Here is a 49,387-nt window from a genome sequence, read left to right as displayed (position 1 = left end):
TTCTTGCCCGACATGAACTGGTCAAGCACCTTCTTTTCAAATTCTGTCTGTTCCTCTTTTCTCATGGTTCTGTCTGAATAAAATTAATGTTTAAATCTATTTCAGACAGAGTTTAATTTACACCCTCATTTTTAGGCTTGTGCAGCAGTTATCGGTATTGTAGTACGTTTCTTATTCAAGATCCCTATCTGTTAATATCAGTTTATATTCCACTTCATGCGTTGCAAAGAGCCCACTTTTCAGTACTTTAAATTCCCAATTTTTTCGGTCGTCAATATTCTTTATCAAAGTACCATATTCACTTGTTATAACAATTGTGTCAAGCCCCTCCAAGAATGCATTCCCTTTATCACGAGCAGTTCCAATTTCGTAATATTCAATAATTTGGGATTGCGTGTTTGGATTTAAAATTACAGTATGAATAGAGTCTTTTTCATTATAATTTCTGTAACCAAAATTTAATATGGATTCAACTTTTAGTCTTGATTCCGTATTATTTTGTATTACGAATTTGTTTCCAACCGCTGGGTCGCAAGAATAAAATATTATTAAAATTAAAAGTTGATAAGTATATTTCATTTTGTTTTCTTGAATGTGCTATAACTATATAAAACAACGAGTTGTGACCTCTCTTTTTTATCCCTTCACAATCCTTTCGTAAACAAACGATAGAAGCCTGCTTTCCCGTAAATATACCTGTTCAGTTTATAAATTTTTTCCGGAATTCCAGATTTTCTATAAATACGGGAGCAGGTAATTAAAAAGCAGTCCGGCACCTATGGCCAGGCCAAAGCTGAGGAGGGTTCCTATCAATACATATTCGGTAAGCTGGCGGTTTTTTCCTTCGGTAAGATCCCCAAAACGAAAAACCGACTTGGCCGTGATCAAAAAGCCAATGGCAGACCAGGCGTTGAGGAGGATAAAAGCGAAAACAAACAGGCGCTCAAGCATCCCGATGATTTTTCCGGCACCGGCCAGAGAGGTGTTTTTGACTTTGAGTTTCTCTTTTTTAGAAGGTTCGATGGCTTCCTGCCAGGGTTGTAAAATAAGGCGCATTAAAATCCCGGCGACATAGGTTACAAAAAACAATAGGGTGAGCACCAGTAAAACTAGAGGCTGGTACAGCGCATCAAAGTCTATCGTATAAGGCGTGTAGTAATACAGCACCAGATTAAGCACCAGCAGATGCGCGATCTGATCTGCAATGAACAATGGGGTACTGTTCTTTTTGGTCGTGTATATGATCTTAAGCAGGTCTATAGCGTAGTGGGTTATACCTATAAAGGCGATGCCTAAAAAATAGCGGCTGTCAAACTGCAAAAGCACCAGCAAAGCCAGCAGATGTACGCCGATGTGCGCCAACAGATACGGCGAGCGAAATCCCTTTTTGCGCTTGTCTTTTACCCAACGGGTGGGCTGCAGTACAAAGTCTCCCAGAATGTGAGCGAGCAGCAATTTTAGAGCGAGTGCGAGCATTTAGTGATTGTTTAAGGTTTGGCTGTAGTACTGAAGCATTTTGGTGAGTTCGTCATACCCCGCGCGGTGCAGGGTAGCGCTAATGGTGCTTTGCGATTTGCCCAGCATCTCGCTCAGTTCGGTTTGATTGAGCTGCGGGTGCAGCAGCTTTTGGTGAAACACCTGCGCGCTCACCGGCGTCCAGTTGTCCATCGTCAGGCAGGCCAACTCGAGAATGAGGTTGAATTGCGTGTCAAAATCAGCATTGTCGCTTTGCAGGGCGAGGGTTTGTTTTTTAAGTCGGTCAAAACAGGTGCCGCTGTTTACAAAAGCGCTTCCGTTAGCTTCTGTGATTTTAGCCGCGTCGTGAGTCTTCTCTCCCAGACCTATGGCGATGCGCACATCTACACCATCCAGACTTTTAACAGCACTTTTGATTAGTAAGGCGGAATACAAGGCTTCTGTAGGTTTTACCTCAAGCTGAAAGCTGTCGCCCCGGTAAATCTCCCAGTCTTTAGGTTCGTCACCCAGGCGGTTAAGCACGGCTTTCAATACCGGAAGCCAGTTTTGCTGCGTTCGCGAATTGATGATATCTGCGGTTAATATAGCGGTCATAAATGTTCGGTATCGTATTTAGAGACGATAATGGTAAATATCGTATTATAATGCGATAATTGCAATTTTTTCTAGTTCTCAGTTTTCAGTCTCAGTGGGCAGTTTTCAGTTCTCAGTCTCAGTCTCAGTGGGCAGTTTTCAGTTTACAATCACAGTTCACAATTTTCGGTTTTCTGTTTTTTTAAATAACTGAATAACTCAATGATCAATTCAGAATTAGGAATGCAGAATTATTTAAAACAAGAAATAAGAAACTACTCAATAATCAATTCAGAATGCAGAATTTTTTAAAACAATCCATTAACGCTTAACCATTAACAAATAACACAATGACATTATCGCATCTAAAGGCAATAAATTAAATTATCGTGTTCAGAAGCGATAAAAATCAATAACCTACAGCAGTATCATCTCCGCGACGGTCTGCGCCGCCCTCCAAAGTGCCGTCAGGTAATACGAGTACACCGTCTACCTTTCCTAGAATAACGCTGTTTTCCTGACGAATTTGGTATCCTTTCGCCGCCAGGCTATCTAAAAGCGGTTTACCAAAGGCATCGGGTTCAAAGGTAACCACGTCGGGCAACCACTGATGATGGAATCGGGGTGCATCTACCGCTTCCTGCATACCCATTTCAAAATCGGCTACATTCAGAATCGTTTGCAACACCGAAGTTATTATAGTTGAACCGCCCGGGGTACCCACCGTCATCCAAAGTTTACCGTCTTTTTCTACAATGGTAGGCGTCATCGAGCTCAGCATGCGTTTTTGAGGTTCGATTTTATTTGCCGCCGCGCCAATAAGGCCAAACATATTAGGAACTCCGGGTTTTACGCTAAAATCATCCATCTCGTTGTTCAGGAAAAAGCCGAGTTCGTCTGCATACAGCTTAGAACCGTAGGCGCCGTTGAGGGTAGTGGTAAGGGCAACCGCATTACCATATTGATCAACAATCGAGAAATGGGTGGTTTCCATAGACTCATAGCCGGGGATTACGCCATGCTCAACCTCAGAAGAAGGCGTTGCCTGCTCAAAGCTGAAATTCTCCATACGTTCTGTTGCATATTCGGTGCTGATGAGCGTTTCGATAGGAATATCGTTAAAGTCAGGATCGCCCAGAAAAAAGCTGCGGTCGGCATAAGCGCGACGTTCGGCTTCGGTAATCACCTGAATGCTTTTGAGCGAATTGTGGCCATAGGTACTCAGTTGGTAGGGTTCAATCATTTTAAAAATCTGTGCCAGACAAACGCCGCCGCTTGAAGGTGGCGGCATCCCGATGATCTTCAGGTTTTTATAGCTGGAAACGATGGGTTCCCGCCAGACCGCTTCGTAATTTTTGAGATCTTCGAGCGTGATGAGTCCGCCATGCTTTTGCATAAAGTTGACCAACTTCTGAGCGGTCTCTCCTTCGTAGAATTCGCTTTTTCCGTTTTGCGCAATGCGTCTCAGCGTAGCGGCCAGTACGGGGTTTTTAATGGTGTCACCCGCTTTGATTTTAAGGCTGTCGCTTTCGCGAAAACCTACCGAATAGAGGGTTTCCATCCCGTTAATACTGTCAAAAACCGCAGCATAATTGCGATAGCGGTTCCATTGATTTTCGGTTATTACATAGCCTTTTTCGGCCAGAGCAATAACGGGTTCAAGGATCTCGGCCATCGGCATAGAACCCAGCTTTTCGTGAATGGCAAACATCCCGGCAATGGTTCCCGGAACGCCCACAGCCAGCGCTCCTTCACGGCTCAAAGAGGCGATGGCATCGCCGTTTTCATCCAGATACATATCGTGCGTGGCAGCCATAGGGGCTTTTTCGCGGTAGTCGATGCTGCCAATCTCGCCGTCGGCTTTGCGGTACACCATAAAACCACCGCCGCCTAGGCTTCCGGCAAAGGGATAGGCAACATTAAGCGCCATATCTACGCCTATGAGCGCATCAAAAGCATTACCGCCTTTTTTCAGGATTTCGGCGCCTATACGCGAAGCTTCTTCACGGGCCGAAACCACCATAATGCTGTCTGCAAGTTCTCCGCGTTGAATGCTGCGTGGCTGTTTTTGTTCCGTTTTGCAGGAATTTAAAACCAGAATAAAAGTCAGTATAAATCCTAAAGGTTTCAGTAGTTTAAAATTCATAGTTCGGTAGTATTGGTATCGGGAAATTCAGTATTTAGTTCTTCTAAGCGTTCCGCAGAAAAGGCGCGGAGTTCTTCAAAAAAGCAGGTGAATTCGTGTTCAAAATCGGTATAATGTTCCTGTAAATCTTCAACGGCACGATCCATGCCGCTTCGGTTGCGGGTACGGCGGTTCATATTGTGCAAAACCGTGGCGATACCGCTTATTTTGGCATAACTCAGCAACCAGTTGTCTGCGATCATATGCGGAATCATATGCTGTATCGGGTTGGTCAACACATCGTAATGCCGGTCAAGACTGTCGTAGAAATCGCTTACAAATTGCTCTAAAGGAACTTTTGAATATTGCTGCCAGTTTTTGGCTAAAAAATGATCGTAGAGAATATCTACAATCACCCCGCTGTAGTGGCTGTACTTAGCGTGCAGGCGGCGGGTGCTTTGGCGCACCGTGGGATGGGCGTCTGTGAAAGTATCTATACTGCGGTGCAGCAAAATGCCCTTTTTAAGCCGTGGACTAAACTTTTTATACTGCTTGCCTTTTATGCCGTCTGCCATAAAATTGCCCAGCGTGACCAGTTCGTCATCACCCGAAAGATAAATGTGTGCCAAAAAATTCATCGGTTTAAAATACAAATAATCGGTTTAGGAACGCCTGGTGTTTGGCTATATTTGCGAATAGCCGGTTTTTTTGAAAACCAATAAGTATAGCACTAAAAATAACAATAGATAAATGACCCTAATCAAATCGATATCCGGAATACGCGGAACCATAGGCGGTAATCCCGGTGATAACCTGACCCCAATTGATGCTGTAAAATTTGCTTCGGCTTACGGAAGTTTTATCAAACAGCAGCGAACTAAAGACGAATACCGCGTCGTGGTAGGTCGTGATGCCCGCCTTAGCGGCGAAATGCTACAGCAACTCGTAATGCAAACCCTGGTGGGAATGGGAATTCACGTGATTGATCTGGATTTATCGACCACGCCTACGGTAGAGCTTGCAGTAAAACTGGAGCACGCTGATGGCGGAATAATTCTTACCGCATCGCACAATCCCAAGCAATGGAATGCCCTGAAATTGCTGGATAAAAACGGGGAATTCCTCAATGCCGAAGCCGGAGCGAAAATCCTCGAACTCGCAGAATCAGCAGAACTGAATTTTGCAGCCGTGGATGATTTGGGCGAAATACATAAAAACGACGCCTATATCGATATTCACATCGACGAGGTTTTAGATCTTGAACTCGTGGATGAAGACGCGATCAAAGCGGCCGGATTTAAGATTGTGGTAGACGGTGTAAATTCAACCGGAGGGATCGCGATCCCGATGTTGCTCAACCGTCTGGGGGTGCATACCGTAAAATTGTATTGCGAGCCTAACGGAAGGTTTCCTCACAATCCCGAACCTTTGAAAGAGCATTTGGGCGATATCTGCGCTTTGGTAAAAGAAGAAAACGCCGATTTGGGAATCGTGGTTGACCCTGACGTAGACCGGCTGGCATTTATTGACGAGACCGGTGAAATGTTTGGAGAAGAATACACACTTGTAGCCTGTGCCGATTATGTTTTGGGTGAAAACCCCGGTGCAACCGTTTCTAATTTGAGTTCGTCGCGGGCTCTGCGTGATGTCACTTTAAAGCACGGCGGCACGTATCACGCGGCTGCTGTGGGTGAGGTGAATGTGGTTGCCAAAATGAAAGAAGTGGGTGCCGTAATCGGTGGTGAGGGCAACGGTGGTATCATTTACCCCGAGTCGCATTACGGTCGGGATGCTCTGGTTGGTGTAGCCCTGTTTTTGACGCATCTCGCAAAGCGAAAACTAAAAGTAAGCGAGTTACGCGCGAGCTATCCCGCATATTTTATGAGTAAAAAGAAAATTGAACTTACGCCCGGTTTGGATGTAGACGGAATTTTAAAAGCAGTTGCCGAAAATCACAAAACCGAAGAAATTAATACTATTGACGGCGTTAAAATCGATTTTGAAAAGCACTGGGTACACCTTAGAAAATCAAACACCGAACCCATCATTCGTATTTACACCGAAGCTATGTCACAAACCGAAGCAGATAAAATCGCCGATGATATGATCGCTGAAATTAAGCAGATAGCGGGGATTTAGTTGACAGCTTTCAGTTGCAGTAGGCAGTTTTTTGAAATATGAAATTAGAAATACGAAATACAAAATCGGGAATTTGCAATTGGTTTTTCATTTCGACCTTTGGGAGAAATCACATCAGTCATTAACGAGAGATTGTTTATTAAATAATAGAAAACTAAGTAGGATGTGACCTCTCCTATCGTCGAGGTGACATTTGCGGTCATTACGTTTTTTTAAAATTCAAAACTTTGAATTTTCAACCTTAAATATTGAATTCTTCTAGCGGCGGCTGAGTGGATTTTGCGAAGCCTGGCGGAGCAAAATTTGTATCGAAGCCAAAGCCTTTTTAAATACGAAATTAGAAATACGAAAAAACATCCCTCTAAATCTCCCTTCAAAGGGAGACTTTTGATTTTGGTATGATTTTGAATTGGTTTGTCATTTCGACCTTAAGGGAGAAATCACATCAGCCATTAACGAGAGATTGTTTATTAAATAATAGAAAACTAAGTAGGATGCGACCTCTCCTATCGTCGAGGTGACATTTGCGGTCATTACGTTTTTTTAAAATCCAAAACTTTGAATTTTCAACCTTAAATCTTGAATTCTTCTAGCGGCGGCTGAGTGGATTTTGCGAAGCCTTGCGGAGCAAAATTTGTATCGAAGCCAGAGCGTTTTTAAATACGAAAAAACATCCCTCTAAATCTCCCTTCGAAGGGAGACTTTTGATTTTGGTATTATTTACAATTGGTTTGTCATTTCGACCTTTAGGGAGAAATCGCATCAGCCATTAACGAGAGATTGTTTATTAAATAATAGAAAACTAAGTAGGATGAGACCTCTCCTGTCGTCGAGGTGACATTTGCGTTCAATTCGATCTTTTGAAAAATAAAATCCAAAATCTTGAATTTCAAACCTTGAATCTTGAATTTTTCAGCGGCGGCTGAGTGGATTTTGCGAAGCCTGGCGGAGCAAAATTTGTATCGAAGCCAGAGTGTTTTTTAAATTAGAAATTAGAAATACGAAATCGGGAATTTGCAATTGGTTTGTCCTTTCGACCTTAAGGGAGAAATCGCATCAGTATCTCCAAATCAAAAATTTTGAATCTCCAACCTTGAATTTTGAATTCTTAAAGCTTGTGCTTAAACCGCTTGTGCGTCCAAAGGTAGTATTGCGGTGCATGGCGGATTTGTGTTTCCAGGTTTTTGATAAAAATATCAGTAATATGATAATCGGGTAGGGACGTGGGGTCTTCGGTGATGACTTTAAAGCTGGCTTTGTAATAACCACGCTTTACTTTGTCTACAGCTAGATACAACACAGGCATATTTTCAGATTTGGCTAAACGTTCAACACCCGTAAAAAAGGGTACATTCTGCCCCAGAAAATCGGTGCAATATTGGTTTTTACGGGATTTTGGGGACTGGTCTGCAATAAACGCATAGGTAGCCATCTCGCCTTTACGTTGCTTTTTGCGAATGATAAAAGTAGCCTCCTTGTTATTGATGAGTTCGGAGTTCCATTTTTGACGGATCTCCCGTATGAGATTGTCAAATCGCTTGTTCTTGATGCGTTTATAAATACCGTAACCGGTGTAATCAAAGTAGAACTGCAGGGCCGTAAGCCATTCATAACTGGCATAATGTCCCATCATAATAAGCGAACTGCGCTTTTCGGCTTCCAGCTTGTAGATGATGTCGAGATCTTCAATAACAAAGCGTTTCTTTAATTCTTCCGCAGAAATGGAGATTGACTTGATCATCTCCAGAAACATATCACACATATGCTTGTAAAATTCTTTTTCAATCTGTTTTAATTCGGCTTCCGATTTTTCAGGAAAAGCTGTTTTGAGATTGAAACTTACTGTTTTTCGGCGATAGCCCACTATATAATACACCAACGCAAATACTCCGTCTGAGACCAGATAAAACAGCCTCCAGGGGAGCTTAGAGATGCACCATAAGAGCGGATAAACCAACCAAAACACAAGTCCTTGCATCAGCAGATCATTTTAAAGAGAAAGACAGCAGAAACGTATTTGGAAGTTCTATAAACCCACAGGAAATCGCTGCTGTTCTGCTCACTTTTAGTGCGCAAATATAGGTATATTTGAAGCTTAAACTCGAGCATTTATGGGGGATTTAAACCTGGTAACCTTAATCGTGATTGGTATTAATGTACTTATCTCAATGAAAGGCTTTAACGATTATTCATTTTTCGAAAAATACAAATTCAATACCGGCGCAGTGCGTCGCGGGGAGCAGATACGCATTCTTTCTTCCGGATTTTTGCACGTAAGTACGGCGCATTTGTTTTTCAATATGCTAACCCTGTATTTTTTTGCGCCTCTTGTGGTGAATTTACTGGGCAATTGGGAATTTGCGATAATCTACCTTGGCAGCCTGATCTTGGGTAATTTACTATCCTATTATTTCCATAAAGATGAATACCATTATTCGGCAGTAGGAGCGAGTGGGGCGGTCTCAGGGATCTTATATTCGGCGATTTTACTGCAGCCCGATATGAGTCTGTATATGTTCTTTATTCCCATCCCGATACCGGCCTATATATTTGGTATTGGCTATTTGCTGTATTCCATTTACGGAATGCGCGCCAATAATGACAATATTGGCCACGACGCCCATTTTGGCGGCGCAGTAGGCGGATATGTTATTACTTTGTTAATGGCGCCCATACTGCTACAGATTAACACGTTGATGGTGGGATTGTTAGCGATTCCCATCATTGTTTTATTTGTGTTAAACAAGACCGGAAAGATTTAGTGGCATAGCTCTTGCTTTTACCTTTGATGTCAAACAACCGGCAATTTTAAAATTCTAACAAGGAATTTGGAATTGCTTAAAACTAAAAACAAAAATTTAAAAGCATGAAAACGATTCTAATTTTAGCATTAACAGCTATGACCACCGCAGTAAGCGCTCAGCAAATTCAACCTACCGTTAGTGTTACGGGTGAGGGCAAAGTAATTGCCGTACCTGATGAAGTAACCATTCGCATGGGAGTTCAAAACGAAGGTAAAGACCCTAAAGCGGTTAAGACGGAAAACGATGCGGCCGTTGATAAAGTGCTCGATTACCTATTAAAAATGGGTATCCCTCAAAATCAGGTTCAGACAGAATATGTCAATCTGAATAAAAATTACGATTACAATACCAAAACCTATAGCTACAATGCAAGTCAGACTATTTCGGTAGAACTGAAAGACTTATCTAAATACGATAAATTAATGTCCGGCCTGGTAAGTTCAGGGATCAACTCCATTAATGGGGTGAGTTTTTCGTCCTCAAAAATGGAAGAATACGAAGCTGAAGCCCGTAAAAAAGCGGTTTTAGATGCTAAGGAAAAGGCTGAAGCTTATGCGGCAGTTTTAGGACAAAATATTGGTAAAGCCTTACTAATCGCAGAACAGGGAACCAGCAGTCCACAACCACAGCCTATGTTTAAAATGGCTGTTGCTGAATCTATGGATATGGATGGTGGTCGCAATACCATCGCTCCGGGTGAGATTACTGTAACCTCTTCAATCCAGGTAAGTTTTGAACTTTTAGACTAAATAAATTGCATTTGGCCTAAGCCAAAAAATATCCCGAGGGACCTATAAATCACGTTTATAGGTCCTTCTTCGTTTATGCAGTTTGTGGTCGTATTTTTTCCAAAGCTGTTGAATGGCTTTGTTTTCTTCCAGTTCGGGATTGGTTTCTACCTGCGTGATTCCGTTGGCTGAAAACAAATCCTGCATCGCCTGAAAAATTGCGGCAGTAACTCCTTTACCCTGATATTCGGGATCTATGCCAATAAGGTAAAAAGCCGCAGTATCGTTTTTTTTGCGGGCTTTTAAAAGATGAATAAATCCAAAAGGCCACAGGCTGCCGTTTGCCTTTTTAAGGGCTTTGCTAAAGGAAGGCATTGTAATAGCAAAAGCGATCAGTTTTCCTGCGGCATCTTCAATACATTTAATGTAATGCGGATTGATGTATTTAATGTACTTATCCTTGTAATGGTCAATCTGGTATTGCTGAATAGGAACAAAGGTGCTGAGCTCATTATAGGTTTTATTAAGCAGCCCAAACATATCATCTACATAAGGTAAAATCTCTTTGCTGTTGTTGAAATGTATGAGTTTCAGCTTGTAGCGCTCTACGATTATACGCGCAAATTTCTCTACTTTCTCAGGAGACTTTTCGGGAATCTGAATTTCATATTCTACCCATTCTGAAGCTTTCTCAAAGTTGAGTTTTTCAAAATGGTCCTTATAATACGGGTAATTGTACCAGGTAATCATCGTATTGAGGTAGTCAAAACCTTCAATGAGCATCCCGGCTTTTTCCATATTGCTAAAACCTACAGGACCTTCGATCCACTTGAGGTTATTTGCACGACCTATTTCTTCAATCTTAGCAATCAGCGCTTTGGTTACCTCAAGATCGTCAATGGCATCATACCAGCCAAAACGCATTTTGGGTTTTCCCTGCTCGTTAATTTCAATATGATTGATGATAGCCGCAATGCGCCCTACCGGTTTTCCATTCTTTAAAGCCAGAAAAAATCGGGCTTCCGCATTCTTAAATACGGGATTTTTATCGGGGTCCATACTTTCCAGCTCATCGTTGATTAACGGCGGAACCCAGTTGCTTTCCTTTTTATAAATAGAAAACGGGAATTTGACGAATTCTCGCAATTCCTTTTTCGTTTTCATTTCTTTAATTGTAATCATCTTGTATACTCTAGGGTGTAAAAGTATGGGTAATTTTAGTTTTTGGGAAGCAGTTCATCATTTCGATGAAAATCCAGGCGATACGACAGGCCCAGACCCAATTGCCTGCGTCGCGGGGTTTCCTTAAAGTTTATAAGGGCATTTACATCAACCTGTAAATCTTTAGTGATTAGATAAGCACCGCCAAAACGAAACAGGTCATCAGCATAAATGTCACTTATAATAACCTGTACTTCAGCAAAAGCTGCGATTTTAGGGTTAAATGAATGCGTCATAGTGGTGATCCAGGCTTTGGTGGGGTAGTCCGTTAAAAACTGATCGTAGATGAAGTTATTCACCCATACCCAACGGCCCCAGTTGTGCTGGGTAATTGCCATAACTTTAGGTGAAAAACCGGCCTGACTTTCGGGCAAAAAGGGGTTGTTGTTTCGATAAACGTAATTGGCTCCAGAGAAAATTGATACTGCCGGAATAAGCGTACGCCATTTAAAAGCGCGATTGGCGTGGTAGCTGTATACGTTTATTTTTTCGGTGTAGTTTTTATAGGGGTCGTAAAGCAGGTATTTAACGCCCGCATTGATAATGGGAAAACCGCTGTGGCTATACGGTTCTGCATTTCCGGCAGTGGGCGTGATGTTTTCATACAAAAAGCTGCCCGAAAAATTAAATTCAAGCTGCTCGCGTATGGCCCCGTAACGCAGTTGAAATTCGGTTCCCCAGTTTTCTGTTTCGGTAAAAAGCAGGTTGTGGGCTTCCCGGCCTAAAGTTGCACCCACTTCAGCCTGAAAGACTCCTGTTCCCACAGCAAATGCGCCTTGTGACTGGCCGGGACGGTTGGAGTTAAGGGTTTCGGTATACTGCGCCTGCGCCGTTAAGGCCGCAAAAAACAACAGCACACCCGTCACATAACTATATTTCACCTTCATTAGAGAGGTATATTTAAGAATTTGACAAAAATAGGTGCTAATCTCACAAACATACTGTAAAAATTACAGATAGCCTAAAGCCTGTAGTCTCTGTTTGCCATCCATTTTTAGTCTTTTTTTAAGCCTAAACAAAAGCCTAATAGTTACTTTTACACCTCATGTAATGAAACTTAAGGCCTGATTAGGCAATAACTTCCGCACAACTTTGGTTAGCTATTTTAAAATTCCTAAGGATGAAATTTTTACAAACCATTCTCATCATACTGCTTATCTTTTTTGCTCTTCGCATTATAATGCGCCTTGCAGCGCCCTATATAATGCGGTACATAGCTAAAAAAGCCGGAGAGCGTTTTCAAAAAATGGCAGGAGGTTTTCAGGGACGTCAAAATCCGCCTCAGCGTGAAGGAGAAACCGTGATCGATAAGGTGCCCAGACAAGACACCCACACAAATAAAAACGTGGGGGAATATATCGATTACGAAGAAATTGACTAATTTCCACCCTTTAGTTTTAGCACTTCAATATGACTTTTTCGTTTAAAAAAATACTACCACACCTCGCTGTGGTTTTGGTTTTTATAGTTACTGCACTTTTGTATTTCAGTCCGGTTCTTTCCGGGAAGAAAATGTATCAGAGCGATATACAGCAATACCGCGGTATGGCTAAAGAATTGATGGATCACCGGGAGCAAAACGGGGAGGAGTTGTACTGGACCGATGCTGCTTTCGGGGGAATGCCCACCTATCAACTGGGAGCTAAATATCCACACAACTGGATTAAAAGTCTCGATCTGGGAATACGCTTTCTACCCCGACCTGCAGATTATCTCTTTCTCTATTTTATAGGTTTCTATATTCTATTACTCGTTTTAAAACTCGACTGGCGTTATGCCGGCCTCGGTGCGTTAGCTTTTGGGTTTAGCAGTTATCTCATCATTATTTTGGGGGTGGGGCATAATGCCAAGGCGCACGCCATTGCCTATATGCCGCTGGTTTTAAGCGGAATTCTACTCACCTTCCGAAAAAAATACATCTGGGGGTTTTTGCTCACCGCAGTGGCTATGGCGCTCGAGATTGTGGCAAACCACGTGCAGATGACCTATTATCTGATGCTGCTCGTCATTGTATTAGGTATCGCATATTTTATAGATGCTATTCGTAAAAAAGAACTGCCCCACTTTTTTAAAAGTGTGGGCATTTTGGTTTTAGCCGTAGGCCTGGCAATAGGATCTAATGCTGCGAGTCTGATGGCTACTTCTGAGTATAGCAGTTTTAGTACCCGCGGAACCAGTGAACTCACAATTAATCCCGACGGGACTCCAAAAGAAGCCGTGGCGGGTCTCGATAAAGCCTACATCAACCAATACAGCTACGGCATATCTGAAACCCTAAACCTTTTTATTGCCGGTTTGTATGGGGGTTCAAATTCTGAGCCTTACGATAAAGACAGCGCCTTTACCGAATTTTTAATGCGCCAGGGAGTGCCTCCCGCTCAGGTAGAATCTATTTTTGGGCAGTTTGGTCTGTATTACTGGGGTAGTCAGCCCGGGGTTTCAGGACCAGCCTATCTGGGTGCTGTTGTGGTTTTCCTATTCGTTTTAGGTTTATTTCTGGTTCGTGGCCGTATCAAATGGTGGCTTACGGGGGGCACGGTATTGGCTTTATTGTTGAGCTATGGCGGAAATCTGGCCTGGTTCACCGATTTGTGGATTGATTATTTCCCGCTTTACAACAAATTCAGGGCGGTAACTTCGATTCAGGTGATTGCCGAATTGTGCGTGCCTGTTTTGGCTATTTTCGGACTTTATAAAGTTCTGCAAAAGACCGAACCTCTTGACCGGAAGCTGAATGCTTTAAAATGGACTACCGGGATTACTGGCGGACTCGCACTCATCATTCTGCTTTTTAATGACAAACTCTTCTCTTTCGCCGGTGGAAATGACGCCTATTACATTCAGAATTTTGGAATGGAATTCATTACCGCGGTTAAAGAAGACCGAAAGGCTTTACTGGTAAGTGATACCATTAAGACATTGGTTTTGGTCTTGATTGCCGCCGGTTTGATTTGGTTTTATCTGAAGGATAAACTGAAGGAAACTCAGGCGATTATTGCCATTGCGGTATTGATTGTTTTCGATCTGGTAAACGTAGATCGTCGTTATGTAAACACGGAAAACTTTATGAGTGCCCGTCTGGTGGAGCAGCCGTTTCAGGCTACACCGGCAGATCAGGAGATTTTAAAAGATACTACGCGCTATCGCGTGTATGAGCAAAGTGTAGGACTCAATGGGGCGCGTACCAGTTATTTTCACAATTCGATTGGCGGCTATCACGGGGCTAAACCTGCTCGTTTACAGGATTTGATCGAATTTTATTTGTACGAGGGTAATCTGGTTCCGCTTAATTTATTGAATACCAAATACATCATTACGCAAAACGAAGAAGGACAGGAGCAGGTGCAGATCAATCCACAGGCTGCCGGTAATGCCTGGTTTGTGCAAAATGTAAAGGTTGTACCTGATGCAGATGCCGAAATATTGGCTTTAGACAGCATTAATGTACGTCAGACTGCAGTGATACAGCAGGAATTTGCCGGTTTATTAGAGCGCAATGTTTTTCCACAAGATTCTACTGAATCTATAAAATTGGTAGAACATCGCGGCGATTATTTGAAGTATCAATCACAGGCTTCGGGCGATAAGCTGGCTGTATTTAGTGAGGTATATTACCCTAACGGCTGGCAAGCCTATCTGGATGGAAAGCCTACCGTGCATTTTAAAGTAGATTACATCCTGCGCGGTATGAAAGTACCGGAAGGCAAGCACGTGATTGAGTTTAAGTTTGAACCCCAGGTAGTCAGGACCGGTAGTACCATAAGTCTGGCCAGCAATGTTATTTTGGTAGTCTTACTGTTAGGAGCCCTGGCTTTCAGCATTAAAAGGTCCCGGGAGACCGAAGCATAAAGGCGAATTAAACGACACACGCATTGCATTGAAAAAGGCGCTGATCATCTGTTATTATTGGCCTCCCGCAGGTGGACCGGGGGTGCAGCGCTGGCTAAAATTTGTAAAATACCTGCGGGATTTTGAGATCGAGCCTGTAGTTTACGTGCCTCAAAATCCGCATTATCCAATACAGGATGAAAGCCTGCTGGCGGAAATACCGGAAGGAATCGAAGTCATTAAGCAGCCTATTTTTGAACCCTATGCTTTAGCTTCGGCATTTTCTAAGAAAAGCACAGAGCAATTGAGTTCCGGGATTATCAGGGCTGAAGAAAAACAGTCTGCACTTCAGAAGCTGATGCTTTTTGTACGGGGTAACCTGTTTATCCCGGATGCGCGTAAGTTTTGGATTAAGCCTTCGGTACGTTTTCTGGAGCAGTATCTTAAAAATAATCCGGTTGATTGCCTTATAACTACCGGACCTCCGCACAGTTTACATCTTGTAGGCCTTCGGCTGAAGTCAAAAACCGGTTTGCCCTGGCTGGCCGATTTTAGGGATCCCTGGACGCAGATCGGCTATCAGAAAAAACTGAAGCTTACCCGTGCTTCTCAAAAGAAACACAGCGAGCTTGAATCAAAAGTACTTACCGGTGCAGATCATCTTTTGGTCACCAGTTATGCCACCCAAAAATTATTTGAAGCCCAAACTTCAAAACCGGTGAGCTGCATTACAAACGGATTTGATGAGGAGCAAATGCCTCAAGTCCATCTCGATAAATCATTCAGCCTTTCGCATATAGGATCGCTGCTTGAAGAACGAAATCCAAAGGTTTTGTGGGAAGTCCTGCGGGAACTTAAAACAGCATTACCGGAATTTGGAACCGATTTGAGAATCAATCTGGCCGGGAAAATCAGTGCTTCGGTTGTAGAATCGGTTAAGGCGGAAGGCTTAGAAGAAAACCTGAAGTTACACGGCTATATTTCTCATCAGGAGGCTTTGCAGATGCAACGCCGCAGCCAGATTTTGGTCTTGATCGAAATAGATTCCGCAGAGACCCAATTGATTATTCCCGGGAAATTATTTGAGTATCTTGCGGCCCGAAGACCAGTTTTGGCCATTGGGCCGTCGGAATCAGACGTTAGAAAGCTACTGAAGGACACCGGTGCCGGATCGTATTTTGAATATGCTCAAAAGGCACAACTTAAGCAGACTTTAATGGCGTGGTATAGGGCATACAAAGAAGAGGGTTTAGCAAATCCTGATGCAGATTTAAAAGCATTTACACGCAAGCAATTAACGGCAGAACTTGCAGCTATTTTACACCGTTTATAAGTATGGGAATTGTTGCGTCACAATCGGTTAAGAACCTCATTACAACTTATCTGGGTTTTGGTATTGGAGCGATCAATACGCTGGTGCTGTACGTAAAATATTTTGAAGATGAGTATTACGGTCTTGTTGGGTTTTTATTGAGTACTGCCACACTGGTAATGCCATTTGCTTCGGTAGGTGTTCAAAACACCCTCATCAAATTTTACTCTAAATATTCGGGAAGACAGCAGGATGTTTTTTTGAGTTTTATGCTGATTTTGCCCTTGCTGGTGATTCTTCCTCTACTATTTGCCTTTAGTTTATTCTACGATACGATAAGTGATTTTTTAGCTTCAGAAAATGAGATCGTTCGGCCCTATGTATATTTAATAGCAATCATTGCAATCGCAATGGCTTATTTTGAGATTGGTTATGCCTGGGCCAAAACCCAGTTGCAAAGTGTTTTTGGAACCGTGATGAACGAAGTATTTCACCGCTTTGGGGTGATGGTCCTATTAATTCTTTTTGCTGTTGATTTATTGACCATTCCGCAGTTTTTATATGGGGTTACACTGGTTTATCTATTACGAATGATTATCATGCTCAGCTATGCCTTTCATTTAAGAATGCCCCGATTTAAGATTGCTATTCCTGAAGAGTTTACTGTAATTCTCAAGTATGCTGTACTCATTATTCTTGCAGGATCTGTAGCGGTGATGATTCTGGACATCGATATGTTTATGTTGAATATTCTGATTCCAATAGAAAATGTAGCCTATTACGCGGTTGCGATTTACATCGCTGCGGTGATTGCTGTCCCTGCGCGGGCGATGCATCAAATTCTTTATCCACTTACAGCGACCTATTTAAATGACCGGCGGTTCTTAGAACTTAAAGATCTATACAAGAAAAGTTCACTCACTCTTTTTGTGATTTCAGGTCTTATATTTTTATTAATCATCTGCAATATCAAAAGTCTGTATTTAGTTCTGGATTCTTCTTACAGTAAGGGATTGTATGTGGTTTTGCTCATTTCTCTTGCAAAACTGGCCGATAATATACTGGGTAACAACAATGCGATTCTTTACAATTCAGATTACTATAGGCTGGTGTTGGTTTTGGGGATAATTCTGGTTGTTATAGCAGTAATTCTTAATTTGATTTTCATACCCACTTTAGGCGTTAATGGAGCTGCGATTGCGACCTTTATAGCTTCGGTAGGATATGTGATTGCAAAGATTGTTGTGGTGTATTCCAAATTCAAGATGCAGCCTTTTACCCGGGAGTCATTAGGAGTAGGGGTTTTACTTTTGGTTTTGGGCTGTGGTTTTTACTTTTGGGATTTTTCGATCAATCCCATTCTCTCGATTGCTTTAAAATCAGCTCTTTTAGCGCTTATTTATGGCGCCGCGATTTACCTGTTTAAAATGTCTCCGGAAGTAACGGGCTGGGTTGATCGGGTAGTATTCAAAAGAAAATCCCGCTCTGAATAAATCAGAAACGGGACCTTCCAAACTAACCAACCAAAAAATCAATCTTAATCCAACTTGTGGATCTTATTTTATCCTCTGCCTTTTTCGGAGTTTCCTCCAGATCGGCCTGCATCAGAACTGCGGGTTCTGCCAGAGTTTGAGCTTCGTGCAGCGTTGCTGCTGCGTGAGCTTTGTGAACGTTGTTGTACACTGCGCTGCGGTGTGGTGTTTCTTTGACTCACCTGACGCTGCGGAGCTGCACTCCTGGTTTGTACATTTTGGTTTGAACTGCTGCGCTGAGCAACTGAACGTTGCGGTGCAGTGTTTCGTACCTGTGTGTTGCGGTTAGGAGCAGAGCTTCTAGTCTGTATTTCACGATTAGCACTACGACTTTGAGTCATCTGGCGCTGTGGTGTTGCGTTACGCTGTCTGGCATCTGTATTTTGAGACCTGCTTTGCACGTTACGGGCATTATTCTCATAGCTTCGGGCCTGGCTGCTTCGGCTTACAACATTACGGTCAGATGATCGCGAGTTAATAATTGCATTGTCTGAACGACCAGAGCTTGATCTCGAATTAATAACATTTCGATCATTTGAAGATCTTCCGTTTGAAACGCTTCTTACATTTCGATCATTAGAACTTCTGCTGTATGCTGAATTTCTAGATGAAGAAGATCTGCTGTAATCGCGGTCTGCACTTACGCGCTGACGTGCATCATAATAACTACCTCTTCGCGCATTGTTGTGCGCCACACGACCACTGGGACGTTTAAAATCATGGTATGCATTGCGGTATCCGTTGCGATAGCCTAATTCATAATGACTACGGTGGTAAGCATAATCATAACGTACGGGTGAATAGTATCTTCTGTACGGTCTGTTATAAACCAAACATCTGTCGAAATAAGGTCTGTAAAAGAAATTATGATAGGGATGGTACACATAATTTCTATTATAGATGTTGATAAAACCGGTCACGTGAGAGAATCGCGGACCATTATAAAAAACATGTAACCCACCAACATTAACGATTCGGTTGTTATTATAGTTTATATAAACACTACCGGCCTGAATTATACGTCCCCAGTTATCATAATAAACAGGAACATTTTCTACCTGAATTACGGCTCCAAAATCATCATACTGCACAAAGGGGTCGTAGTTGTATCCTGAGTTATAACTTATATTGACAGGGCCGGCGTTTACATTGACGTTTACATAATTTTGAGCGACCTGTGGTAATACAAAATCAAACTCACCGTCGGGGTATACCGAAAATTCTACACCACCCTCAACAAAGATATAGCGGCTGCCGTCGTAATAGTTTCTATATACGCCATCCAGAGTCTCCGCTTTCATCGGAGCAAGGCCTGTAAGCAGACCAACGAATAAAAAGATAAGATTTTTCATAATTAAAGGATTTAGATTGTTTGTACTCTTTTTAACTTTTTGGATGGTACACTTAGTATATTACAAGGAGCGTGCCATAAATTTTAAATCGGCCTTTACCCGTTTGTAACAATTGATCAAAAAAAGCTACCAATAAGCGTAATCAATCAAAAAAATCAACCAATTATGATGATGAGAGAAGACCGAAATTTAATTGTTATAACTCACCTAAGTCAACTTTTAGACTTAATAACGGGTTTTGGTGGGCTAATAGTGCCTTTAGTTATTTGGTTAACCCAAAAAGACAAAGTTTTAGGAATGGACGAGTCGGGAAAACAAATCCTGAATTTTCAAATCAGTTTATTTCTATACTCTATAATATGTATTCCTGCGATTTTATTATGTGGTCTGGGAGTGTTCGGAATAATAGTAATCGCTATTATCGCACTGGTACTTCCTATCATAAATGCGATTAAAGCGGCTAATGGAGAACCTACTTATTATCCGGGAACCATTCAGTTTTTAAAATAGCTATTGCCAGAAATGAAAAAACCGCGCCAGAAGCGCGGTTTTAACAATATATAATTAAATCGACAAATTAGTGCTCGTTTAGACCAAAGTCCGGGTATGCACTCATACCATGCTCGTGCTCATCAAGACCTTCAAGTTCTTCTTTTTCAGAAACACGAAGACCTATTGTTGCTTTAAGGGTAAACAAGATAATAAAGGCAGTTACACAGCAAAAAGCGCCTACGATACCAACACCGGTTAACTGCGTAAGGAATTGCTCCATACCAGCCATTGCACCAAAAATACCTACGGCAAGTGTACCCCAAATACCACAGATTAAGTGTACTGCAACAGCACCTACAGGATCATCCAGTTTAAGTTTATCAACCAAAGCAACACCAAAAACGATGATTGCACCAGCGATAACACCAATAAGAACGGCATCATTAGGTGACATTTGATCTGCACCTGCAGTAATACCTACAAGTCCACCCAAAATTCCGTTTAAGAACATAGTAAGATCGTAGTTTTTATACATAAGTGTAGAAACGATAAACGCACTAACACCACCTGCAGCTGCAGCTAAAGATGTTGTAACCAGGGTTAAAGAAGTCAATTCAGGATCAGCTGAAAGTACAGAACCTCCGTTAAAGCCAAACCAGCCTAACCAAAGGATAAGTACACCAGCAGCAGCAAACGGGATGTTGTGACCCGGGATTGCTTTGGGCTTTCCGTTTTCATCAAATTTACCAATACGAGCTCCAAGAAGGTAGATCGCGATAAGTGCGGCCCATCCGCCTACAGAGTGAACCAGGGTAGAACCTGCAAAGTCATAGAAGCCCATAGCATCTAAGAACCCGCCACCCCATTTCCAGGAACCTACGATTGGATAAACCAGACCTACATAGATCACGGTAAAAATCATAAAGCTTCCCAGTTTAATACGCTCGGCAACTGCTCCAGATACAATAGTAGCTGCTGTAGCGGCAAACATTCCCTGGAAAAGGAAATCGGTCCACCAGGTATAACCACCGTCTGCATATTCGGGAGTCATTCCGTTTTCAGGAGGAGCGATACCAAAACCTGCAAAGCTGAAAATACCTGAAGAATCTTCGGCAAAGCCAGGGTACATAAGGTTAAACCCACCTATATAGTAAACCAAAAGGCCTACACAAATGATAAAAACGTTTTTAAATAAAATATTGATTGTGTTTTTCTCACGGGTAAGTCCGATCTCAAGAAAGGAGAAACCCAGGTGCATAAAAAACACCAGCCCGGTACAGATCATCATCCATACGTTGTTTGCTGTAAATAATCCTGCTTCCATATATTATAAAATTTTGATTAGGTTAATTTTTAGTTTAAAGTGTCTCCACCTTTCTTTCCGGTTCTGATTCGGTAAGCTTCCTCTACGTGAGAGACAAAGATTTTACCATCACCCACTTCACCGGTAGCTCCTGCTTCAAGTATTGCGCTTATGGTCGCCTGCTCAAAGTCGTCGTTAACTACTATAGAAAGATATCTGCGCTGAATGTCGCTGGTGCTGTAAGAAACCCCGCGGTAAACGTGACCGTGTTTTTCGTTTCCTAAACCGGTAACATCCCAGTAAGAAAAGAAGTTTACTCCTTTTTCGTGCAAAGCTTTTTTAACAGCTGAGAACTTAGATTTTCTAATAATTGCTTCAATTTTTTTCATTGTAAATGTGATTTTAGATTAAAATGAATATACGGCCGCAAGAAGGAATGATCCCAGACTTCCTGAGTATGATGGTGTCCCATCAAAATCATCCAGGAATACATCCTCGCTAGCAGAATCTAATCTAAATTCGGGAATAAATGTTAAAGGACCAACTTTTGCGTTACCTGATAATGTCACAGCAAATACATTTGCATCGCCATTAGCATCTGTACCTCCAATAGCTCCAAAGTCTCCAAATTCGCTGAAATATTCAGGACGTAATCCTATAGAAAATGAATCGCTAAGTGCAGCCTGAGCGTAAAGCGCTACGCCGTAGAATCCTGTTTCTTCAGCGAAATCTCCTGCAGCTGTGGTATTATAAGTGGCATTAAGTCCTAAGTAAAATGAATCAGAAACGTCATATCCGGTAGTTAAATCAACCTGGAATGTAGATCCGTATCCATCTGATCCACCTTCATCGGTATAGTTACCACCCTGATCTCCGTAAAGTACATTTAGGAAGGTGCTACCAGAATCTGTAGAATAGCCTAACTGACCTCCAAAGGTATAGCTGCCAAATGGGTTGAAATCTGTAAAGTCTGTAGAGTTCATAACGGCAAGCATTGCACTCCAGCTCTCATCAATTGTAAAGTCTGCTTTAAGACCACTGTGAGAGAACGGTCCGTAAGAGAACATATACGATGTAGAGTAGTTGAAATTTGAAGCAGGAGAGATAACCTCGTATCCTAAAAAGGTATTCCAGTTACCAAAGGTGAATTTTACCTTTTCGCTTGCATTCCAATACACATATAATTGGTTAACAATACTTGAACTTGCAGTGGTTGAACCAAAAACAGCATCTGTACCACGTGGACCGTAAACAAGATCGGCTACAGCACCTACGCTTCCTTTTTCATAAGAAAGAACCAGGTTAGCCATACCTAATGCAAAGCCGGGTTGGTTGGCAAATGAAGATCCGGGTGCTGGATATGTGTCAAGTTCTCCATCTCCATCAACATCAATAAATTTATTGGGAGCAGTAATGTTTTGTCTAAAATAGGCATCAACAGATCCCGATAAAGTAAAACCATCAGTCCATGAAGTTTCTTCTTCTTGAGCAAAAGCAGTTAAGCTTAAACATAGCATAAAGGGTACTAGTAATTTTCTCATTTTAAAATTGATTAATTGGTGAGTTGCTAAACTAGACATTATTTGAAGTTACCCCCAAATATTTTGGGGGTCACCCTTTAATTTTTGCTATTTATTTAAATATACCCCCTATTTTTTTAGGGTATGTTATACGAAAGCGATTGCGAAAACTCAAAATTGCCATTTCCATTATGGATAATGTGCCATTTTGATTGATTTTTAGTAATTTTTAGGATAAAAAAGCACCAAAAACGTCGAATCTTAACATTGGCTTAAGAAAAAGATAATTTCTGCTTTTTACTGAAAACGCCATTTTTTACCAAAAATGCGTTTCATATTCAATAAAAAGGACCCATTTATTTTGAGTTCTTTATAATTTGAAGTCAATATTTTGCTAAAAATGAAATAATAAAAATCTTATTCTTGAAAATTATTGGCATTTGAGTTTATTGAATAGCTTTATCATTCTTACGTTAAAAAAGAGCTTAAATTTTATGGAAAAACAGGGTTTATATTCACCAGAATGGGAGCACGAAAATTGCGGTGCCGGGTTCATTTGTAGTCTTGAAGGAAAGCAGTCTAATGATATCATTCATAAGGCTCTTGAAATTCTCGAAAAACTGGAACACCGTGGTGCAGTAAGTAGTGATGGGAAAACAGGAGATGGTGCGGGTATTCTTATAGATATACCTTACGATTTTTTTAAAGACAAATGTGATTTTGAACTCCCTGAGGCACGGGAGTATGCTGTAGGTAATGTGTTTTTGCCTAAAAAAGAAAATCAAAGAGCCTATTGTAAAAAAATATTTGAAGAGCAACTAAAGGCTAAAGGTCTTGTTTTGCTAGGCTGGAGGAAAGTTCCGGTTGATGCCGGTTACCTGGGCAGTATTGCTGCAAGCGTAGAACCGCACATAGAGCAAATCTTTATAGGTAAGCCAGATGCCAAAATGGAAGAGCAGGAGTTTATGATTAAACTCTATACCGCCCGTAAAATTACCGAGCATACCATATTAAAGAGTAAACTATCGGAGCGTTCCTATTTTTACCTTCCAAGTTTGTCTAATAAGACCTTGATATTTAAAGGGCTTCTGATGCCTGAAGATATTAAGTATTACTATACCGATCTTTTAGATCCTAAGCTTACGACACGCCTGGCATTGGTTCACCAGCGTTTTTCGACCAATACCTTCCCAACCTGGGACTTGGCTCAGCCGTTTAGATATATGTGTCATAACGGGGAGATCAACACCCTGCGCGGTAATGTTTCGCGTATGCGCAGCCGTGAAGAATTGCTTCAATCCAAATGGTTTGGTGAAGAGATTCAGGATTTATTCCCAATAATTCTCCCGGGCAAATCAGATTCTGCTTCTATGGATATGGTGGTAGAGCTGTTGCTGATGTCTGGACGTTCATTACCCGAGATTATGATGATGCTGGTTCCGGAAGCCTGGGAAAAGCATAAAGAGATGAGCGAGGCTAAAAAAGCTTTCTATGAATTTAACAGCTGTATTATGGAACCCTGGGATGGCCCGGCGTCTATTCCTTTTACAGATGGTGATTATATCGGTGCGGTTTTAGACCGAAACGGATTGCGTCCTTCACGCTATACGGTTACCAAAACCGGTTACGTGATTATGTCTTCAGAAACCGGAGTTCTCGAAATAGAGCCCGAAAATGTAGAGTTTCACGGAAGACTGGAGCCCGGTAAGATGTTTTTAGTAGACATGAAAGCGGGACGTATTGTAAATGATGAAGAGATCAAGGAGCGCATCGTAACTCAAAACACCTACGGTAAATGGCTTGATGAACACAGAGTACATCTTAGAGACATTCCATACCGTGATGTGGAAATCGAAAAAGAGGATACTATATTCGACTTACGCAAGAATGCCTTTGGTTATACTCAGGAAGATATACGTACCATTATCTTGCCTATGGCAAACAAAGGTAAAGAGCCTATTGGCTCGATGGGGTCAGACACGCCATTGGCTGTACTTTCAGACCGTCCTCAGTTGCTGTACAACTATTTCAAACAGTTGTTTGCTCAGGTGACAAACCCACCTCTCGATGGTATCCGCGAAGAATTAATTACCGATTTGAGCCTCACTTTGGGTCCTGATACAAACCTTATGGAGATTGTTCCTGAGTATTGTAAAAAAATCCGAATCCAAAATCCGGTAATTTCTAAAGAAGATTTAGATAAGATCAAAAATTTTGATCATCCGCACTTTAAAGTGCGTACCATCCCGATGCTTTATGAAGCAAATCGCGGTTTAAACGGACTTGAAGATGCCTTAAACGATATGGTTGCTCAGGCTTCACAGGCTATTGATGAGGGGCATACGATCCTGATTCTTTCAGACCGTGGTGTTGATGAGAAGATGGCACCTATACCCGCACTATTGGGAACCTCGTATATGAACAGCGGACTTTTCCGCAGCGGGCAGCGTTCTAAGATGAGTATAATTATCGAGTCTGCTGAGCCTCGTGAAGTTCACCATTTCGCTTTGCTGTTTGGTTACGGAGCCAGTGCGATCAACCCGTATATGGTAAATGAAATCATCAGAGAGGAAATCGCAGACGGAAACCTTGAAAATATCGAATTCCAGCAGGCTGTTGAAAACTACAACAAGGCCGTAGGTAAAGGAGTGATCAAGGTTATGAACAAGATTGGTATTTCTACCCTTAACTCGTATCGTGGATCACGTTTATTTGAAGCTCTTGGTTTAAATTCTTCGTTGATTAACAAATACTTCCCAAATACGCCCAGCCGTATTGAAGGTATAGGCCTTTATGAAGTAGAGCAGGAGATAGCCAAGCGCCACAACCGCACGTTTAAAAGACAGGATATTTCCGGAAATCTGGAAATGGAAATTGGGGGTGACTACCGCTGGCGTCGTAACGGAGAAAAACATATGTTTAATCCGTTAACCATAGCAAAACTACAGGAAGCTGTACGTCAAAACGATCCAAAAACCTATAAGGAATATTCAAAACTCGTAAATGAGCAGTCTAAGCAATTGATGACTATTCGTGGACTCTTTGAATTTTCAAATTACGATCCTATTCCAATTGAAGAAGTAGAGCCCTGGACTGAAATCGTAAAACGTTTCAAAACCGGAGCGATGTCTTACGGTTCTATCAGTAAGGAAGCACACGAAAACCTGGCTGTTGCGATGAACCGTATTGGCGGTAAGAGTAACAGTGGAGAAGGAGGTGAAGATGCAGAGCGTTTTTATAAGAGTCCAAACGGTGACTGGAAAAACTCGGCCATCAAGCAGGTAGCTTCCGGTCGATTTGGAGTAACCAGTAACTATTTGACTAGTGCTTCTGAGATTCAGATTAAAATGGCTCAGGGTGCAAAACCTGGAGAAGGTGGTCAGTTACCGGGTGAAAAGGTTAATAAATTTATTGCCAAGACCCGTAAGAGTACACCATACGTAGGGTTGATCTCACCACCACCACACCACGATATTTATTCAATTGAAGATTTAGCTCAGCTAATCTATGACCTGAAGTCTGCAAACCGCGAAGCACGTATTAACGTGAAACTGGTTTCAGAAGTTGGTGTAGGTACAGTTGCTGCCGGTGTTGCTAAAGCAATGGCCGATGTAATCCTGATTTCGGGATACGACGGTGGTACAGGAGCTTCGCCGCTAACTTCATTGCGTCACGCCGGTTTACCCTGGGAATTGGGTATTGCCGAGGCGCAACAGACTTTGGTACTTAATGATCTGCGTAGCCGCATTCGTCTGGAGTGCGACGGCCAGCTTAAAACAGGTCGTGACGTGGCAGTAGCTTGTTTATTGGGAGCAGAAGAATTTGGTTTTGCAACCGCACCATTGGTAGCTTCGGGCTGTATCATGATGCGCGTGTGTCACCTAAACACCTGCCCGGTAGGTATTGCCACTCAAAATCCTGAATTGCGCAAGAAATTCAAGGGTCAGCCGGAACATGTGGTAAACTTTATGTATTTCATCGCTGAAGAATTGCGTGAAATTATGGCTCAGCTTGGTTTCCGTACCGTTGATGAAATGGTAGGTCAGGCGCATAAATTAGATCGAAATAAAGCAATCGAGCACTTTAAGGCAGCAGGTGTTGATTTATCACCTATTCTGCATCACATTCAGGTGCCTGAAGGAGTTAAAATTTACAATACCGAAACCCAAAATCATCATCTGGAGAAATCCATCGATTTTGAAATTATAGAACTGGCGCACACGGCTTTATTCCGTAAGGAAAAAACCACTTTAGATTTAGATATCACAAACCTGGATCGTGCTGTAGGAGCTATTTTGAGTAACGAAATCTCAAAAATCTACGGTGAACAGGGATTACCCGATAACACCCTCAAGGTAAACTTTAGAGGTTCTGCCGGTCAGAGTTTTGGAGCTTTTGCCACACGTGGTTTAACTCTTAAAGTAGATGGTAATGCTAACGATTATGTAGGTAAAGGTCTTTCCGGAGCCCGCCTGATTGTTAAGGTTCCTGAAGAAGCAACCTTTGTGGCTAATGAAAACATCATTATTGGTAACGTGGCACTTTATGGTGCGACCAGTGGAGAAGCCTATTTTAACGGTGTAGCCGGGGAGCGTTTCTGCGTACGTAACAGTGGTGCTGTTGCCGTGGTAGAAGGAATAGGTGATCACGGTTGTGAGTATATGACCGGAGGTGTTGCCGTAATTCTGGGTAAAACTGGACGTAACTTTGGTGCCGGTATGAGTGGCGGTATTGGTTATGTTCTGGATATGGACGGAACCTTTAAATCGAAGTGTAATGCTGAAGATTTAAACCTGGATCCGGTGACCGAAGAAGACGATATCAATCAGCTTCGTGAACTCATCACAAACCATTACAACTACACCCAAAGTTCGCTAGCGCAGCGTATTCTTGAAGATTGGAATACCTACCTGCCCAAGTTTGTTAAGGTACTGCCTGAAGAATACCGCAGAGCTTTAATACGACTGGAAGAAGAAGAAAAATTAACAGATTTAACGGAATAATAGAATCATGGGAAAGACAACCGGATTTTTAGAATACGAAAGAAAAAATGAACCGTACAAACCTGTTGAGGAACGGATTCAGAAATACGAAGAATTTACCATCCCGCTCGATAAATCGGAATTAAAAAAACAGGGAGCACGTTGTATGGACTGTGGAATTCCATTTTGCCACAGTGGTTGCCCGCTTGGTAACCTCATTCCCGATTTTAATGACGCGGTTTATCGCGAGCGTTGGGAAGAAGCTTCACAAATTTTACACGGGACTAACAACTTTCCGGAATTTACGGGAAGATTGTGTCCTGCACCTTGTGAAGAAGCCTGCGTACTGGGTATTAATGAAGACCCTGTAAGTATTGAGAATATTGAAAAAAATATTGCTGAAGAGGCTTTTAAAAACGGCTGGATTAAAGCAAATCCTCCACAAAAGCGCACCGGTAAAAAAGTCGCTGTTATCGGTTCAGGACCTGCAGGTCTTGCTGCTGCTCAGCAGCTTAACCGTGCCGGTCATTTGGTAACCGTCTATGAGCGCGATGAGAAAGCAGGTGGATTATTACGCTATGGAATACCTGATTTTAAAATGGAAAAGCACGTCATCGATCGTCGCCTTGCTGTTTTAGAAGAAGAAGGCATAAGCTTTAAATGCGGTGTACACGTTGGTAAAGACGTAACTGCAGACCAGTTAAAGTTGGAGTACGATGCCGTTGTGCTTTCAACAGGAGCAACCGTAAGACGTAATTTGCCTATTCCGGGTTCTGATCTAAAAGGAATTTACCAGGCGATGGATTTTCTTCCTCAAAACAACCGTCGTGTTGATGGTTTGCAATGGGAAGGTGAAGAAATCAAAGCCACCGGAAAAGATGTTATTGTTATTGGTGGTGGAGACACCGGAAGCGACTGTATAGGTACTTCTATCAGACACGGGGCGACCAGCGTTAAGAACTTTGAGATTATGAGTAAAGGAACGCCAGATCGACCTGAAAATCAGCCCTGGCCGTATTGGCCTATGCGTCTGCGTACCAGTTCGTCGCACAAGGAAGGTGCAGAGCGCTTTTTCTCTATTTCTACTAAAAAATTTGTTGGGGACGAAAACGGTAACCTTACCGGTCTGGTCACTACCGAAGTAGAATGGACACACAAACCCGGAGAACGCCCTAATCTTTCTGAAGTTCCCGGAACAGAAAAAGAATGGAAGGCAGATATGGTTCTCTTAGCTCTTGGTTTTACCGGAAGCGAGCCTACTATCGCCGAACAGTTGGGTATTAAGATGGATGCGCGTACAAATATTGAAGCGTCTCCTGAAGATTATATGACTAATGTACCCGGCGTTTTTGCCGCAGGAGATACCCGCAGAGGACAATCCTTAATCGTATGGGCTATTTCCGAAGGCCGCCAGGCAGCTCATTACGTAGATAAATACCTGATGGGGAAATCAGATCTTCCGCTCAAAGGAGATGGCGATTTGCCTCGCGTTTAGATACTTAAACAAATTCAGATAAAAAGACCGAATCTATTTCGGTCTTTTTTTTTGTTTCTAACGCAACCTTCGCACGGTTATTGAATCTAAAAAGACAAAAGAATCGATTAAACCTATGAAAAGACTAAGTCCCATTATTTTATTTGTATTCATCACGTTGTTCTCCTGTAGTGATGAAGAAGAAAAATCTTCAGATTTACAAGCCCAGTCAGAACCTGTAAAATTGGAGCTCGTAGCGATGAGCGGCCAGATGCGAGGTTCTGAAACTACCGGCGAGGAGATGGAATGGCAGGAATATTTTCTGTTGAAAAACGACATGAAATTTGAAAAGGTTCAACAGCGCGATGATAAAGAGTATCGCTCTACCGGAACTTTTGAAATCGTGATGATCAACAGTGATAAACATCTGCGGTTTACACACGATACTAAAAACGAAGCTTACGGCAATTGTACCGGTGATAATATCGAGCTTCTGAGATACACCAGTTCTAACGAATTAACCGGAAGCTGGAGCGCCTGTGACGGTCCCGGTTTAGAGTACGCTTTTAATTAAAATCAAAAATCGAAACAGTAAAAAAGGATTCCGCCACACGGCGGAATCCTTTTTTTGATAAATAAAAACGCCTTTCTGAAGGCTCAAAAAGACGTTTTCGGAAAATAATAAAAGGTACCTACTTACTCTTATTTTAATTATTAAGCATTACCGGCATAACCAGCATAGTAACTGCTTCGCCTTCATCAAGACCATCAACCGGAGTAAGAATGCCGGCGCGGTTAGGAAGTGACATTTCGAGGGAAACGTCGTTGGCGTTTAGATTATTCAGCATTTCTACCAAAAAGCGGCTGTTAAAGCCTATTTGCATATCGTCTCCCTGATAATCACAGGTAAGACGTTCTTCGGCTTTATTGCTGTAGTCGATATCTTCAGCAGAAATATTAAGCTCAGCACCTGCGATTTTCAGGCGGATCTGATGAGTAGTTTTGTTTGAGAAAATAGAAACCCTGCGCACTGAGTTTAAAAACTGGTTGCGATCTATAGTCAGTTTGTTTGGATTCTCTTTCGGGATTACCGCTTCGTAATTGGGGTATTTTCCGTCGATAAGACGACAAAGCAATTCTACGTTGTCAAAGCTGAACTTTGCGTTAGAATCGTTGTATTCAACCGTAATATCATCATCACTGGCAGCCAGAATTCCTTTTAGGAGATTAAGAGGCTTTTTAGGCATAATAAACTCTGCGGTTTGTGACGCCTGTACGTCAGATCTTTGGTATTTAACCAATTTGTGGGCATCAGTCGCCACAAAGGTCAATCCTTCGGTACTAAACTGAAAGAAAACCCCACTCATTACCGGTCTTAAATCGTCATTACCGGTTGCGAAAATCGTATTGCTCACCGCAGTAGCTAAAACCGCAGCAGGAATCGTTACTTTACTGGGATCATCCAGTTCTACAGCATTGGGGAATTCTTCACCGCTGGCATAAGCCAGAGCATATTTACCGTGATTTGAGCTGATCTCAATCGTATTGGTATCTCCGGCAACAAACGTAAGCGGTTGCTCAGGAAATGTTTTTAAGGTATCAAGAAGCAGACGTGCAGGTACGGCAATACTACCGCTATCTTCAGACTCTACTTCAAGATTTGCAATCATGGTAGTCTCCAGATCAGAAGCAGAAACTTTGAGAACGTTTTCGTCGAGCTCAAATAAAAAATTGTCAAGAATGGGTAGTGTGTTACTGTTATTGATGACCCCTCCTAAAACCTGTAGCTGTTTAAGCAGGTAAGAACTTGATACAATAAATTTCATTTATTTAGAATTTTACCAACTCTACAAAATCAGTAATTAACTGTAAAAGCCGGTATTGGTTATTATGCTTTAAATGCCTTTTCTGGCGTTTTGTAAACTTAGCCTCAGCTGATGTTACATTGGTGTCAACACGAGCATTTAAGGCTGTTTGTTTAGGTTTTATGGCTGATTTTTCAGCTAAACAAAGATATCTTAATCGTATTTTTTGCCGAAACAAACTTATTAACACTTAGCCCTTGTATTTACGACGGCGCAGGTAGGTGTAGAGGAGACCAAAAATCATGAGAATAGCCAGCGGAAGCCCTAATGTCAAGGCTTGCCACGTGAAGCGTTCATTTGAAGTTTTTAAAGAATCAAGCGCGGGCAGGACGATTGTCTTGCTGCGTATGTTAATAAGACCTGAATCGTCCAAAAGATAATTCACGGCATTCAGTAAAAATTCTTTATTGCCGTACTCTTTAAAGGTAAATTTATCGAAGCCCAGTTCAAGAGGTCTTCCGTTTTGATCCAGATCATTTTTAATGACATCACCGTCTGCTATGACCAGCATCGCATTTGGTTTTGTTGCGCTTTCGCGAAAAGGAATGCTGCTGTTTTCAACCGGAAGAATTCGGTTTTTAAAGGCAGAGGTAAACTGTCCTTCCACCAAAACAGCAAGATTTTGAGGCCCGGCGGCATAGCGTTCAGGAGATGGTTCTGTTGTGATTGATTCCAGAGTTATAGGAAAGGGTACTCCGTTAATTTTTGAAAGTTGGGAGCTTTTCAGCAAAACGGTCTGCTTTAGTCCGTTATTCAGTAAATCAATTTGATTGACGTATTCAAAAACCACCGGATTGTCAATATTGGTATTGATTGGGTGATTTTCTTCCGGCGTAACCAGAGGATAATAAAACCAGGGCAATTGCGTGTATTGCGACTCGCTGCCTTCTCCGCTGGCCAGAACCAAAGGAGCTGCATACAGATCTTCTACCAGAACCGGATTTATACGCAAGCCATAATTGAAAAAGAAGTCGTTCAGATTTAAATCCCGGGCGGTTGCGAGGGCCATTCCGTTGCGTTTGTAAAGACTATCGGTCTCCATCGCCACCTGATCGATTAAAAACAATGACTTTCCACCGTTTATGATGTACTGATCCAGCGCATATTTTTCGACATCGGTAAAGGCACGGGTAGCTTTTGCAACGACAACCAAATCAAATTTCTGAAGGGCAGCCATTACCGTATCGGCCTTTAGATTTACGGAGTCAAGCGGAAAAGGCGCGATAAAATAACTTTCGCGCAGCGTTCTAAACAAATCGGCAATATACCGGTCCTGCAATTCGCCATTACCTTTCAGCACCGCTATGCGCTTGCTTTTAGGATTTAAAAGTTTAAAAAAGGCATCACTAAAGGCATATTCTAAATTTTGTACAGACCTGCTTATGAATGTTTCGGGATCTGCACCCAGAGTTTTCTTTAAAAGCGGAACAGGAACCGTTTTACCTTTGTATGAAGCCATTGCCCAGGGGAAAACAAATTCCTGGCTCGTTTTGCCATTATCGCGAAGTTGAACCTGTTGAGGCCGCATTCCGCGGTTATTGAAATCCTGAGCGATCTGTTCTACAGGTGCTCCCTCTGGTACCGGGTTTATGAAGGCAAACTTGATGTTGGGGTTTTCTGATGCATATTCCTCAAGCAATTGACGGGTTTCGAGTTGTAGCTTTTTAAAGGCATCGGGGACATTACCTTCCAGAAAAACATCAACAATCAAAGGTTCGTTGGCTTTAGAGATAATGGTCTCTGAGGTTTCCGAAAGGGTATACCGGCCATCAGCGGTAAGATCTAGCCTAAAGTAAAACTGCTGAGCTAAAAACCAGAGGGCTGCAAGAGCTCCGCTAAAAATCAGAATCTGAAATTTGATTTTCATTTAGTTGTTTTTAGATTGAAGTTTCAAATAGGTTAAACCTATAAAAACAGCGCTAAGCACCAGAAAATAAACAAGGTCACGACTATCTATGACGCCCCGGCTTATACTTTCAAAATGGGTTTTAAGACTGAAGTTGCTCATAGTTTCAGCATTTAAAAAGCCGGAAAGCGCATCAAAACCAAAGTAAAACAGGAAGCACAGGAAAACTGCGATCAAAAAGGCCACTATCTGATTTTCAGAAAGCATAGATGCGAAAATGCCTATCGCGGTATAGGACGCCGCCAGAAACAAAAGGCCCAGATACGAACCTATTAAAATTCCCGAGTCAAAATTGCCAGGCGGATTACCCAGTTGGTCGATAGCATACACATAAACCAGAGTAGGGATCAGTGCTAAAATAATCAGCGTCAGCGCGCCCAGAAATTTACCTAAAATAAGCTGTAGCGGACTGATGGGCCGAGCCAATAAAAGCTCAAGAGTTCCCAACCTGAGTTCGTCACTAAAACTGCGCATGGTCACCGCCGGAATCAGGAAAATAAAAATCCACGGTGTGAGTTGAAAAAAGGGCGTAAGGTCTGCAAAACCGTAATCAAAGATGTTGAAACCGGAGTCGAACACCCATAAAAATAAGCCGTTGAGCACTAAAAACAGCCCGATCACAAGATAGCCTACCGGCGAAGCAAAAAAGGAATGAAATTCTTTTTTTAAAATGCTAAACATAAACGCTGTACCAGATTATTTTTCGAGATCTGCAATGATTTTCATCGCGACCCGCAAGGCTTCGGTTCCCTGTGCCAGACTAACGACAGGCGTCTCATCTTGTTGTATCGCTTTCGCGAAAGCGTTAAGTTCATCGAGAATCGCGTTATTCGGCTCTACCTCAGGGTTATCAAAATAAATTTGTTTTTTAACTCCTTCTGCATTTTGAAGAATCATCGCAAAATCATCCGCATTTTCAGGAGCGTCCTTCATACGCACCACCTCACATTTTTTCTCCAGAAAATCTACTGAAATGTATGCATCACGCTGAAAGAACCGGGCTTTGCGCATTTTTTTCATCGAGATTCTGCTGGCCGTCAGGTTAGCCACGCAGCCGTTTGCAAACTCGATACGCGCGTTGGCGATGTCTGGGGTGTCACTAATAACGGCAACGCCCGAAGCCGAGATGCTTTTAACCTCGCTTTGCACAACGCTAAGAATCGCATCAATATCGTGTATCATCAAATCAAGAACCACAGGCACATCGGTACCACGGGGGTTAAATTCTGCCAGGCGATGCGCTTCGATAAACATAGGATTGTCAATAAGGTCGTTAACGGCAGTAAACGCCGGATTGAAACGCTCTACGTGACCTACCTGCCCGCGTACATCGTGTTTTTTGGCGAGTTCGCGTATCGCAACAGCCTGCTCAACGGTTTGGGTAATGGGTTTTTCAATAAACAAATGTTTACCGGCTTTGATTACCTGCTCTGCGCAATCAAAGTGATGCGTGGTTGGCGTCACCACATCGATCATATCACAGGCTTCTATGAGTGACTGCATCGTGGGAAAACGCTTGTAACCAAATTCTTCTGCCACAGCTGCGGCTACAGATTCAGACTCGTCGTAAAATCCTACGAGTTCATAATATTCAGATTGTTGTAATAATTTCAGGTGTATTTTACCCAGGTGACCTGCACCCAGAACGCCGGCTTTAAGCATAAATTCTTTATTTAACTCAACTGGTGAGCGTGAAGTTTCCGCAAGGGAAACGGTGTTTCTTTAATTTCATCAAAAGCTGATGATGCATACAAAAATAGGTTTTCTGACCGACAATATAGAGGAAACTGCTAAGCAGCAGTGGCATTAAGTTTAAAGTGATTCATTTGGAACATCTAATTTATCTGAAACAGCTCTTACTGTTGAAAAATTATAGTTTAAAGACTGGCAGGAGTGGGGCTGCTTTGCTTATTTTAGCGGTATGAATGATACTACACGTCACCAGGGAAAGCGCCGTTTACTGGCTCAGATTGTAGAAAAAAAAGGGGTCAAAGATCCGCGGGTACTTGAGGCTATACGCAAAATTCCGCGTCACTTTTTTATGGACAGCAGTTTTGAAGATCACGCCTATCAGGACAAGGCATTTCCTATTGCCGCAGATCAGACCATTTCGCAGCCGTATACCGTAGGATTTCAAACCGAATTACTTGAAATCAAAAAAGGAGATAAAATTCTGGAAATAGGCACGGGAAGCGGGTATCAAACCGCCGTGCTTTGTGAAGTGGGAGCTAAGGTGTACAGTATAGAACGCCAGCAGGAACTGTTTAAGAAAACTAAAAATTTCCTGACCAAATTGGGATATCGACCCAAACGCCTGAGTTTTGGTGACGGCTATTTAGGTATGCCCGAGTTTGCCCCTTTTGACGGAATCATTGTAACCGCAGGAGCTCCTTATATTCCAAAACCGCTTTTAGCACAATTGAAAATAGGAGGGAAGCTGGTCATTCCGGTAGGAGACGAGGTGCAGACCATGATACGTATCATCCGAAAATCAGAAACGGAATTTGAGAAAAAGGAATACGGAGAGTTTCGATTTGTACCTTTGTTGGAGGATAAAAACTAAATTTTCTAAAACTTGATTTTTTCAATCGGTTTAAAATCGATGACTTTAAGGCGAGGTTTTCAGCATGATCAATGTAGTTATTGATTATTGAGTTATTGCTTTTAATCGATTTTACATACTAGCTGACATCGTTCGGATTTGAGCCAATAGCCTTAAATAGCGGGGTAGTGAGTAAAATTAGGTTGTTATTGCTTTCGCGAACGCGAAAAATCTATCCCCGTAATTGCTGGTAGGTGTAGTAATACCAGCCAAGGCCAACAGCTGAAAGTAAGGCCACCGCATATACCGGAATAAATTTCAATTCAATTAGTTCTACCGGCTTTACCTGAGTAAGTGCAAAGCCTACCAAAGCGACACCGGTGATCCAGGCGATACTGACGCCCAGTAGTTGTTTTGCTATTCGTTTGCGGGTGTTTCTTTTGCGTTGCTCATTCATAATCATATTTTCTTAACTTTTAAAATTTACAAAACGAAACGCAAAACGCCAAAAAACCAATAGTTGGAAGTCAATATCGTACCAAATTAGGTCTGTTTCATAAAGAACGTTTTTCTTAGAATATAATTTTGAGTTTTCAGTTTCAAGCCTTGTTGGTAGTATAGGCATAGGTTTAATATGATGTTTGTTCATTTTCTTTGCTTGTCTAAAGAAAACGAACCAAAAGAAAGGACACTTTTTCTTAGGCGTTTTTGACTTATCAGTCAAAACCACAAGAAGCCACCTAAATTTTCTGCAAGGCTTCGAAAATTTTTAACGGAGACTTCTTGCTACGCTGAAGAAAAAGAAGATTAAAGAATAAAATAGTCCTTTCATTCAAATTTGATTGAAAACAGTAGGATTTACTGGTTTTACCTATCTAACAAAAAGCGTTTAGTAAACGATTGGCTGTACTACAAAAAAGCCCCGTAAAAACGAGGTTTTACGGGGCTTGCCTTAATTCCGGAAAAAACTATTCTGCCAGAAAATCTTCTTTAGTTTTAAAAGTCACCGGTTCTTTTTCTGCTTTTTGGATTTCGGCATTGACAGTCTCGAGGTATTTCTTTTCAATTTTAGAATAGGTTTCCCACGCATTTTTAATTTGCGCCTCGTAGGTTTCTGCATTGCGGTAAAATACCGGAGCCGGTTTTTCAAAAGCACCAGCCACGTTGTTGTAGAGTTCGCTCAACTTTTCACGCAGTTCGGGTTCGGCTTCCTGTACATAGCGGTCACCGGTGGTGATCACCAGAGTTTTCTTCAAAGCGGTGAGTTCCTCAAGGGCCTTAGTCGCTTTCTTGGATTCCACGCCCTCTAGTTGTTCAACCCAATGATCGATGCGGTATCCCAGATAGGCGAGATCCTCCACATCATTAAACAGACGCTGGGTTAACTCACGCTGTGCCTTGCGGTCTGCTTCACTCAGTGTGGTATTGGGATCATTTTCAACCCTAATGCTGTGTTCGTAGGTGTCTTTACCTTTTGTGATAATGACTTTGTAAGTGCCTGCTTCAGCATTAGGAGCCGCTACAAACGAAGGTATTTTACCCACCGCAACTTTAGGTGCCTTTTTCAGCTGATCCCAAAGCACAATATTCAGACCTTTAGATTTTCCGGGAGCAGGCTCTGCTATAAGATTGCCTTCCATATCTCTGATTTCCATCGTCATTTTACCAAAAGTGTGACGCTTTTTGAGGTAATACATAATCTTAGCCTGCTTGCTCGGGTTTGGACCCACAAACTGGGTTTCGGTACTGGTGCTGCCAAAGCCCGAGCTTTCATCAATAATTCCGGCAGGAGTTTCAAAAAAGTGCAGTTCTTCCGCTAAAACATCCTGATTGATTTGTCGTAAAGGCGAAATGTCATCGATGATGATCACACCCCGACCGTGGGTTCCCAAGACTAAATCGGAAGTTTGCTTTTGCAATTCAATATAATGCACCGCAACCGGCGGAAGGTTGTTGGTGAAATGCGACCAGTGCTTACCGCCATCAACGGTAATAAAAAGACCAAATTCAGTTCCCAAGAACAAAAGGTCTTCGCTTTCATAATCTTCCTGAATGTTTCGGGCGAAACCTTTTATTTCATCCGTTACCAAAGAATTCCAGGTTTTACCGAAATCGGTGGTTTTATACACATAGGTATTCATATCGCCGGTAGCGTGACCGTCAAAAACCGCATACGCCGTGCCCTTGTTGTGAACGCTGGCTTCAATATGATACACCCAGGTATTTGCCGGTAAATTTGGAATGTTTTCGACCAGATTAGTCCAGGTTTTACCACCGTTTTGAGTTAGTTGTACGTTACCATCATCGGTTCCTACCCAGATGATGTTTTCATCCAGTGGAGATTCAACAATGGTAAAAATGGTCGTGTGTGTCTCAGCACCCGATTTGTCAAGTGACAATCCGCCTGATTCCAGTTCCTGCTTTTTAGGATCGTTTGTGGTCAGGTCCGGCGAGATTTTAACCCAGGTATCGCCCATATCCTCACTTTTGTGCAGATATTGACTTCCCATGTAAAAACGATCTGGCGCGTGAGCTGACAGGGCCATTGGCGCATTCCAGTTAAAACGCAATTTTTCATCGCCTTCAGGCTGGGGAGCTACATTTTTGGTTTGGTTACGCTCGGGATTGTAACGCCATACCACTTGTGCGCCCTGCATTTCCGAATAGATATAGGGCTTGGTAGGGTGTTTCAATACACGGAAACCATCTCCTTCACCAATACGATCCCAGTCGCGGGCTTCAATGCCTCCGGGAGAGGCTGAAGGGCCGTACCACGAACCGTTATCCTGCAAACCACCATAAATATTATAGGGCGTAGCATCGTCAACTGAAACCTGATAAAACTGCGAAACCGGTAAATCTTCAACCATTTCGAAGGTTGCCCCGCCATCCCAGCTGCGGTAAACCCCGCCGTCTGTTGCGGTAAACATACGGTCACTGTCTTTCAGGTCAAAAACAATATCGTGAATGTCTGAGTGCTGGTAGCCCAAATCGGTAAAGGTCTTTCCGCCGTCGCGTGATAACGAACCGCTTAAACCACCTTTGACCACGATATCTGGATTTTTAGGATCAACCACCAGGCGTGCGAAGTAAAAAGGACGCACCGTAAGACCGAAGTCGTTATTTAAATGTTCCCAGCTTGCACCGGCATCGGTAGACTTGTAGAGTCCGTTTTTTTTTTCACTGGCTGTTTCTACGGCAGCGTATAAAATAGTAGGATCTGAAGGCGCGAGGGCAATTGCAATACGGCCCAGATCTCCTTCAGGAATGCCGTTTTGAATTTTATTCCAGGTTTTTCCGGCATCGGTGCTTTTAAAAATTCCGCTTGTTGCTCCACCCGAATCAAAGTCCCAGGGCGTTCTGCGGAATTTCCACATCGAAGCATAGAGCACATTTGAGTTTTCAGGATCCATAATCAAATCTGCCGCTCCGGTTGCAGTATCGGTGTACAGCACTTTTTCCCAGGAAGCCCCGCCATCGGTACTTTTATAAATGCCGCGTTCTTCACTGTCGCTCCACAGCGCGCCTAAAACAGCGACGTACATTTCCTGATTATTTTCGGGGTTGATCACGATAGCGCTGATGCGCTCTGAGTTTTCAAAACCTACATTCTTCCAGGTAGCGCCACCATCGGTAGATTTATAGAGTCCGTCGCCAAGGCTTACCGAGTTGCGGGTCCATACTTCCCCGGTGCCTACCCAAACGGTTTTATCGGGGTCTGTGGGATCAATTTCAATGGCACCAATAGATTGCGCGTGTTCGTCAAAAACCGGTTCAAAGCTTGCTCCACCGTTTTCGGTTTTCCAGACGCCGCCACCGGCAGCACCTGCGTATAAAATACGATTGTTGGTAGGATGGGCTTCCAGGTCTATAAAGCGGCCGCTCATCAAAGCCGGACCAATCTGACGGGCTTTAAGATCGCCAAAGAGTTGCTTACCCGTAAGTGTGATGTCTTCCTGAGCCTCTACAGACGCAAGCGTCATCAGGGCACCGGTTAGACTGAGTAGTATTTTTTTCATTTTCGTTTGTATTATGCACTGGCGGACTTGCATCCGGTAAGCACGGTTTAATTCGATATAGGAAGTAAGATTTTTAACTAAAAAAGGTGCCAAAACATTGTAAAGGCACCTTTTAGGATTTTAATTAAGCTCTTAGATTCCTTTTTAAGGATTTTAAGTTCTGGAGTTTACTCTACAGGGAAGTCAAAAATGGTTTCGTCGATCTCAGGATTCACAACGATCTCGCTCATTTGAAAAGGCTGACCGGCCTGGCTCATCGCAAACGGAAAGTATAGACCTTCCACTTCCTGATAATCACTCATGGTGATGTTGATAGGCTGTCCCATTTGGGTTGTTTCGATCGCGATAGGCACATACGAGTCCATATCAAAATAGTAGTAGCTGATGCTTGGCGTTTCAACACCATTCATCATTACCGGCTCCTGCACAACTTTAAGTTTATAGGTTTCTGCACCGTCTTTGGTTTCGGTACCTATATATTCAACCTCATATCCGTTTTCTTTGTAATGTAATAGTGGAGAAGGGAAGTCGTTATTGTTGAGCTTCATATTATTGCTCATCTCTTCAGAAGCTTTTTCGGGCTTCATAGACATAAAATTGGTAGTCCATAACGTCTCGCCGTCAAAAGCCATTTGGGTGATTTTTTGACCGTTAAACTCAATAACCACCGCTTGTTTTCCGTCTTTAGTATTGTATACAGTCACCGGGATCGACATTCCGCCCTGATTAACCGTAGCACTCATTTTAGTAGCCTGTACATCATTCCAGGCATCACCGCCGGTATTTTCGATGTAGGTGCTAATGATTTCATCTGCCGTTTGTGCAGAAAGGGGCATGGCTATCGCCACAAAAGCAAGAATAAATAAGGTTTTAACGAGTTTCATAAATTTCTGTTTTAGATTCTTTGCGAGTAAGACATCAATTGTGCCAATGTGTTACACAATCTAGTCATAAAAATTAAAAGTAAAGGATTTTCCAAAAACCTACTGATGTGAACCCTTTGTTTCTGTTTGGGATTTATATCTTTAAAGACCCAACTTTTAAGGGGATTCCAAAATGGGCATTAAATAGACAGGACCCGGCATTAGGATAAAAGCAAGCTAAATAGGTGGATTTCTAAAAACGAATAAATGAAATTTGGTAAAGTAGATAACCCGGAAGCGATAGATTTTACGCTTCCTCCAGATCACCCCGATACGCAGGTGATTTTAAACAGCAAGGCGAATAGTCAAAAACCGCAACTGTATGTGGGTTGTGCCAAATGGAATAAGCAGGATTTAAAGAATTTTTATCCGCGAGGGACTAAAGATGAATTGGGTTATTATTCCCGCCAGTTTAATTCCATAGAATTGAATGCTACCTTTTACCGGCTGTTCCCGAAAGATCAGTTTGAGAAATGGCAGGAAAAAGTGCCGGAAGGGTTTAAGTTTTTTCCGAAAATCACGCAGACCATCAGTCACCTGAAACGCCTGATTGATGCCGAAAAGTTACTTCCTGAATATTTAGACCATACGCTGTTACTTAAAGAAAATCTGGGGACTGTATTTCTACAGATGCATAACAACTTTGCTCCCAAAGACTGGGATCGCGTGGTCAATTTTGTAGACGCCTGGCCTCGTGAAGTCCCACTCGCAATTGAGTTTAGACATACCGACTGGTTCAATACTCCTGAAGTTTCCAATAAACTGTATTATTTGCTGGAAGAGCACAACATCAGTAATGTGCTGGTAGATACGGCCGGAAGACGGGACATCATGCATATGCGTATGACCAGTGACGAAGCCTTTATCCGTTTTGTAGGGGCTAATCATCTCAGTGATTATGACCGTCTGGATGCCTGGGTAGAGCGTCTGGATACCTGGATGGAACAGGGACTGCGCCAGATCGATTTTTTCATCCATCAAAATGTGGAGAAAGAATCACCCCTGCTGGCAACTCATTTTATAAAGCAGATGAACAGCCGTTTTGGCTTTGATTTAAAAATACCCGGAAAAGATACGGATGCGCCTACTCTGGACCTATGAAATAAAAAATAAATGAAAGAAAAAGTAATAGTAGTTTTCGGTGTGTCCGGAAGCGGAAAAAGCACTATTGGTAAATTATTAGCAGAACGGCTTGATATTCCCTTTAAAGACGCTGATGATTACCATCCGCAGGCTAATGTAGATAAGATGGCTGGAGGCAATCCCCTCAACGATGCAGACCGAAAACCATGGCTTGAAACCCTGGCTCAGGAGATGGAAGCGTGGAGTAAAAACTCTGGTGCAGTACTGGCCTGTTCGGCGCTTAAGGAGTCTTATCGCAAGTTACTTTCTCAAAAGGTGACGCCACAATGGGTTTTTTTAGAAGGTTCCTTTGATTTATTAAAATCCCGTTTAGACAATCGTAAAGGGCATTTTTTCAATTCGGAATTGCTGCAATCACAACTGGACACGCTTGAAGAACCTGACTACGGCATTCACGTGTATATTGAGCCCAGCCCGGAAGCTATCGTTGATGAGATTGTAAAAAAACTTTAAGGGCAGTTTATGGATTATCAGTTGCTGTTTGCAGTTTTTGCCGGTATTGGTCTGCTTCTTTTTCTCATTTTACGATTAAAACTTCAGGCATTTTTAGCTCTTTTGATTGTCTGCATTGCAGTGGGCGTTTTAAGCGGAATGCAGCCACAGGCGATTTTAAATGCAATCACCACCGGTGTAGGAGGTACGCTGGGTTTTGTTGCCACTGTTGTAGGTTTGGGCTCCTTATTTGGCGCGGTACTGGAACATTCAGGAGGGGCTCAGCAACTGGCTAATTTTCTCTTATCAAAATTTGGCATTAAAAGAGCGCCCTGGTCTATTATGCTCGCCGGGTTTTTTATCGCGATCCCGGTGTTTTTTGACGTGGCGTTCATCATTTTAATCCCGCTGATTTATGCATTACAGCGCGATACTAAAAAATCCTTATTGCTTTACGCTTTGCCTTTACTGGCCGGTCTGGCTGTGACTCACGCTTTTATTCCGCCCACACCGGGACCTATTGCTGTTGCAGATATTTTGCAGGCTAATCTGGGCTGGGTGATCGTTTTTGGTTTTATAACGGGCATTCCCGCAGCGGCTGTTGCCGGACCGTTTTTTGCCCGTTTTATTTCGGCACGAATTCACATCGATGCGCCCTTCGAATCTCAGGAGAGCACAAATCTGCCCGAAAATCTGCCTTCGGCTTCGGGCATTCTGGCCATTATCTTTTTACCAATTGCCCTTATTGTTTGCAATACGGTGCTTACGAGTCCACTGGCCGCAGACTGGTCAATTCCTGATGGAGTGATCTATACAGCCCAGTTGCTTGGGCACCCGTTTACGGCATTGATTTTGGCCAACCTGATCGCGTGGTATTTTTTAGGCATTCGCCGAAAGGTTTCCGGTGAAAAATTGCTTCAGGTTTCTACAAAAGCCCTGTATCCTGCCGGAGTGATCATTTTGCTTACCGGAGCAGGAGGGGCATTTAAACAAATATTGATCGATACCGGTGCCGGAACGATGATCGCCGAGTCGTTGACTAATGCTTATTTTCCGCCTGTGGTGTTTGGGTTTCTGGTCGCTGCCGTTGTTCGGATTATGCAGGGTTCATCTACAGTAGCGATGATCACCGCTGCCGGAATCACCGCTCCACTTTTAGAAACCGGTAGTTACAGCGAGATGCAGCTGGCCATTCTGGTGGTAGCCATTGCAGCGGGGGCTTCAATTTTCTCCCACGTAAATGACAGCGGCTTCTGGCTTGTAAAACAATATCTGGGTTTAAGCGAAAAGCAAACCTTTAAAACCTGGTCTGTTCTTACCACACTCATTGCGGTGGTAGGTCTTGTGGTTTCGTTTATTTTGTGGTTTCTGGTTTAAGATTTTTTAGAATCAGCATTTGAAGTGTTATCGATGCTTTGTGTTGTTTGCTCAAAACGCAGCGGGCTGTCTTTGGCAGCACCATACAACTTGATTTCCTGAATATCTGCCGGCATATAGAAACCGTTATCTTCTAAGGCTTCTTTGACCTTGCGTACGACGCTACCTTTGGTGATAAGCGCCATTCTGCGGAAGTCTTTGGTATCTACCCAAAAGAACACTTTCAGATTTACGGTGCTGGTTGCGAGCTCATCTTCAATCACAAAATTCTCGTGCTCTTCATCCTCAATAACATTTGGTTCTTGGCGCAAGGCTTCCATTACAACCTTTTTAGCCCCGTCAATATTGTCTTCATAGGCAATACCAATGGTAAAATTCCAACGGAAGAATCCGTCTTCGGTATAGTTGGTAACAGGGGTTGTGAGCACATCACTATTTGGGATATACACATCTTTTCCGTCAAAGATTTTAAGCTTGGTATAGCGAAATTCTAAGGCTTTTACCTTTCCGAAGTTATCCCCAATCTCAACCGTATCGTTTACGTTAAAGGGTCTGTTGAAGGCTAATATAATTCCGGCGATAAAGTTTTCGCCTATATCTTTAAAAGCAAAGCCCAAAACCACTGCACTGGCACCCGCAGCAGTAAGAATACCGGTAGCAATTGCACCCAGGCCGGCAGCTCTAAGTGCCAGCATTACTGCAATTATAAAGAAAGTAATGCGAATGGCTTTACCCAAAAACCGGCTCATAAGTGGGTCTTGCGTGCGCTGCGAGATGCGTTGACGGGCAAAATTACCCACCCAGGCGCCGATAAGGGTTCCCAGAATAATGATGAGCACACCCAGACCTATTCCCGGTAACTGATCGATAAAGCTGTTGTAAAAATTTTGAAAGGATTCTGATAGCGTAGCGGTTTCTTCCATAACTGAGGGATTTTAGTTGGTTTCTTTACGGGTATCTTTTTGAGTGGCTTCTTTTTTAATAATATCGTAGGCCCGGTTTAGCTGGTTTTCATTAGGTAGAGTCGGAGTTTGTTCGGCCTTGTTCCCGGGCTCCAGATTCAATTTTATGTAAGCCGGAAAGTGATCTGAACCTATTTTGGCTCCGCGATCTAATTCAACAACTCTAAAGTGTTCTGAGACAAAAATATGATCGAGTGGCCAGCGCATAAACCAATTTTTAGCATTAAATGTATTGTAGAGACCACGGCCTAATCTCGGGTCGAGCAACTCGCTTACCTCTTTGAACAATTGAGTAGACTCAGACCAGGCAACATCATTAAAATCCCCAAGTACCAAAACGGGTAGGGAAGACTCCCTGCTTTTAAAAGCGGTTTTCATCATCTCTGCATCCCGGTCTGTAGACCGTGGGTTATGCTGTGGCATGGGCGGCGTGGGGTGTATGGCAAATATCTGTACCGTATCACCCGATTTTAGCGTGACACGTGTATCAATAGAAGGAATGCTATCGTCTACCAGATAATGTACGTGTGCATTTTGCAGAGGCAGTTTAGAATACAGGAGCATTCCGTAGGTATTGCTAAGCGGTGCACCCTCATAATAAGGATATTCGCTTTTTAAAGAAGCGTTAACAGCATTAAGCCATTTAGTATCTGCTTCCAGGAGTACCAGGATATCCGGATTTTTAGCTTTGACTTCCTGTAACAGGCTGTCGTATTTTTTATTTTTCTGGAGCACATTGGCAACCAAAATAGACAACTGGGCTTCAGGTTTTTCAATTTCAGCATCAAGAACCTCGTAAGGAGCAACACCGGTGTACGGATAAATTTTTAGAACCTGAAAAACCAGACAGGCGATCATCACGGTCATAAATACATAATCTTTGAACCATTTGATGTCAAAGCGCATAAAATACGCCAGAGTGGCTATAGCGGTAAATACCGTAAGCTGAAGATGTGGGAAATCAAAAACACGAATCCACCAGTAATCGGCAGCTATAAACGGTAAAAGCGTAAGTACTATAGCAGTACCGCCAAGGATTTGGAGGAATGTTTTAAAGGTCATAGGTTGGTTGTTTGATCCTTTCGTCAAGGATGCTAATCACTTTTAAAAAATCTAAAAATGATTTTAACGGCAACCTAATCGTTTTTTATTTGCCTTTGCGTTAAGAAGTTGGTAATATCTTTAGAAGAGGGTTCTTCAAAAATCTCAAGATCAAAATACGATACTGCGGCGATTACATGATCAAAAATATCAGCCTGAATGTGCTCATAATGCTCCCAACGCTTGTCTTTACTAAAACAAAATATCTCCAGAGGAATCCCCTGAGCCGTAGGCGGTAAATGACGAACCATGAGGAAGAGGTCTTTGTTAATCGCAGGATTTTCATACAAATATGCGTCAATATACTTTCTAAAAACACCCAGATTGGTTTGATTAAGACCATTAATGGGCAGGCTGTCATCAACCTCGAGTTTGCGGTTTGTGCGCAGGACTTCTTTTTGCATATGATCTATATAGGGAGCGACCAGTTGAATGCGCTTCAGACGTTTCAGATCATCATCGGTAAGGAAGCGCACCGTATTTTGCTTGATGTAAACGGCACGTTTGATGCGTCGGCCATCACTTTCCTGCATTCCCCTCCAGTTTTGAAAAGAGTCTGAAATAAGGCTGTAAGTGGGGATAGTGGTGTAGGTGTTGTCCCAGTTTTGAACCTTAACCGTAGCCAGGTTTATTTCGGTCACATTACCGTCTGCACCATATTTACTGAAGGTAATCCAGTCGCCAATGCGTACAATATCGTTTATAGAAACCTGTATCGAAGCTACAAACCCCAAAATGGTGTCTTTAAAAATGAGCAGAATTATTGCCGAAGCGGCTCCCAACTGTACAATGAAATCAATGGGTTTTTGATCAAAAAGCTCCAGAATGAAGAAGAAAATACCCAGGGCCCATAAAAAAAGCATGGTAACCTGAAGGTAGCTTTGCAGTGGCTTATCGTGGTATTGCTCTTTGGTCTGAAAGTAATCGCGCGTGGTGCGCAGAATACTGCGTATGATTTTTACCACCAGCAGAATGACATAGATCTTGAGGAGTTTGTTTAACCAGTAGAGCGTGGTTTCATAATCGTCAAGCAATTGGGTGAAAAACCAGTTGAATAAAACCAGTGGAATTATGTGCGCGATGTAGCGCGGAAAATTGGTAAGTACCAGAAAATCGTCAAATGAGGTTTTGGTTTTATTGCTAAAAATCTTGAACGCTTCAATAATAATGCGTTTCAGCAAACGGTCAAGAATGGCCAGCAGAACCAGAAAAATAAAACCATTTAAAAAAACCGATAGCATTTCGGCATAAATCCCGGAAACGCCCAATTCTTTTAAATACCTGGTAAAGTGTCTTAAATAGCGGTCAATGTCCAGATTCATTACTGTTTTAGATTGGTGTTGTAAAAGTAAGTATATGATTAAGAATTGTGAGAAAAGTTAGAAAGAATTGCAGGCGGAAGTGGAGATGAAGCATTGCGCAATTTGGAGTTGCGAATTCTAGCATATTGTAATATAAAACCTACAATTTAAATCGTTTTGATTGGCGGATCTCTATGAAGATGGTGTTGAAGATAAGCTTCGAAAACCTTGATTTGTAGGAAAAAAAGTACTTTTTATCTTGTGATAGAAGTTGGAAATGTTAAAATTTAAAAATCATATGTTTTTCAACGATTATTTTTGTTTTTAATAGATGAAAGTATCTATATTTACGTCTTAATACAAAATCAACCCCAAGTTCATGAAAAAATCAATTACACTTTTAGGCGCTCTCTTCGTGACGTGCTTAATGCAGGCCGAAACCAATCCGGTTTCTGAAAACCAGAAGAAACCTGCTCCCAAAACAATTTCTACCCTAAAACCAATTGAAACCCCTCAGGTTGTCGTTGAATTACCGGAAGCCGTACTTCGTCTTCACGATTTAGAAAAGAGCGAGTATAAGGGAGAAACCATCTATAGACATATCCCTCTTGAATTAGCTAAAATTAAGAGTCCTGTTAAGACCGTTTAGTGCCTCTAACCCCATTAATAAAGCCCAAACTTTAAACTTTAAAACCCCAAATCATATTGATTATACCTTTACAACAAAATACCCCTAAACCTTTTTAATTAGCAGATTTAAGCCCCAAATCATAGTCTGGCTACTAATTAAAAACCCGATTTCCCCAAATCGTAGTTGGTTAAAAGTTTAAGTTGGGAGAAAGGCCCGTTGCGCAAGCGCGGGTTTTTCATTTTTGGTAAATTATTAGATTTCAGAGAATTACAATTAATTTGTATGAAAAGCGCATTTTTTAAGGTGTATAGCTTTCACTTTTTGGCTAAAGCGTTATATTTGCACCCGCAAAACAGGTCGCGTAGCTCAGTTGGATAGAGCATCTGCCTTCTAAGCAGACGGTCAGGGGTTCGAATCCCTTCGCGATCACTTGTAAAAACGAAAACCTTCAAGTTTTAAACTTGAAGGTTTTTTTGTTTTTTTAAATTATACCGGAAATAGTTAAAGAGACTTCTGCAATTCGATTAAAAGTTGAAAAACAGAAAAGTGTTCATCAAATAAGCCTTTTAGGTGTAAGAAGACCTGGCAATCTTAAATGAAAAGCTGAATTGTTGGGTATCTAGTTCACCAGTTGCTCAGCAAATTTCCTTTCCTGATTTTCTTTTCCTATCTGCTGAGCTCTTGCTGTCATTTTATTATAAATCAAAAAGCTGTTTTTTAACCTGTTAATTGTACTTAGACTTTACAAACCAAATCCCGTCTAAACTGAAATTAATAGAAAGGCTGTGTATTTTTTCAAATACGAGATTGTTAGAACGTGTTCCGTTTTGACCATAAGAGTACATTAAATTCAGTTTTGAACCGCTACGGCTTACGGGTAAACCCAGCCCCAGACTTAGGGAATATTGATCAATATCTTTTCCTGCAATAGTTAGGTAGCCGGTATCGTAATTTATTCCGGCGCGGTATTCAATATTTTGCCAGTAATAAAGTCCTCCCGGATGTGGTGTAAAGGTAATACCTGCTTTAAATTCTTCCTGATCCTTATAATAATCCAGGGCATCGGCCTGTTGGGTATTTGACCAGGACTTGCGGATGTAATCGGTATAGAATGCATAGTTTTCACCGAATTTAAACTCGAGACCAAAGCCTATTTCCAGAGGCAAATCAAAATTATCAAGACTGGTTTCCTCGGTTATATCATCATCATAATCCTGAGATATAATACTTTTTTGGTTTGTTTCGAGCGTAGCAGGTAGTTTTAGAGTAGAACCAAGGGAGATATTTTGATTTAAATCAAACTGCAGACCAGCACCCAGGCGATAGCCCGTATAGCGGCTTTCTTCCTGTATGTCTAATGAGTAACCCAAAATATCGTTATAGGTAGTCTGTTCTGTTTTACCGAAATAATAGGTCCCTGTAACTCCAAGGCGCAGTTTATCCCAAAAACTATAGCCGTAATTTAAATCGAGACTGTTAACGCCGCCGTTTGCTTCCACATCTGAGGTATAAAAGGATGTAGACCCCTCGATACTAGTGGTAACACCGCTAAGATTATAGGCCACTTTACTGTACGGAGCCAGGATCAGACTCACAGCAGATTCTTTGGTTACCGGAAATGCCATCGCCAGATTTGAAAAGCTCGAAATGCTTTGGGTTCCATTGCGGGAGCCCTGACTCAAACTCGTGTACTGTGAAGTATAGCCAATATCAAAGAAAAAATGTTTGACAGGCATTGCTCCCAAAGATGCCGGATTGAGTGCATTAAGTGAATTATCTGACTTTAGAGCGATGCCCGCTCCTCCCAATGCATTGGTTTTACCGGTACTAAATGCATTGGGAATACCTATTCCAAATACCGAATAAGGAGAGTCTGACAAGGCGTTGCTCTGTGCGCTTAGCCTGACTACTGTGAGTAAAAATAAACCGTACAATAGTGCTTTAGTCTTGGTCATATACTGCATAAATAAGTTGAATTTGTAATCTTAGGTTATCATTTGAAGAGTCCTGACCAAACAGGCCATACCGGTTTACCGATTGGGACTGTTCTGTACCGGTAAGTGTTAAATACCAATTGTCACCATTGGTTGCCGAGCGCTTTTGATCCAGAAAATAATGAATGGGGAGGGCGTAAGTGAGTTGGGAAAACTCTGAAGATTGAGTTGTTACACTGGCAATAACCTCGTTGCCTTCATAATGAGCATCCCCCAAAAATTAGGACAGTAATTTAAGTTCCAAAATAACTTTAAATTTACTGTTTTATGACACGAAGAAAATTCACACCCAAGTTCAAGACCAAAGTGGTTTTAGAAGCTCTCAAAGAG

Annotated in this window: 40 protein-coding genes and 1 tRNA gene; 17 read left to right on the top strand and 24 right to left on the bottom strand. The window is 42.2% G+C overall.

The features are described from left to right. Positions 1–171: 171 nt before the first annotated feature. From LLW17_RS17205 to LLW17_RS17185, 5 genes are all read right to left on the bottom strand, one after another. Entirely contained in the window at positions 172–579 is a 408-nt protein-coding gene (locus LLW17_RS17205) for a hypothetical protein (protein ID WP_228231528.1), read from the bottom strand. Between the two features lie 156 nt (positions 580–735). Then, the gene (locus LLW17_RS17200) at positions 736–1,476 is read right to left on the bottom strand and encodes a DUF3307 domain-containing protein (RefSeq protein ID WP_228231527.1); all 741 of its coding nucleotides are present in this window, start codon (positions 1,474–1,476) and stop codon (positions 736–738) included. Next, the gene (locus LLW17_RS17195) at positions 1,477–2,070 is read right to left on the bottom strand and encodes a SatD family protein (protein WP_228231526.1); all 594 of its coding nucleotides are present in this window, start codon (positions 2,068–2,070) and stop codon (positions 1,477–1,479) included. A gap of 388 nt (positions 2,071–2,458) precedes the next feature. Then, positions 2,459–4,195, bottom strand: a complete 1,737-nt coding sequence (gene ggt / locus LLW17_RS17190; protein WP_228231525.1) for a gamma-glutamyltransferase — start codon at positions 4,193–4,195, stop codon at positions 2,459–2,461. After that, complete coding sequence (locus tag LLW17_RS17185; protein ID WP_228231524.1) at positions 4,192–4,812, bottom strand: acyl carrier protein phosphodiesterase; 621 nt, start codon at positions 4,810–4,812, stop codon at positions 4,192–4,194. The genes ggt and LLW17_RS17185 overlap by 4 nt, the downstream gene beginning before the upstream one ends. A gap of 112 nt (positions 4,813–4,924) precedes the next feature. Between LLW17_RS17185 and glmM the strand changes: the two genes are divergently transcribed. Then, positions 4,925–6,313 carry a phosphoglucosamine mutase gene (gene glmM, locus LLW17_RS17180; protein ID WP_228231523.1) on the top strand — a complete coding sequence of 463 codons (1,389 nt, stop codon included), beginning with the start codon at positions 4,925–4,927 and terminating at the stop codon, positions 6,311–6,313. Positions 6,314–7,421: 1,108 nt separating this feature from the next. Here the strand turns inward: glmM and LLW17_RS17175 are convergent. Beyond that, a complete protein-coding gene (locus tag LLW17_RS17175) occupies positions 7,422–8,291 on the bottom strand; it encodes a lysophospholipid acyltransferase family protein (RefSeq protein ID WP_228231522.1) in 870 nt (289 codons plus the stop codon). Positions 8,292–8,424: 133 nt separating this feature from the next. Here LLW17_RS17175 and LLW17_RS17170 point away from each other — a divergent pair, with 133 nt between their 5' ends. Beyond that, complete coding sequence (locus tag LLW17_RS17170; protein ID WP_228231521.1) at positions 8,425–9,075, top strand: rhomboid family intramembrane serine protease; 651 nt, start codon at positions 8,425–8,427, stop codon at positions 9,073–9,075. Positions 9,076–9,179: 104 nt separating this feature from the next. Next, positions 9,180–9,866 (top strand): SIMPL domain-containing protein, encoded by a 687-nt coding sequence (locus LLW17_RS17165; RefSeq protein ID WP_228231520.1) that lies wholly within the window; start codon positions 9,180–9,182, stop codon positions 9,864–9,866. A gap of 42 nt (positions 9,867–9,908) precedes the next feature. On the opposite strand, the gene LLW17_RS17160 is transcribed toward LLW17_RS17165, so the two are convergent. Together LLW17_RS17160 and LLW17_RS17155 are read right to left on the bottom strand one after the other, a co-directional pair. Continuing rightward, complete coding sequence (locus LLW17_RS17160) at positions 9,909–11,027, bottom strand: GNAT family N-acetyltransferase (RefSeq protein WP_228231519.1); 1,119 nt, start codon at positions 11,025–11,027, stop codon at positions 9,909–9,911. Positions 11,028–11,062: 35 nt separating this feature from the next. Next, a complete protein-coding gene (locus LLW17_RS17155; RefSeq protein WP_228231518.1) occupies positions 11,063–11,953 on the bottom strand; it encodes a transporter in 891 nt (296 codons plus the stop codon). 233 nt (positions 11,954–12,186) lie between these two features. Here LLW17_RS17155 and LLW17_RS17150 point away from each other — a divergent pair, with 233 nt between their 5' ends. Genes LLW17_RS17150 through LLW17_RS17135 form a run of 4 tightly spaced genes read left to right on the top strand, consistent with a single transcriptional unit; the run spans position 12,187 to position 17,699 of the window. Beyond that, complete coding sequence (locus LLW17_RS17150; RefSeq protein WP_228231517.1) at positions 12,187–12,447, top strand: DUF4834 family protein; 261 nt, start codon at positions 12,187–12,189, stop codon at positions 12,445–12,447. Between the two features lie 29 nt (positions 12,448–12,476). Continuing rightward, entirely contained in the window at positions 12,477–14,915 is a 2,439-nt protein-coding gene (locus LLW17_RS17145; RefSeq protein ID WP_228231516.1) for a YfhO family protein, read from the top strand. Positions 14,916–14,943: 28 nt separating this feature from the next. After that, positions 14,944–16,227: a glycosyltransferase family protein gene (locus tag LLW17_RS17140; protein ID WP_228231515.1), complete on the top strand. Its 1,284-nt coding sequence runs from the start codon at positions 14,944–14,946 to the stop codon at positions 16,225–16,227. A 2-nt stretch (positions 16,228–16,229) separates the two neighbouring features. Continuing rightward, a complete protein-coding gene (locus LLW17_RS17135) occupies positions 16,230–17,699 on the top strand; it encodes an oligosaccharide flippase family protein (protein WP_228231514.1) in 1,470 nt (489 codons plus the stop codon). A gap of 68 nt (positions 17,700–17,767) precedes the next feature. On the opposite strand, the gene LLW17_RS17130 is transcribed toward LLW17_RS17135, so the two are convergent. After that, positions 17,768–19,090, bottom strand: coding sequence for a hypothetical protein (locus LLW17_RS17130; protein WP_228231513.1), 1,323 nt, complete (start codon positions 19,088–19,090; stop codon positions 17,768–17,770). 171 nt (positions 19,091–19,261) lie between these two features. Between LLW17_RS17130 and LLW17_RS17125 the strand changes: the two genes are divergently transcribed. After that, positions 19,262–19,600, top strand: a complete 339-nt coding sequence (locus tag LLW17_RS17125) for a DUF4870 domain-containing protein (protein ID WP_228231529.1) — start codon at positions 19,262–19,264, stop codon at positions 19,598–19,600. A 67-nt stretch (positions 19,601–19,667) separates the two neighbouring features. Here LLW17_RS17125 and LLW17_RS17120 read toward each other — a convergent pair whose 3' ends face one another. From LLW17_RS17120 to LLW17_RS17110, 3 genes are read right to left on the bottom strand one after another with little or no spacing between them, the layout of a single operon-like run. Continuing rightward, on the bottom strand, positions 19,668–20,906 hold the full coding sequence (locus LLW17_RS17120; RefSeq protein WP_228231512.1) for an ammonium transporter: 1,239 nt from the start codon (positions 20,904–20,906) through the stop codon (positions 19,668–19,670). 29 nt (positions 20,907–20,935) lie between these two features. Further along, the gene (locus LLW17_RS17115) at positions 20,936–21,274 is read right to left on the bottom strand and encodes a P-II family nitrogen regulator (protein ID WP_228231511.1); all 339 of its coding nucleotides are present in this window, start codon (positions 21,272–21,274) and stop codon (positions 20,936–20,938) included. Between the two features lie 18 nt (positions 21,275–21,292). Continuing rightward, positions 21,293–22,426: a porin gene (locus LLW17_RS17110; protein ID WP_228231510.1), complete on the bottom strand. Its 1,134-nt coding sequence runs from the start codon at positions 22,424–22,426 to the stop codon at positions 21,293–21,295. A 473-nt stretch (positions 22,427–22,899) separates the two neighbouring features. Here LLW17_RS17110 and gltB point away from each other — a divergent pair, with 473 nt between their 5' ends. The 3 genes from gltB (at position 22,900) to LLW17_RS17095 (ending at position 29,435) form a co-directional block, all read left to right on the top strand. After that, positions 22,900–27,408, top strand: coding sequence for a glutamate synthase large subunit (gene gltB, locus LLW17_RS17105; RefSeq protein ID WP_228231509.1), 4,509 nt, complete (start codon positions 22,900–22,902; stop codon positions 27,406–27,408). Between the two features lie 7 nt (positions 27,409–27,415). After that, positions 27,416–28,882, top strand: coding sequence for a glutamate synthase subunit beta (locus LLW17_RS17100; RefSeq protein ID WP_228231508.1), 1,467 nt, complete (start codon positions 27,416–27,418; stop codon positions 28,880–28,882). A 115-nt stretch (positions 28,883–28,997) separates the two neighbouring features. Next, complete coding sequence (locus LLW17_RS17095; RefSeq protein WP_228231507.1) at positions 28,998–29,435, top strand: hypothetical protein; 438 nt, start codon at positions 28,998–29,000, stop codon at positions 29,433–29,435. A 133-nt stretch (positions 29,436–29,568) separates the two neighbouring features. On the opposite strand, the gene dnaN is transcribed toward LLW17_RS17095, so the two are convergent. From dnaN to LLW17_RS17075, 4 genes are all read right to left on the bottom strand, one after another. Then, on the bottom strand, positions 29,569–30,687 hold the full coding sequence (dnaN, locus tag LLW17_RS17090) for a DNA polymerase III subunit beta (RefSeq protein WP_228231506.1): 1,119 nt from the start codon (positions 30,685–30,687) through the stop codon (positions 29,569–29,571). A gap of 229 nt (positions 30,688–30,916) precedes the next feature. After that, positions 30,917–32,593 carry a gliding motility-associated ABC transporter substrate-binding protein GldG gene (gldG, locus tag LLW17_RS17085; RefSeq protein ID WP_228231505.1) on the bottom strand — a complete coding sequence of 559 codons (1,677 nt, stop codon included), beginning with the start codon at positions 32,591–32,593 and terminating at the stop codon, positions 30,917–30,919. After that, complete coding sequence (gene gldF, locus LLW17_RS17080) at positions 32,594–33,313, bottom strand: gliding motility-associated ABC transporter permease subunit GldF (RefSeq protein ID WP_228231504.1); 720 nt, start codon at positions 33,311–33,313, stop codon at positions 32,594–32,596. 15 nt (positions 33,314–33,328) lie between these two features. Then, complete coding sequence (locus tag LLW17_RS17075) at positions 33,329–34,294, bottom strand: Gfo/Idh/MocA family oxidoreductase (RefSeq protein WP_228231503.1); 966 nt, start codon at positions 34,292–34,294, stop codon at positions 33,329–33,331. 259 nt (positions 34,295–34,553) lie between these two features. On the opposite strand from LLW17_RS17075, the gene LLW17_RS17070 reads away from it, so the two are divergent. Beyond that, positions 34,554–35,195 (top strand): protein-L-isoaspartate(D-aspartate) O-methyltransferase, encoded by a 642-nt coding sequence (locus tag LLW17_RS17070; RefSeq protein ID WP_228231502.1) that lies wholly within the window; start codon positions 34,554–34,556, stop codon positions 35,193–35,195. A 211-nt stretch (positions 35,196–35,406) separates the two neighbouring features. On the opposite strand, the gene LLW17_RS17065 is transcribed toward LLW17_RS17070, so the two are convergent. The 3 genes from LLW17_RS17065 to LLW17_RS17055 all read right to left on the bottom strand — a co-directional run bounded on the left by LLW17_RS17065 (position 35,407) and on the right by LLW17_RS17055 (position 40,077). After that, entirely contained in the window at positions 35,407–35,631 is a 225-nt protein-coding gene (locus LLW17_RS17065) for a hypothetical protein (protein ID WP_228231501.1), read from the bottom strand. 511 nt (positions 35,632–36,142) lie between these two features. Next, on the bottom strand, positions 36,143–39,193 hold the full coding sequence (locus LLW17_RS17060) for a WD40/YVTN/BNR-like repeat-containing protein (RefSeq protein WP_228231500.1): 3,051 nt from the start codon (positions 39,191–39,193) through the stop codon (positions 36,143–36,145). A gap of 167 nt (positions 39,194–39,360) precedes the next feature. Beyond that, the gene (locus tag LLW17_RS17055) at positions 39,361–40,077 is read right to left on the bottom strand and encodes an outer membrane lipoprotein-sorting protein (protein ID WP_228231499.1); all 717 of its coding nucleotides are present in this window, start codon (positions 40,075–40,077) and stop codon (positions 39,361–39,363) included. Between the two features lie 246 nt (positions 40,078–40,323). On the opposite strand from LLW17_RS17055, the gene LLW17_RS17050 reads away from it, so the two are divergent. From LLW17_RS17050 to LLW17_RS17040, 3 genes are read left to right on the top strand one after another with little or no spacing between them, the layout of a single operon-like run. Continuing rightward, on the top strand, positions 40,324–41,217 hold the full coding sequence (locus LLW17_RS17050; protein ID WP_228231498.1) for a DUF72 domain-containing protein: 894 nt from the start codon (positions 40,324–40,326) through the stop codon (positions 41,215–41,217). A gap of 12 nt (positions 41,218–41,229) precedes the next feature. Beyond that, positions 41,230–41,712, top strand: coding sequence for a gluconokinase (locus tag LLW17_RS17045; protein WP_228231497.1), 483 nt, complete (start codon positions 41,230–41,232; stop codon positions 41,710–41,712). A 9-nt stretch (positions 41,713–41,721) separates the two neighbouring features. Then, the gene (locus LLW17_RS17040; protein WP_228231496.1) at positions 41,722–43,068 is read left to right on the top strand and encodes a GntP family permease; all 1,347 of its coding nucleotides are present in this window, start codon (positions 41,722–41,724) and stop codon (positions 43,066–43,068) included. Here LLW17_RS17040 and LLW17_RS17035 read toward each other — a convergent pair. From LLW17_RS17035 to LLW17_RS17025, 3 genes are all read right to left on the bottom strand, one after another. Continuing rightward, positions 43,065–43,991: a mechanosensitive ion channel family protein gene (locus LLW17_RS17035; RefSeq protein WP_228231495.1), complete on the bottom strand. Its 927-nt coding sequence runs from the start codon at positions 43,989–43,991 to the stop codon at positions 43,065–43,067. The genes LLW17_RS17040 and LLW17_RS17035 overlap by 4 nt on opposite strands. Positions 43,992–44,003: 12 nt before the next feature. Continuing rightward, on the bottom strand, positions 44,004–45,092 hold the full coding sequence (locus LLW17_RS17030; RefSeq protein ID WP_228231494.1) for an endonuclease/exonuclease/phosphatase family protein: 1,089 nt from the start codon (positions 45,090–45,092) through the stop codon (positions 44,004–44,006). Between the two features lie 74 nt (positions 45,093–45,166). Further along, positions 45,167–46,453 carry a mechanosensitive ion channel family protein gene (locus LLW17_RS17025; protein ID WP_228231493.1) on the bottom strand — a complete coding sequence of 429 codons (1,287 nt, stop codon included), beginning with the start codon at positions 46,451–46,453 and terminating at the stop codon, positions 45,167–45,169. 358 nt (positions 46,454–46,811) lie between these two features. Here LLW17_RS17025 and LLW17_RS17020 point away from each other — a divergent pair, with 358 nt between their 5' ends. Together LLW17_RS17020 and LLW17_RS17015 are read left to right on the top strand one after the other, a co-directional pair. After that, positions 46,812–47,081 (top strand): hypothetical protein, encoded by a 270-nt coding sequence (locus tag LLW17_RS17020; protein WP_228231492.1) that lies wholly within the window; start codon positions 46,812–46,814, stop codon positions 47,079–47,081. 337 nt (positions 47,082–47,418) lie between these two features. Next, positions 47,419–47,492: transfer RNA gene (locus LLW17_RS17015), tRNA-Arg, on the top strand. Positions 47,493–47,788: 296 nt separating this feature from the next. Here the strand turns inward: LLW17_RS17015 and bamG are convergent. Further along, a complete protein-coding gene (bamG, locus tag LLW17_RS17010) occupies positions 47,789–49,027 on the bottom strand; it encodes a BamG family beta-barrel-assembly machinery protein (RefSeq protein WP_228231491.1) in 1,239 nt (412 codons plus the stop codon). Beyond that, complete coding sequence (locus LLW17_RS17005) at positions 49,005–49,274, bottom strand: hypothetical protein (protein WP_228231490.1); 270 nt, start codon at positions 49,272–49,274, stop codon at positions 49,005–49,007. The genes bamG and LLW17_RS17005 overlap by 23 nt, the downstream gene beginning before the upstream one ends. Between the last annotated feature and the right edge of the window lie 113 nt (positions 49,275–49,387).

Source organism: Leeuwenhoekiella parthenopeia, assembly GCF_020782115.1.
In the GTDB taxonomy this organism is placed as follows: domain Bacteria; phylum Bacteroidota; class Bacteroidia; order Flavobacteriales; family Flavobacteriaceae; genus Leeuwenhoekiella; species Leeuwenhoekiella parthenopeia.
The sequence above is the reverse complement of the archived record's forward strand: the minus strand, read 5'-3'. Positions and strand labels throughout refer to the sequence as shown.

Excerpts from the sequence above, each read along its gene's own strand:
- LLW17_RS17115 (WP_228231511.1), bottom strand. The coding sequence starts at position 21,274 with ATGAAAAAAATTGAAGCAATTATTAGAAAATCTAAGTTCTCAGCTGTT.
- LLW17_RS17070 (WP_228231502.1), top strand. The coding sequence starts at position 34,554 with ATGAATGATACTACACGTCACCAGGGAAAGCGCCGTTTACTGGCTCAG.
- LLW17_RS17155 (WP_228231518.1), bottom strand. The coding sequence starts at position 11,953 with ATGAAGGTGAAATATAGTTATGTGACGGGTGTGCTGTTGTTTTTTGCG.
- LLW17_RS17055 (WP_228231499.1), bottom strand. The coding sequence starts at position 40,077 with ATGAAACTCGTTAAAACCTTATTTATTCTTGCTTTTGTGGCGATAGCC.
- gldG (WP_228231505.1), bottom strand. The coding sequence starts at position 32,593 with ATGAAAATCAAATTTCAGATTCTGATTTTTAGCGGAGCTCTTGCAGCC.
- LLW17_RS17020 (WP_228231492.1), top strand. The coding sequence starts at position 46,812 with ATGAAAAAATCAATTACACTTTTAGGCGCTCTCTTCGTGACGTGCTTA.
- LLW17_RS17175 (WP_228231522.1), bottom strand. The coding sequence starts at position 8,291 with ATGCAAGGACTTGTGTTTTGGTTGGTTTATCCGCTCTTATGGTGCATC.
- LLW17_RS17150 (WP_228231517.1), top strand. The coding sequence starts at position 12,187 with ATGAAATTTTTACAAACCATTCTCATCATACTGCTTATCTTTTTTGCT.
- LLW17_RS17025 (WP_228231493.1), bottom strand. The coding sequence starts at position 46,453 with ATGAATCTGGACATTGACCGCTATTTAAGACACTTTACCAGGTATTTA.
- ggt (WP_228231525.1), bottom strand. The coding sequence starts at position 4,195 with ATGAATTTTAAACTACTGAAACCTTTAGGATTTATACTGACTTTTATT.
- LLW17_RS17185 (WP_228231524.1), bottom strand. The coding sequence starts at position 4,812 with ATGAATTTTTTGGCACACATTTATCTTTCGGGTGATGACGAACTGGTC.
- LLW17_RS17170 (WP_228231521.1), top strand. The coding sequence starts at position 8,425 with ATGGGGGATTTAAACCTGGTAACCTTAATCGTGATTGGTATTAATGTA.
- LLW17_RS17165 (WP_228231520.1), top strand. The coding sequence starts at position 9,180 with ATGAAAACGATTCTAATTTTAGCATTAACAGCTATGACCACCGCAGTA.
- gldF (WP_228231504.1), bottom strand. The coding sequence starts at position 33,313 with ATGTTTAGCATTTTAAAAAAAGAATTTCATTCCTTTTTTGCTTCGCCG.
- gltB (WP_228231509.1), top strand. The coding sequence starts at position 22,900 with ATGGAAAAACAGGGTTTATATTCACCAGAATGGGAGCACGAAAATTGC.
- LLW17_RS17030 (WP_228231494.1), bottom strand. The coding sequence starts at position 45,092 with ATGACCTTTAAAACATTCCTCCAAATCCTTGGCGGTACTGCTATAGTA.
- LLW17_RS17095 (WP_228231507.1), top strand. The coding sequence starts at position 28,998 with ATGAAAAGACTAAGTCCCATTATTTTATTTGTATTCATCACGTTGTTC.
- LLW17_RS17195 (WP_228231526.1), bottom strand. The coding sequence starts at position 2,070 with ATGACCGCTATATTAACCGCAGATATCATCAATTCGCGAACGCAGCAA.
- LLW17_RS17050 (WP_228231498.1), top strand. The coding sequence starts at position 40,324 with ATGAAATTTGGTAAAGTAGATAACCCGGAAGCGATAGATTTTACGCTT.
- glmM (WP_228231523.1), top strand. The coding sequence starts at position 4,925 with ATGACCCTAATCAAATCGATATCCGGAATACGCGGAACCATAGGCGGT.
- LLW17_RS17120 (WP_228231512.1), bottom strand. The coding sequence starts at position 20,906 with ATGGAAGCAGGATTATTTACAGCAAACAACGTATGGATGATGATCTGT.
- LLW17_RS17075 (WP_228231503.1), bottom strand. The coding sequence starts at position 34,294 with ATGCTTAAAGCCGGCGTTCTGGGTGCAGGTCACCTGGGTAAAATACAC.
- LLW17_RS17110 (WP_228231510.1), bottom strand. The coding sequence starts at position 22,426 with ATGAGAAAATTACTAGTACCCTTTATGCTATGTTTAAGCTTAACTGCT.
- LLW17_RS17205 (WP_228231528.1), bottom strand. The coding sequence starts at position 579 with ATGAAATATACTTATCAACTTTTAATTTTAATAATATTTTATTCTTGC.
- dnaN (WP_228231506.1), bottom strand. The coding sequence starts at position 30,687 with ATGAAATTTATTGTATCAAGTTCTTACCTGCTTAAACAGCTACAGGTT.
- LLW17_RS17060 (WP_228231500.1), bottom strand. The coding sequence starts at position 39,193 with ATGAAAAAAATACTACTCAGTCTAACCGGTGCCCTGATGACGCTTGCG.
- LLW17_RS17135 (WP_228231514.1), top strand. The coding sequence starts at position 16,230 with ATGGGAATTGTTGCGTCACAATCGGTTAAGAACCTCATTACAACTTAT.
- LLW17_RS17130 (WP_228231513.1), bottom strand. The coding sequence starts at position 19,090 with ATGAAAAATCTTATCTTTTTATTCGTTGGTCTGCTTACAGGCCTTGCT.
- LLW17_RS17125 (WP_228231529.1), top strand. The coding sequence starts at position 19,262 with ATGAGAGAAGACCGAAATTTAATTGTTATAACTCACCTAAGTCAACTT.
- LLW17_RS17160 (WP_228231519.1), bottom strand. The coding sequence starts at position 11,027 with ATGATTACAATTAAAGAAATGAAAACGAAAAAGGAATTGCGAGAATTC.
- LLW17_RS17100 (WP_228231508.1), top strand. The coding sequence starts at position 27,416 with ATGGGAAAGACAACCGGATTTTTAGAATACGAAAGAAAAAATGAACCG.
- LLW17_RS17200 (WP_228231527.1), bottom strand. The coding sequence starts at position 1,476 with ATGCTCGCACTCGCTCTAAAATTGCTGCTCGCTCACATTCTGGGAGAC.
- LLW17_RS17035 (WP_228231495.1), bottom strand. The coding sequence starts at position 43,991 with ATGGAAGAAACCGCTACGCTATCAGAATCCTTTCAAAATTTTTACAAC.
- LLW17_RS17145 (WP_228231516.1), top strand. The coding sequence starts at position 12,477 with ATGACTTTTTCGTTTAAAAAAATACTACCACACCTCGCTGTGGTTTTG.
- bamG (WP_228231491.1), bottom strand. The coding sequence starts at position 49,027 with ATGCAGTATATGACCAAGACTAAAGCACTATTGTACGGTTTATTTTTA.
- LLW17_RS17065 (WP_228231501.1), bottom strand. The coding sequence starts at position 35,631 with ATGAATGAGCAACGCAAAAGAAACACCCGCAAACGAATAGCAAAACAA.
- LLW17_RS17040 (WP_228231496.1), top strand. The coding sequence starts at position 41,722 with ATGGATTATCAGTTGCTGTTTGCAGTTTTTGCCGGTATTGGTCTGCTT.
- LLW17_RS17045 (WP_228231497.1), top strand. The coding sequence starts at position 41,230 with ATGAAAGAAAAAGTAATAGTAGTTTTCGGTGTGTCCGGAAGCGGAAAA.